The following is a 57,671-nucleotide window of genomic DNA, read 5'->3' on the forward strand; positions in this document are numbered from 1 at the left end:
TCGGGAACCTTGATCACGAGGCCGGTGCTGACCTTCATGTCGGGTGCGATGGCGCGGAGGATGCCGATGCGGTCGTCGTGGGCGTGGTCGATCACACGGCGGCCGAGAAGGGGGTGTTTCCAGTGCCCCAGTCCGAGGGGCTGCATGGGTGTGCGCGTGGTCATGGGGAGGTCCTCACGCTGTCGGATGGACTGTCGCTCGTCCGCGCGCCGGGAAAGGGCGCAGGGGCGGGGCCGAACGCGGTACTGCGTGGTGGAGGGGCCTTGTAGAGGCGTCAGCCGTGGTGGCTGCCGGAGATGCCGACGGCGAGCACGAAGGCCAGGGCCGCCAGGCACGTCAGGTACGTGACGACGCGGCGCTGCTCGGGCGTCACGGGTGATCTTCCGGCGGCTCGCCAACTTCGGTCTTCTGGAAGGCGGTGAGGCTCAATGCCTCACCGAGGGTCGCCGGGCGACACCAGTTCACGAGGGCATCCCAGGGGTCGCCCACGGGACGACTCAGTACGAGGCATTCGCCGTTGACCGCAAGGATCTTCGCGACCTTGGAGCGGGTGGTGTCGACAACGGCCGCACCGACACGGAACGGCTCGCGTCGTGCCGGCGGCACCTGGGCGAGTGGCTCGTCATCGAGGTAGACGGCGAAGGCGTGCGCTTCGTCCAGCTGGTGCCGGAGCTCTTCGCGGTCCTGGTCCGTGTCGGCGATCTGCGCCGCGCTGCGGGCCATGAGGACGTCGGCGCCACCGTTCGCCGTATCGATGGCCAGCAGCCTCGCGGCTTCACGCCAGCCGGGGCGTTGGCGGAGCGGGAGGGGCGTGGGGCCGACGTCGATACAGGTGGCAGCGATGGCCCAGTCCCGTGCGGCGGCGTGGATGGCCAGCTGGCTCGTGATCTGATCCTGGTCACCGTCGGAGACGTTGGCGTAGAGGACGACTTGCCCACGGCGTGACGTCTCCACAGGCTTCACCGCGGGCCCGTTGGCGACGGGTGCGGGTAGGTCCGCAATGGCAGTCATGAGCACACCGCCGCAGTTGACGTGCATGGGGTGCCCCGTCATCGAGCGTTCCCTTGGTTCAGACTGGTGGAGGGCATTGGCGCATCTCCTGTCTCTACGGAATGGGCCTTGCGTTCGTGGAACGCAACAATCGCCACGCTGAGGGCCGCGTTCAACCGACGCGTTTGCCAGAACCACCTTTTCTGGCACGCCAGTTGCTGGACGTGCGCAAGAAACCGACGGATAACGTCGGTTGACGCGACCGTCTGCTGTACCTCCCGTTGCTGTGAGGCCATCATCGGCTTCAGGAGGTGGTCGTCGTGACCGGAGAGTCAGGTGTACACAAGCCCTCTTGCGCTCGACGCATCCGCGAACGAGGCGTGGAACAAGGGCGGTCCGTACCGCTGATCGCTGCGGACATTCACTCGTGCTGCGCCGTCAGCCGGTTGCGTGCCCAGCGGCTCGCACGCGGCCTGACGCTGACGGAGGCTGGTGAGGAGCTACGGAAACTTGGGGAACGTCACGCTCCGGGCCGCCTCCGTGCCGAAGCGAACCAGCTCAGGTTGTGGGAGAAGGGCACCCGGGTGCCACGTACTGCGATGGTCATCCTGTTGTGCGCGTACTACGACTGCGACCCAAACGACCTGGGGTTGGCAGAGGCGGGTGTCCCACGCAGGACAGCTTCGGTGACTCGGGCGGAGCACGTCATGCCAGCGCTGGACCTCAACCCGGCAGTCGATTACCTCGCCGACCGAGTCGACTCCGTGCGCCGCTGCGTGGACCGGACCCTGGCAGCCGGAAGTGTCAGTCTCGGACAGCTTGACCTCATGGAGGAGCGCCTCCTGCTGGCTCGGCAGGAATACGTCCATTCGGCGCCTACATCCATGCTCAAGCAGTTGCTGTTGGACATCCAGGAAGTGGAGGAGTTGGCTCAGGAACGTCAGCCAGCTTCGGTACAGGTGCGTCTGGCAGAAATGACCGCCGTACTGGCCACGCTCATTGCCGATTCTCTGATGAAGCTCGGAGATCTGAGGCGTTCGCGGTCGTGGTACAGCACTGCGAAACATGCGTCGGATGAGAGCGGGAACCTTGAACTGCGAGCGCGCGTACGTGCGCAGGCCGCGATGCTGCCGTACTACTACGGCCCTTTGGAATCGGCCATCGCCCTCGCTCGGGAAGCCCGCATAATGACTCGAAGTAAGCCCTCGCCCACCGCGGCTTTCGCTGCTGTGGCGGAAGCGCGCGCACTTGCTCAGCAAGGGAATTCAGCTATCGCTGACGCACGCGTCCGAGATGCCTGTGCAATCTTCGAAAAGCTTCCCGCTGATCCGGCGGACGACGCTTTTGCCTTCCCACAGCGGCGCTTCCTGCTCTATCTCAGCGGCGCGTTCACAGCCATGGGCCGAAGCTCCCAGGCGCGTAGAGTCCAGGATCAAGCGCTCGCGCTCTATCCCAAGCACACGGGCATCGATCCGGCTCTGCTCCAGTTGGAAGCTGCACTATGCCTTGCGCACGACCGCAGTGCGACCGAAGCATGCCAGCTCGCTGCCGCAACCTACCTTTGCGTGCCCGAGGCGCACCGCACACCCATCCTGGGAGCCCGAGCACGACGCGTTATCGAGGAACTCCCCGGCACGAACAAGGAGACACCGGCCGCGAAAGAACTTCGTGAACTCCTGGAGTTGCCCCCGGGCTCACCGTGACACGTAGCCGCACGTCCGTAGCCTTGACAACATGACTGCCCCCACACCTACGCACGGTGGGTTCGAAATCGCCGAGCTGCAACACGTCCTTGACCGCGCATGTTCCGCCGTTGGGCTGGACGCAGCCGGCGCACAACTTCTGCGCGGCCACACCAATGCTGTCGTACGCCTTGCCAACGCCCCTGTAGTGATCAAGGTTGCCCGCCGGGGCTCGAAGTTCGAGAACGTGCAGCGCACGGTCGCTTTCGTTCGGTGGATCATGGACCGAGGGTTCCCCACCGTCCCCCTCCACCCGGTCGCTGATCAGCCGCTGGCGATCTCCGGACACGCTGTCACGTATTGGACCTACCTACCGCAGCCAGAACGTAACGTTTCCGCCGCGCAGATCGCCAAGCCGCTCTTCGCGCTCCACTCACTCCCCACCCCGCCACTCGACCTCCCGGTCCTGGACAACCTGACCGCCATCCGGGCCTCGCTCCGTCGCATCACAGCCCTGCCGGAGGCGACGAAGCAGTTCCTTTCGGAACGGGCAGACCATCTGGAGCAAGCACTCAGCACTATCGATTTCGTGCTGCCGCGGGCGGTACTCCAGGGTGACCCACAGCATCGCAACGCCCTGTTCGACGGTACAGACACCGTGCTCTGTGACTGGGACGCCGTCGCCGTGGGCCAGCCCGAGTGGGACCTGGTGACGCTCGAAATCCATTGCCGACGCTTCGGATACAGCCGCGACCACTACAAGCAGTTCGCCAACACCTACGGCTTTGACGTCACCAGATGGCCCGGCTTTCCGGTGCTGAGGGATATACGCGAACTGCGCATGATCACGACCAACGCCCGGAAGATCAGCCACGCGCCGTCGAGCGCAGCCGAGATCGATCGGAGAATCGCAGGGCTACGCTGCGAGGACTCATCGCTTGCATGGAACATCCTGTGACTGACCGGTGGGTGCGAAGTCGGGAATCGGCAGTCCATCGCCGCCTCTCCGGGGCACGTCTCCATAGTGTGCTGCCCCGCCGACCAGCAGTGGGATCTTGAGACACGACGAAGCGCCCCGCCACCTGCCGGAGCAGGAGGCGGGGCGCAGTCATTGGGGTAAGCCGTCGAGGCGTCGGCCAGGCGGTAGCGGTGGATCCGCGCTCGGCTCCGCGAGGGCGTCTGCCCACCCGAGGCCGATCAGCGCACCGGTGCGGAGCCCCCAGATGCTGAACGCGCCCTACCTCGACGGCATCGACCCGTTCGCCGCAACCGTCCGTGCCATCGCCGAACCCGATCCGGTCCACGCCGCCCTGCGCGCCGCCGGCCCCCTCGTCCAAGTGGACGCCCCGGCCGGAGGGAGGGCATGGATCGTGACCGACAACGCCCTGGCACGCGAGGTGCTCAACGACCCCCGGATCTCCAAGGACCCTGCGTTCGCACCTCCTGGCTGGGATCGCTGCACCGCCGGACTTGAGCAGACCGCCGCCGAACAGCCATCCCTCACCACCCTCGACGGCCCCGTTCACGCCGACCTGCGACGCGCCCACGCTCTGCTCCTCAACGCCCAGCGGATCCGCGCGCAGTCCGACCGGATCCACGGGATCGCCCGGAAGCTGCTCACCGAGCTCGCCGCCGACCGCACGGAGATCGACCTGATGGCCGACTTCACCACCCGCTATCCGCTCACCGTCCTCCTCGACCTGCTCGGCATCCCCCTCGATTACGTCGACCGAGCCGCCGATGCCTGCAGAAGGATGCTCAGCAGCCAACCCGGAGCGCAGGGCAGTGCGATCGCCGCACTCACCGAACTCGCCGCCTCCGGGCTCGGCGACAACGGCCAGGGGCTCGCCGCCGAGCTGCGTGACCGACTCCCCGCACACACCACCCAAGAGGAACTGCAGTACCACCTGTTCGCGCTGATCTTCGCCGGACAGCTCACCACCGACAGCGCCCTCGGCACCCTGATAGCGCACGCGCTCGCGGACGGGCCGCACCGGAACTCGGCGGGCGAAGGGAGCGTCGGCGAGTTGGTCCGTGAGACGCTCAGGCAGCATCCGCCCGCTCCGTTCACCCTCTGGCGGTTCACCACCACCGAGACCGAACTCGCCGGAACGCGGCTGCCCGCCCGAGCGCCCGTGCTCGTCGACATCCAGGGAATCAACACCGACCCCGCCCGCTCACCCGGACCGGACCTGGCCTTCGGCGCCGGCCCGCACTTCTGCGTCGGTGCCCAACTCGCGCAGCTCGAACTGAGAGCGGCGGCCACAGTGCTGCGAACCGATTTTCCCGACGCCCGCCTCACCATCCCCTTCACCGAGCTCCAGCAGACCACCATCGGCGGTCTGCAAGGAAGCCGACTGACCACCCTCCCCGTCACGTTGCACAGCTGACGGTGACGGTGACGCGCACGCGGCGATGACGCCGGGTCCCAGCCGCACGGGCTGCCGCTCTCTGCCCGCCGGCCTCTTCACTTGGTGAGGCGGCGGCAGTTGATGAGGCTGACGGCGACGCGACGGCGACGCGACGGCGATGAAGCCGGGCGGCGGCGGATCCCGTACCGCGTCGGCCTCAGTTGTTGAGCTGCGTGAGGATGACGTAGTCGGTCTCGTCGCCGGGCAGGTAGCGCACGCGCAGGATGCGGCCCGGCTGTACCTGGGGGACCAGGGCGGAGGCGATCGGCCGGTCCTGTTCGATGGTGAAGGTGGACCGGTCCGCGCGGGTGATCTGTATGGCCAGGTGGAGCACGCTCTTGCCGTGGCGGATCTCGCCGGTGGGGCTCATGGACATGACCACGGCCTCCGCATCCGTGCCGCGGGTGCCGATCTCGTACTGCGCCCGGCTGATTTCGCCGCGGGCGAGCTGGATGCCGTCGAGAGCCGCCTGCGCTTCGGCGGGCGTCGCGTCCCGGGCGATCGTCACGCCCTTCTCCGGCAGGCCGGGAAGGTAACGGACGGGGAGGGTGAGGCCGGGTTTCATGGTGCTGAGCTCGGTGAGGTCCACGACCAGCCGGGTGGTGGCCGGGAAGGAGGCGCCGTCGACGGTGTCGACCGTGAGCGCGAGTTCCAGCTGTGGCTTGTCGTTGATGCTGACGCCCGTGCGGCGCACTCCGGTCACGGTGCCCCGGCCGATCGGGGCGCCCCGGAACGCCCGGGACGGGCCGCCGACCGCACGGCTCACCTGGAAGAGCGCCGGGACCACGAAGAGCAGCAGGATCAGGCCGATGAGCCAGCCGTTGAGCCAGGCGAATATGGGTTCCTCGCCGCTCACGGTGGCGGCGATCCCGCTACTGACATAGACCACGGCGACGACGATGCCGACGGCGAGCGCGATCCAGGCGATGAACTTCATGAGTGACCGACCTCCGCGAAGACGCTAACAGGCGCCCCACGCGTCACAGTGATCCGTATCCCGAGATGTGGATGAACGGGAGATGTGGAGGTGCCTGCCTGACCGGCGTTGCTGATGTCACTGACATCGCATTCCTCTTGGGTCGGTTCCTCCTGGGTCGGTTCCTCTTGGGTCGCGGTGCCGGAGCCGGGTGCGCGAGAGCCTGCCCGTGGGGGCGGTTGCCCGGGGCCTCGCGACGTCCGGCCGTGGCTATCCGGGGAGTGGGCCCTGACGGAACGCCGTGCGGTAGGCGTGGGGTGAGGTGCCGGTGTGGCGGGTGAAGTGGTGGCGCAGGGTGGCCGCCGAGCCGAAGCCGGTGCGGTCGGCGATGTGCTCGATGGGCAGATCGGTGGTCTCCAGGAGCTGCCGGGCGCGGTGGATCCGGGCGCGCAGCAGCCATTGCAGGGGAGTGGTGCCGGTCTGGGCGCGGAAGTGCCGGTTGAGGCCGCGCACGCTGATCGCGGCGTGGTCGGCGATGTCCTTGAGGGTGAGGGGCTGGTCGAGGCAAGACTCCATCCAGTGCAGGACCGGCTGGAGCGCGGTGGCATGGGCGGGGGGCCGGGGGTGTTCGATGAACTGGGCCTGGCCGCCGTCGCGTTGCAGGGGCATCACGATGCGGCGGGCGGTGGCGGCCGCGAGGTCGGCGCCGAGCTGGTCGCGGACCAGATGGAGGCAGAGGTCGAGTCCGGCGGCCACCCCGGCCGAGGTGATCAGGTTCCCGTTGTCGATGAACAGGACGGCGGGGTCGACGTCGACGCGCGGATGGCGGCGGGCGAGTTCATCCGCGTACTGCCAGTGGGTGGTGGCGCGCTGCCCGTCCAGCAGACCGGTGGCAGCCAGGGTGAAGGCGCCGATGCACACCGAGGCAAGGCGCGCGCCCCGCGCCGCCGCCTGCCGGAGCGCCTCGATGACGCGCGGGGGCGGGGTGTCGAGGAAGCCGCCGTGGCCGGGGACGACGATGACATCGGCCCCGTCGAGGCCGTCCAGACCGTACGGCGTGCGCAGCCGGAACGCGCCGTAGTCGGCGGCGGTGGCCACCGCGCGGCCCGGGGCGCAGACGCGGATCCGGTAGTGCGGGGTGCCGGTGGCCTGGTTGGCGGCGCCGAAGACCTGGCCGGGGATGGACAGCTCGAACGGGACGACACCGTCGAGAGCGAGCACGGCCACCACAGTCCTGGTCATGGCCAGAATTTAGCGCATGCTGGCATTACGGCCACTGGCCGGGGCGTGCGCAACCCCGCAGGATCGAGACATTCCCCCCTCTGATCACCCCGATCGCTCCGATTGCCCTGATCGCCTCGACCGCTCCGACGCTCCGACGCCCCGACCATCTCGATCACCTCGATCGCCCGAGGAGTTCTCGCCTTGAGCCCCGCCCCGTCACCTCAGCCACCCCAGCCGCCCCCGTCGGCCGCCTCGCCCCCGCCGGCCCTCCCGCCCCATCAGGACGACTTCGGTCTGCCGCGGTCGGATCTGGCGGTCCGCGCGCTGCGCTTCGCCGAAGCGGCCGAATCCGCGGTCATCTTCCGGCACAGCGTGCGCAGCTACCTCTTCGCCCGGGAACTCGCCACCGGACGCGGTCTGACGGCGGGCGCGGACTTCGACGACGAGCTGGTCTTCCTGGGCTGCGTCCTGCACGACCTCGGCCTGTCCGAGCAGGGCAACGGCGACCAGCGATTCGAGGTGGACGGCGCCGATCTGGCCGCCCGTTTCCTGCACGACCAGGGGGTGGACGAGCAGGTGGTGGCGACGGTGTGGGACACCATCGCCCTGCACACCTCGGACGGCATCACCTCCCGCCAGGGCCCGGAGGTCGCTCTCGCCCAGGCGGGCATCGCCGCCGACATCCTGGGCCGCGACAAGGAACTGCTGCCCGACGCCTTCACCGACCGCGTCCACGCCGCCTTCCCCCGCGAGGACCTCGCCTACGCCCTGACCGACCTGGTCACGCGGCAGGCGCTGGCCAACCCCGCCAAGGCCGGACCCCTCAGCTTCCCCGGCCAGGTCGTACGCGGCAGCCTGCCCCACGGCGCGCTGCCCACCTGGTACGACCTGATCGCCGGGGCCGGCTGGGGCGACCGGCCGCCCGCCGCCCGCACCGACACCGCGGCCGCCTGGGAACCCGGCCAACTCCCCGTCCTGTTCGAGCGGTTCCTCGACGCCGGAGACCTGGACGCCCTGGTCTCCCTCTACGAACCCCATGCCGTTCTCGCCCCGGCACCGGGCAGCACGGTGACCGGCCCGACCGCCATCGCCGCACAGCTCCGCTCCTGGATCGAGTGCGGCGTCCGCGTCACCTTCCGCCGCCGTGCGCTGCACACCGCGGGCGATCTCGCCCTGCTGTCCCACACCGCGACGGTCACCGGTCCGTCCCCGGACGGGACGCCGGTGACCCGCGACACCGCCGAGGTGGCCCGGCGCCAGCCGGACGGCCGCTGGCTGTACGCCGTCGACGACCCGTTCTTCGGGGCGTGAGGGATGGCGAAGCTGTGGCTGAGCCTGCATGTGCTCAGCGCCATCCTCCTCATCGGCCCGATGACCGTCGCCGCGAGCCTGCTGCCCGGCCGCGTCCGCGCGGCGCTGGCCGGGGGCGCGGGCGCCGCCGATCCGCCGGCCCGGTGGCTGCACCGGACCTGCCGCGTCTACGCCGTCCTCGGCCTGGCGGTGCCCGCCTTCGGCCTCGTCACCGCCGCCCGGATGGGCATCCTCACCGACCTCTGGCTGATCGTCTCGCTCGGGCTGACCCTCGCCGCCGGTGTGCTCCTGGCGGCCTGGATCCTGCCCGCCCAGGCCAGGGCCCTCGCCCTGCTCGACACGGGCCCGGGGGCCGACGCCCCCGCTGCCGCCACCTCGCAAACCGCCCACAGCCAGCTGACCCGGCTGAGCATCGTCACCGGAATCTTCGCGCTGCTCTGGGCGGTCGTGGTGGTCCTGATGATCGTGCGGCCCGGATCGACCACAGGAGCCTGACCATGACCTGGCGCCATCGCGCCCTCCGCCTGGCGGCCTACACGGAACTCGTCACCCTGGCCGCCCTGCTCCTCAACCGTCTCACCGTTCACCACCCGGCCGTCTCCGCCGTCGCCGGCCCCGTGCACGGCATCGCCTACCTGACCGTCCTGGCCACCGCCCTCCTGACACCGGCCGTCGCCCGCTCCGTACGCTGGCGCGCCGCCCTCCCCGGCATCGGCGGCCTGCTCACCGTTCCGCACCTCATCCCGCCCACCGCAGGTTCTGACGGGGCCCGTCTAGGATCGTGATCTTCGGGCGGCGGCCGCCTCCGAAACCTCTGGAGAACAGGTCACGGCCCCATGGACCGTAAGAAATTACGGACGGTCGCGTGGCAGCACGTACAAGCCCTGGATGATCAGGCGCAGGCCGAATTCGAAGTGTGCGGTGAAGTCGGTGCTGGCGAGGGTGGGCAGGGTCGCGGCCAGGTGCGGGAAGCGTTCTGGTGACACGGCCCGGCGCAGGCGTTCGGGGTTCGCGGGTCCCGGCTGGAGCACGGCCTGTTCCTCAAGGGTGAGGCCGACGGTGAAGCTGATCACGGCCATGAGGGCGCGGGCCGCGTCCTCGTCGCTGAAGCCCGCCGCACGCAGCACACCCGTCAGGGCGTCGGCGAAGCCCAGGGTGTGCGCCCCGTCCGAGTGGGTTCCGGCGAAGACGCGGGCGCCGTCCCGCCGGGCGAGCAGGGCCGTACGCATGGCCCTGGCCAGGCCGGTCAGCCGCTCGCTCCAGTCGCCGGCCGCCCCCGGTCCGTTCGCCGCGGACGCGGGGATGTCGGCGAGCATCCGTTCCGCCATCGCGGTCAGCAGGTCCTGTTTGGTGGCGAAGTAGCGGTACAGCGCGCCCGCCTGCACACCCATGGCATCGGCCAGGCGCCGCATGGTCAGTGATTCGAGGCCGGACTCGTCCAGCAGCCGCAGAGCCGTTTCGGCGGTGCGCGACTGGTCGATCCGCGCGAGACGGCCTTTGGGGCGGGGTAACGGGGAGGTCATGGGCCTCACTGTAGTGAACGACGTTCACGTGAGTGCCGTTCACCGCATAAGAGGGGGATCTCGGCTGGATCCCGATGCGATGGTCGTGGGCGCGGGGACGGCAGGGCCGATGCTCGCCGGTGAGTTGGAGCCGGCGGCGTCCTTCGCTCCCGGCGCGACATCGGGAGCGGATACGCCGATGCGGAGAACGGCGCGTACCGCCCCGCCCCATCGGCCAACCGGAGGTGGCGGACGCTCCGTTCGGTCCGTAGGGCCCGTTCGCCGCGGATGAGGTGTGGACGGGGCGCTGACGAGGCCCGGGACGAGGTGCGGACGAGTCCCCGGACGAGGCGCGGACGAGGGGTTCCGCCGGTGCGCGGATGGAGCAAGAGCGCGACCCCCGATCGCGTGAAGTAGCCATCGGGTGCGTGCCCTCGGCCGAGGCGGGTCCTTACGCTTCCGGCAAAAGGGGAGAAATCCCCCCTTCGGGAAAGGGGTTGCACATGCGTTCCGCCCTGAAGAAGTGGGGCCGCGCTCTGGCGGTCGTCACGGTGACGATGTCGGCCACCGCGGTGGTGCCGGGCGGCAGTGCCGCCGCGTCCAACGGGGTGCAGATCCGCACCTTCGCCGACAAGTGTTTCGACGTACAGGGCCAGACCACGGCGGATGACGCGCACATCGTCCAGTACCGCTGCGACAGCCTGGCCAATCAGCGGTTCAGAATCGTCTCCCTCGACCACGGGGAGTTCGAGATCCGCACCTTCGCCAACAAATGCCTGGACGTGCAGGGCCAGAGCACGGCGGACGACACGCGGATCGTCCAGTACACCTGCAGCGGCCTGTTCAACCAGCGCTTCAGGATCGTGGACATCGGCCGCGACGCCGTCGAGATCCGCACCTTCGCCGACAAGTGCTTCGACGTGAAGGGGCAGAGCGCGGCGGACGAGGTGCGGATCGTCCAGTACCGCTGCGACGGCCTGTTCAACCAGCGGTTCACCATCCTCTGACCTGCGCGGTTCCGCCGTTCGGCCCGGTGTACGCACCGGGACGGCTCAGCCCGCCCGCCGGGGCCTCGCGGCTGTCGGGCAACTCCCCGGCGATGCCCCGGCGGTAGGCGCTCGGGCTCACTCCCCGGACGCGTTTGAAGGCCGCGCTGAAACCGAAGGCGTCGGCGTATCCGACCCGGTGCGCCACCGCCGCCACCGTCAGCTCCGGTCTGCCCAGCAGATCGGCGGCGAGCGTCATGCGCCATCCGGTGAGGTAGGAAACCGGTCCCTCGCCGAGCAGTTCGGTGAACCGCTTGGCGAGGGTGGTCCGCGACACCCCGGCGCGCGCGGCCAGCGCCGAGGTCGTCCAGGGGTGCGCCGGGTCCTCGTGCAGGGCGCGCAGCGCCGGGCCCGCCACCTCGTCGCCGAGCGCGCGGTACCACTTGGGCGGGTCGGCCTCGGGCCGGTCGAACCAGTCGCGGAGCGTACAGACCAGCAGCCAGTCCAGCAGGCGGTCCAGCACGATCTGGCTCCCGGGCCGCACTCCGGCGATCTGCGACTCCAGGTAGTCGCGCAGGGCGGTGCAGTCGTGCTCGTCCGGTACGACGAGCACCGGGGGCAGCACCCGCAGCAGCCGCTGCGGCACCTCCGCCCGTACGTCGTAGGCGCCGGCCATCAGTACCGTCGGCCCGGCGAGTTCCCCGGCGGGCGCGGCGTCGGGGAACTCGCCGGAGTCGCCGTCGGGGGCGCAGTGCACCTCCCGCACCGGGGAGTTCGCGGACGTCGCCGGGTCGTCGGTGAAGACGAAGGGCGCCGGGCCACGGACGATCGCGGCCTCTCCGGCCCGCAGCCGGTGCGCCGTACCGCCCTCCGGGACGAGCCATCCCGCACCGCGCAGGGGCACGCACAGCGTGAGATACGCGGCGTCGGTGAACCGCAGCGACCACGGCGCCCACAGCACCGAACGGCCGAACACGGCCCCCTTCCCACGGACCCCGCGCAGCAGGTCATCGAACACGTCCATGCGGCAACGATAGGCGGGCCCGGTTCACGGCCGGCGGGCGCGCCCGGGGCCCTCACCTGCGGGCACACCGGAGCCCTCACCTGCGGGCGGGCCGGGGCGGCACCCGAGGGGGCACGCGCCCCGCGCCCGACCCACCGCATTCGAGTGGCCGTCCCGATACGCCCGCGCGACAGTTGAAGGGTGGCTCGGCGAGCGACCGCCGGCCCGCCCATCGGGAGGTGGGGCGGCGGCGACCGCCGGGGCGGCTCCGGCGCCGGCGTACCGGCACCGGCGATACGCGGTGTGCCCGCATCCTGAGGAGTGGCATTGTCCGGACAACAGGGCGAACAGGACATCGGGCGGCCGGCCCTCCCGGACCCGCTCACTTCCGCACCGCGCAGCCCGGTCCCGGCACCGGCCCCGGCACCGCGGCCCGACGAGAAATGGGATCTGCCCGACGGCTTCGCCTGGGTCTACTACGCCGAGAACGGCTCCGACATCACCAAGCCGGTGATCATGGCCGACGCCTTCGGCCTGGGCAGGAGTGACCTGGGCCGGCTCCACCGGGGCCTGGAGACCGGCTTCCCGTTCCTGTCCGGCCTGCGCCACCGGGGCAGAACGGTCATCCTGCTCGGCTTCGACGAGCGCTCCGCGTCCCTCGTGGACAACGCGAACGCCGCGATCACCGCCGTACAGCGCACCATTGCCGAACAGCGCGACCACACGCGGCTGACCGTCGGCGGCTTCGGCACGGGCGGTCTGGTCACCCGCTACGCCCTGGCCAAACTGGAGCACACGGGTGCCGACCACTGCACCGGGCTGTACTTCTCCTACGACAGCCCGCACCGCGGCGGCGTCGTCCCCCTCGCGCTCCAGGCGTTCGCCCACTTCATCCCGGGGCCGGAGAACGACCTCGCCCGGCAGCTGAACAGCCCCGCTGCGCGCCAGACGCTGTGGCGGCACTACGACGCCGGGACCGGCGCGGTTCGCCCGGACCCCGAGCGGGAGAAGTTCCTCGACGCCCTGGGGCGGTTCGGCCGCTGGCCGCAGCTGCCCCGGACGATCGCCGTCGCCAACGGCGCAGGCGACGGCCGGGGCCTCCCTCTCCCGCCCGGCGACCTCGCACTGAAGATCAACGGCCCCGTCTTCCCCGGTACCGCCCTCTACATCCAGGGCGCGGGCGACGGCGTCCGGGTCGCCGACCTGAAGCGACTGCTGCCGCCCGCCGCCCAGCGGATCACCACCGACGGGTTCCCCGAACTGGACGGTGCCCCCGGCGGCACCCTCGATACCTACCGGCTCCTCGCCGAGAGACTCGGCGCCCACGGCGCGGAGACCGACCTGTGCCACCCCACGGTCTGCGCCGTCCCCTCGGTCAGCGCCGTCGCCATCCGCGACCTCGACCGGCACGGAGACCTGTACGCGGACATCGGCGGCCTCCCGCCCGAGCAGAGCGAACTCGACGAGTTCCACTGCTCCGCCACCAACACCGGCCACACCGCCATCACCCGGGAACTGTGCACCTGGATCATGGACCGGCTCCCGGCCTGACACGGCGAGCCGTCACGCCGCCAGCCGCTTCTCGAAGAGCGTGACGGCGTACCGGGCGCCGCCCGCCCCCTCCTTGGCCGGCTGCTTCCCGACGACGGTGTAGCCCGCGCCCTCGTAGTACGTGTGCAGCCGGGGGTTCGCCGCCCGGCAGTCCAGCCGGCTCAACTCCCGCCCGGCCGCGGCGATCCGCTGCTCCGAGTGCCGCAGCATCGCCCGTCCGGTCCCGGCCGGCGCGGCCGCGCGGTCCACCATCAGCCGGTGCAGATAGCCCGCCACCGGCGGCTGCGGCCCCCACGCGGGCTCGTCCCGCCACCACAGCTCGAAACCGCCGACGGTCCGCCCGGCCGCCTCCGCGAACCAGACCTCACCGTCCCGCACCCGCAGCCGGAAATGCTCCACATCCTTCTCGCCCGGCCGCCACTGGTCGATCCCGCAGGTCCGCATCCAGCGGGCCGCACCGTCGTACAGCCCGACCAGGGCCGCCAGATCGTCGCCACCGTCGCGGGCGAGCCGAAAAGTGATCATGTCCATGGAGGGATTGTGCCGCAGGGGCCGCAACCCCCCTGGGGGACGCCGTCCGGACGAGCGGCCGGAGGCCGTCGAGGGAGCGGAACCACCGGCCTCACCAGGATTTCCGGTTCACACCGGCCGCCTCCCCGGCGTCCCCAGCCGGACGACGAGTTCGCCGGACATACCGTCCGCCGGTTCGTCCTCCGCCAGGCCGGGGTCGTACGCGGCGCTCACCACCGCCGGCGCCGCGAGGTCGTGGACCAGCCGGCGCGCTCCGGTCCGCGGCGGGGGATACTGCGCCCGTCCGGCCACAGCAGCGCGGCGGTCTCGGCGAGCGAGATCCGGGAGCGCACCACCAGGGCCGGTCGCGGGGTGGGGGAGCCGATGCCGAGACGGCCGAGGATCTGCTCGCAGGCGGCCTGCCGTGATCACAGATCCAGCACCAGACCTCCGCCGCGGGCCCGGGAGACGCAGATCAGCAGCGAGTCCGCGCGTTCTGCGTCCGTCAGCAGCTGGTCGCGGTGGTCCACCTCCCCGGCCAGTACGCGCTGTTGGCAGGTGCCGCAGAACCCCCGCTCGCAGGAGTACGGCAGGTCCGGCAGCGCCTGCGCGCGGAGCGCCCGCAGCACGCTGGTGTCCGCGGGGACGGTGACCGTACGGCCGGAGCGCCGCAGCTCCACCTCGAAGGCGGTGTCACCGGCCGTGTCCGCACCGGCCGTCGCGGGTGCGGCCGGGGTGAACCGCTCGGTGTGCAGCGTCAGTCCCTCGGGGCCCGCGGGCAGCAGCTCGGCCACCGCGTCCATCAGCGGCTGGGGGCCGCAGCAGTAGACGGCCGCGTGTGGCGGGGCACCGGCGAGCGCCGCCGCGAGGTCCGGCCGGCCCGCCTCGTCCTCGGGCACCACCGTCAGCCGTCCGCCGCCGGACCCCGTGAACTCCCCGCTGCCTCCGAGTTTTTCGCTTCCCTCGGACTCCCCGTTCCCCGCCAGCTTCTCGATCTCCGTCAGGAACGGCATCGACGCCCGCGACCGCCCCGCGTACACCAGCCGCCACGGCACCCCCGCCGCCTCGGCCTGCCGCAGCATCGGCAGGATCGGGGTGATGCCGATACCGCCCGCGATGAAGAGATAGGCGTGGCACCCGGTGAGCCGGAAGCGGTTGCGCGGGCCGCGTACCTCGACGGTGGTGCCCTCGTGCAGCGCCTCGTGCACCTCCCGCGAACCGCCCCCGCCGTCCTCGATCAGCCGGGTGGCGATGGTGTACGAACCGCCGTCCGGCCCCGCCGCGTCGGCCGGTTCGCCGCAGAGCGAGTACGGGCGCACGGTGCCCGACGGCAGCACCAGATCGATGTGCGCGCCCGGCTCCCAGGCCGGCAGCCGCGCACCCGCCAGCCGCAGCGACACCACGCCGTCGGCCGCCATGGACCGCTCGGCGACCCGCAGCCGCAGCGGCGCCGGGCGGCCCGGGGCGCCGTCCCGGCCCCGGCCCCTGCCGGACACCGGCTCCTCCAGTGCGGGCAGCGGCCAGAGCGGGGACTCCTTGATCCGGCGCCGCAGCGCCCGGCGGGCGACCAGCGCGGCACCGGCGACGACGAGCGCGGTACGGACCCGGGGCGGAACGGGGAGAGCGGGCAGCACGGGCATCTCAGGCGCCTCCGGGGGACGTCGCCTCGGCCGCGACGGCGGCCGGTGAACGGTGGAGATAGGCGACGGCCTGCTCGGTGCTGCCGTGCTGTGAGGGGTGGTACGTCCGGCTCAGGTACTGCGGAACGGAACGGACCATCGCCCCGGCCGTCGGCAGTACGCCCTGCCGGCCGCCGCGCAGGAAGTCCCGGAACCCGGCCCTGCCGTCGAGCAGCGAGGGATCGTTCGCCATGAAGAACCGGATGCCGCGCTGCCACAGGAAGACCAGCGCGGTGAAGGCGGTCGCCCAGGTGCGGACCCGGCGCCGGTAGCTGCCGTCGAGATGCACGAAGAGGTCGAAGGCCACCGAGCGGTGCTCCACCTCCTCCGCACCGTGCCAGCGCAGCAGATCGAGCATCGTCGGATCGGCGCCCCGGGCGTCCAGCGCCTCGGCGTTGAGCACCCAGTCGCCCAGGAACGCGGTGTAGTGCTCGATCGCGGCGATCGTGGCGACCCGCTCCAGCAGCCACCACCGGCGGGCCCGCCCCGGCGGCAGGGTGCGGTCGCCGAGCAGCTTCTCGAAGAACCAGTCCACCTGCGCGGTGTACGGCTCCGGGTCCAGGCCCAGGGCCCGCAGATGCGGCAGGACGTCGTCGTGCGCCTGGGAGTGCATCGCCTCCTGGCCGATGAACCCGATGACGTCCGCGCGCAGCCGGGGATCGTGGATGTGGGGCAGCACCTGCTTGTAGACGTGCACGAACCAGCGTTCACCGGCGGGCAGCAGCAGATGCAGCACATCGATCGTGTGGGTGCTGGCCGGGTCACCGGGTATCCAGTGCAGCGGGGTGTCCGCCCAGTCGAAGGCGACGTTACGGGCCTTCAGCGGGATGTGCTCGGACGCGACCGGCTGGGGCCGCAACGAGGCCGTGTTAGACATGGTGTCAATGTACTGGCGAGTAAGCATCGGCAACAGCCCTCGGATACCGGAAAGAAGGGACCCGCCCCGGCGCTCACCACCACCGCCGGCGCCGCTCTTCCCGGCCGTGCCCCGACCGGTCCCCGTCGGCCCGGTCCCGCTCAGCGCAGTGTCGTCAGCCGCTCGCCGTCCGCCAGCCGGGCCGTCAGCTCCGCCCGGTCGCCCGCCTTCGCCGGAACCGCCAGGAACCGCCCGGCCGTCTGTCCGCGCACCCCGCCGGTCGCGGTGATCGAGGTGACCTGTTCGCTGCCCGCCGCCAGCAGCCACCACCGCCCGTCCGGATGTCCGCCGGTGGCCTTCCACAGCACCCCGGCCAGCACCCGCGGGGCCCGTGGCCCGCAGGCGGTGCCGCCGTCGGCACGGGCCACCGCCGCCCCCGGCGCCGCACCGGACCGGCCGCCCGCCGCGGGCGTCTGGATCTGCGCGAACGTGAGGCTGCCCGCGCCGCGCCAGGTCTCCGCGCGGGTGCACACCCACGTCGCGCTGCCCGCACCCCCGGGCAGCGGCTGGCGCGCGAACTCCCAGGAGTTCACCGCGCTCACGCCCTGCCCGCGCAGCGCCGCCAGCTGGCAGGCCGTCCGCGCCCACACCGTCCGCGCCCGCGCTCCGCTCACCGCCCCGGGCTCGCGCGGCGCGCCGTACGTCAGCCGCGCCGGGACCGGTTCGGCGAGGTCGGTCAGCAGCTCGCCGCCCGTCCGCAGCGCGGGCCACGCCGTGCACGTCGCCCCCGGGGCGGACGTCGGGACGGGGCCCGTCAGACCGTTCGCGTCGCGGTGCACCACCCGGCCCGCGGCGTCCGGCTTCAGCAGATCCACCAGTCGCGCCGAGGTCACCCAAGGGGCCGTCAGATAGCGGACGTTGCCGTGTGTGCGGCCCGCCACCACCGCGTCCGCCGATGTCCCCGCCGCGCCGTCCGTCCGCGCGAAGTCCAGCGTCGTACCGGAGCCGTCCGCGCCGTCCGCCGCCTCGGCGTACCGCACCACCCGCAGACCGTCGTGGAAGAGCACCACCACGGCGTGGTCCACCACGCCCGCGAACAGCAGTTGCGGAGGTCCCGCCGCGGGTCCGGCGGCGGTGCCGGGCGTCGCCGCGACCCGCACCCCGGACCCCGGCCGGGCCCACACCGCGAGCGCCCGCCGCAGCAGCTCCCGGTCGCGGACCCGGTCGCCGCGGGCCGGCCAGGCCGCGAAGTCCTGGCGCGCCGCGCTCCGCCAGGCGGTCGCGGCGGCCGCCGTCACCTTCGCCGGATCCAGGGCCGCCTGCGCCGCGGCGTTCCGGGCGTACGGCGGCGCGGCCGCACCACCCGGTCCGTCCGCACCCGCCGGGCCCCAGCCGCCACCGGGCAGCCCCAGCAGCCCGCCGCACACCAGCACCGCCGCGCCACCGGCCAGCACCGCCCGGACGTGCTGCCGCCGCCGGATCAGGTCCGTCGGCCGGGCCTGCAAGGCGCAGGGGTCGAACTCCGCCGACTCCACCGGCGACCGGTCCCGGCTGCCGGCCGGTGTCGCGACCCGCGCCGCCTCGGCCAGCGCCTCCCGGGTATCGGCCACCCCGGCGGCCGCCAGCACCCGGAGCGCGTCCGCCTCCGTCAGCCGTTCCGGACCGCACAGCGCGAACGCGGCCCGCCCCGGTGCGGAGAGCGCCGACAGCGCCTGCTCCAGGGCCAGTTCATCGGCGCCGCCGGACCGCGGGGAGAGCCGCAGTCCCCACACCCGGGGGAGTGGCGGCGGCGGTACGGGCAGCCACCGCCACCACCGCCGCCCGGTGCCGAGCGCGGTCCGCAGCACCCGCAGCCGTACGCAGGCGTAGCCGGGCGCGGCCGCCGGGTCCGGGTCGCCGCACGGGGCGGGCAGTGCGGGGCTGTGGGCGGGGGTGGGGGTGGGCCGGCGCGGCAGGGAACGCTGCACTACCGCATGGGCGGCGAGCACCCGACGGCTGCGGCTCGCGCCCGGCGGGAGGATGAGATAGGCCAGCCGCACCAGCCGTGGGTAGTGCTCGACCAGCGCGGCCTCGGCCTGTTCGACGTCGACGAGACCGTCGAAGCGGTCGGCGGAGGTGGGGTCCGGACGCGGGGTTGCCGCCTGCTGCTGCTCCACGTTCCGTAAAACGAGTGAATCCTGTGATGGTCACCGAGGGGCGCTTTCGCCCCGACGGGTGATCATCACAGGATTCCGGTCCCGCGCGGGTACCTCAGGCGCCGGGCGGCGGCCCCACTGCCAGGTCGAACTCGCCGTCCCGCGCGCCGAGGACGAAGGCGCGCCACTCCGCCTCGGTATAGCGCAACACCACCTCCGGCTCCGTGGAGTTGCGCATCGCCACCGCCCCGCGCTCCAGGAAGGCGATCTCCACCGCCTCCTCGGCCTCGCCGGGGGCGCGCTGCCAGGTGGCGTCGGAGATGTCGAGGGCGTAGAGCCACTCCTTCTCAGCTGCGGCACTCATACCGTGATCCCCTCGCTCGTGATCCGTCCCGGTCAGCGTACGCGGTGGCCGAGCGACGTTCCAGCGGCGCAATCCGGTCGTCCCGCGGCCCCCGGAGGGGGAGTTGGCGGCGGACGGACGCCGTTCCGGTGTCCCGTCCGAGGGGCGGGGCCGGCACTTCCCACCGCCGTCAGCGCCATGGACGCCGGGGCCGGCACCGGCGATCCCCCGAGCGTGCCGGGGCGAGCTGCCGGCCCTCGCACCCCGGCTACCAGTGTTCCGCGGAGCCTCATCCGTACGCTCCCTGCGCTTCACGCGCCCGGACGTCGGGCACGGGAACAGTCTTCCGGGTGGAGAACGCCAGGTCATGAGGTTACGCACCCGGGCCAGGGGGTACGTGGCACCACCTGTGCGCCCGGTACGGAACCCGGCCCGGCGTCCCCCACGACTCGGTACCACCCGTGGGCCCCGCACCCGTCCCGTCGGCTCACGCCCGTGACCCCACCGCCTCCCCACTCCCCAAGGAGGGCTCCCATGAGCAGGGCAACGACCGCGTCCACCGCCATATCCGCACCCGCCCCGGCCGCTTCCGGGACATCCACCCCGGAGGCACCCGCCACGCCACCGGCCCCCGCCGGCCCGGCCGCCGCCCCCGCCTACACCGCCGGGATCGCCGGCACCCCCGAGCGGATCCGGGCCGCGCAACGGCTGCGCCACCAGGTCTTCGGCGAGGAACTGGGCGCGACCCTGCACTCCCCGCTGGCCGGCCACGACATCGACGCCCTCGACGCGCTCGCCGACCACCTCGTCGTCACCCACACCGCCACCGGCGAGGCCGTCGGCACCTACCGGCTGCTGCCGCCCGGCCGCACCCCGCGGCTGTACTCCGACGGCGAGTTCGACCTCGGCGCCCTGGACGCGCTGCGCCCCTCGCTCATCGAGGCCGGGCGCTCCTGTGTGCACCCCGACCACCGCGGCGGCGCCGTCATCCAGCTGATGTGGGCCGCCCTCGCCCGCTACACCCTGCTCTCCGGCCACCGCTATCTGGCGGGCTGCGCCTCCGTCCCGCTCACCGACGGCGGCACCGCCGCCGCGCACGCCTGGGAGCTGGGCCGCACCCGCCACGCCGCACCGCCCGCGCTCCACGTCACCCCGCACCACCCCTGGGAGCCCGCCGCACCCCTCGCCGAGCTCGTGCCCGGCGGCCCCCGCGCCGCGCAACTGCCCCCGCTGCTGCGCGGCTATCTGCGGATCGGCGCCTGGATCTGCGGCGCGCCCGCGTACGACCCGGAGTTCGACTGCGCCGACTTCTTCGTCGTCCTGGACATGGCGCGGCTCGACGACCGCTACCGCCGCTACTTCCTGGAGCAGCGGTGAACGGCGCCTGGGACATCTGGTCCGCCTGCACCCCGCGGTGCGCCCGGCACGCCGTACCGCCGGTGCCGGCGGCCGAAGCCGCCCGGCGCGGCGCCGCGTTCGCCCGCGCGGTGCGGCGGGCGCTGGCGGTGCGCGGCACCCCGGCGGACGGCGGACGGCCGCCCGACCCGGCGCTGCTGCGCGCCCACGCCCGCGCGCTGCTCACCGCGCTCGGCATCCGCCTGGAGACCGCGGACGGCGGACTGCGGGTGCCGGCGGGCGGCGCCCCGGGGGCGGTACGGGGCGACGTACCGCGCCGAGCCGCCCCCGGGGCCGAGCGCCCCGGCGGCCCCGGCACCCTCGTCGTCGCCAACCACATCTCCTGGCTCGACATCCTCGCGCTGCTCGCCGTCGAACCGGTGACCCTGCTCGCCAAGCGCGAGGTCGGTGGCTGGCCGGTCGTCGGCGGCCTCGCACGCAGTGCCGGTACGCACTTCATCGACCGCACCAGCCCGCGCCAACTCCCGTACACCGTGGGCGAATTGACCGAACTGTTGGGCGCCGGGCACTCGGTGGCGGTCTTTCCGCAGGCCACCACCTGGTGCACCGCCGCCCAGGGCACCTTCCGCCGCGCCACCTTCCAGGCCGCGATCGACGCGGGCGCCCCCGTCCGGCCGGTCACCCTCACCTACACCCAGCACACCCGCCCCAGCACGGTGGCCGCGTTCTGCGGTACGGACACCTTCGTCGCCTCGCTGCGCCGGGTGCTCACCGCGCGCGGACTGACGGTACGGGTCGCGGCGCATCCGGGCCTGCCGGCCGGGCCCGACCGCCGCACCCTGGCGGCGCTGGCCCGGACGGCCGTCATGGGCGAGGCGCCGCGCCCCGTGTGGGACGTACCGGCCGTCCCGTGCCCGCCGGTTGACGGCGCACGGGTACCGGAGCCGGCCCCGGCACCGGCGTCTCAGATCCCCGGAACGTACTTGTAGCCGACCCGCCGCACCGTCACGATCGACGACCGGTGCTCGACGCCCAACTTGCGGCGCAGCCGGGCGATGTGGACATCGACGGTGCGGCCGTCGCCCACGTGGCCGTATCCCCACACCGTGGTCACCAGTTGGTCGCGGGTGTGCACCCGGTGCGGATGCGCGACCAGATGGGCCAGCAGCTCGAATTCGAGGTAGGTCAGGTCCAGTGCCCGGCCCTGGACCCGCACGGTCCGCTGTTCGGGGTCGATCCGCACGGTCTCGTCGCCGGTGGTCACCGGCCGTTCGGCGGTCCGCTGCGGGCCGGTGGCGGCCTGGTCGGCGGGTACGAGCACCAGATAGCCGACCATCGGCGGCTGGCCCGGCAGTACGGGGAGGGTGTGCGGTGGCGCCGGCAGCCAGGTCGCGCCGGAGTTCAGGAGTTCGGCGACGGGCGGCACCTCGTCGGGCGCCACGGCGCGCAACCGCTGGCGGTGCTGGGCGGGGATGGTGGAGAGGGGAGCGGCGGCGGAAGGGGCGGGCAGTGTACGGACGTTCGTCATCAGGGGTCAGCTCTTTCGCGCAGTGGGCCGTCAGGGACGTCATGCGCGCGGGCAGGGCTGGGGACGCCGGTCAGCGGCGTCGGGAAAGGGGGTGCGGGCCCGCGCTCAGTGCGCGCGGCAACACAGACGGTCGTACGCGTGCGCCTGCCGGGAGGGCCAGAAAGGCTCAAGGTCGCTGCGACCTGTCGCGGTATCGGTGAGGCTGGCCATGCGCCCTATTGAACCAGACAGTCGGTGATCTGTCCCTCGTACTGGCGTCGGTTTCCGCTCACACCGGTGCCACGGCCGCCGCGGATGCCGTCGGGCGGCGTCCGCGGCGGGACGGCGGTCGCGCCCTCACCGCTCTTCGGCGTCCGCCACGTCCCCGCTCGGCCCCGCCGTGTGGATGCGTCCCGCGTCGAGGCGGTGGACGGTGTCGGTGTAGGCGGCGACGAGGTCCAGCTCATGGCTGACGAGCACGAGTGTCAGCCGGCGTTCGGTGCGCAGCCGGGTCAGCAGCTCCATGACCGCGACGGCGGTCGCCGGGTCGAGTGCGGAGGTGACCTCGTCGCAGAGCAGGAGGTCGGGTTCGGCGGCGAGGGCGCGGGCGATGGAGGCGCGCTGGCGCTGCCCGCCGGACAGCTCGTGGGGATAGCGGTGGGCGAAGTCGCGGGGGAGACCGACGTCGTCGAGGAGCCGGCCGACCCGGTCGGGGCGCTCCGCCCGGCCGGCGGTCCGGTGGAGCTGCAGCGGGCGGGTGAGGGACGCGCCGATGGTGCGGGCGGGGTTGAGGGCACCGAGGGGGTTCTGCGGGACCAGCTGGATGCGCCGCTGCTGGTCGCGGCTCCGCTTGCGGACGGGTACCGGCAGGGGCTCGCCGTGCCAGGTGAGCGTGCCGGAGACCGGCGTCTGGAGCCCCGCCAGCGTCCGCAGGAGGGTGGATTTGCCGGATCCGGAGGGGCCGATGATGCCGGTGGCGGTGCCGGCCGGGGCGTGGAAGTCCGCGTCCCGCAGCGCGTGGTGGGTGTGGCCCTGGTGGGTGAAGGCGACGGACAGGTCCGTGGCGCGCAGGCCGTCGGCGGCGGGGGCGGCGGCCGGTGCGGGAAGGACGGTCCGCTCCGGCGTTCCGGCGGGGTTCCCGGGCGTTCCGGCGGGGGCGCCGAGAACGGTGACGGCGTCGGCGCACGCCTCGACGAGCCGGGGGTCGTGGCAGGCCAGGACGATGGCGACACCGCGGTCGGTGGCGAGGCGCCGCAGGAGGCCGGCGATCTCGTCGCGCAGGGCGTTGTCGAGTCCGGCGGTGGGTTCGTCCAGCAGGAGGACGTCGGGCTGCCGGGCCAGGGCGCGGGCGAGGGCGAGCCGGCGCTGCTGTCCGCCGGACAGCGCCCCCGGGCGGTGATGGACGAGCGTCTCGGGCAGCCGGCATTCGGCCAGCAGCGCCGCGACGGCCGCGGGCGAGCGGTCGACGGCGACCTCGGCGATCAGACGGCCCGCGCGCATCCGGGGGTTGAGGGCGGAGCCGGGGTCCTGGCCGACGTAGGCGACGCGGTGGCGGCGGAGCGCGCGCAGCGCGTCGGGCGCGAGCGCGAAGACGTCCTGGCCGAGGACCGACACGGTGCCGGAGGTGACGCGCGCACCGTGCGGGAGGTCGCCGATGAGGGCGCGCAGCAGGGTGGTCTTGCCGGAGCCGGAGGGGCCGGTGAGGGCCGTGACCGTGCCGGCCCGCACGGTGAGGCTGCCGGCGCGCAGCAGGACCGGGCCGTCGGGCAGGGCCACTTCGAGACCGGTCACGGTGACCGGCGGCGGGGCGTCGGGCAGGTCCGTCCGGCCGTCCCGGGGTATGCGGTCGGTGGGGGTGGCGGGGTGCCGGGTGGTGGTCATCGAAGGGCAGCCTTGCGTGCGGCGGCGGGGGCCAGTGCATCAGTGGCGAGGTTGACGCCGATGGCGAGCAGGCCGATGGCGAGGGCGGGGGCGACGACGGCCCAGGGGTTGAGGAGGATGCCGGGCGCGTTCTCCCGGATCATCAACGCCCAGTCCGCCTCGGGGGGCTGGGGCCCGAGTTGCAGGAAACCGGCCATGGAGATGACGTACACGGCGTCGACGAAGCGCAGGCCGAACAGGGCGAGCACGGTGGCGCGCAGATTGGGCAGGATCTCCCGGAGCGCCAGATGCCCCACGCGTTCCCCGCTCGCGACGGCCGCCTCGACGAACCCGGTGGCGGCGAGCGGGGCGGCGGCGCCGGCGACGATCCGTACCGCGTACGGGGTGCCCAGCACGATGGCGGCCACGGTGATCGCCAGGCGCCCGCCGCCGGGCCAGGCCAGGGCGAGCAGCATGATGCCGAGCACCGGCGGCAGCAGGATGGCGGTGTCCGCGGCGCGTTCGACGAGCCGTCCGGTGCGCGGGCTGACGGCGGCGAAGCAGCCGAGCAGGGTGGCCAGCAGCGTGACCACGGCCGCGACCGTCAGGGCGCCGGCGATGAGGGCGCCGCCCCCGTGGAGGAGGCGGCTCAGTACGTCCCGGCCGAGCTGGTCGCCGCCCAGCAGCGCGTCCGCGCCGGCCTCGCCGTAGGGGGCGGTGACGGGCTTGTCGACGGGCTCCGCGGCGAGCAGCGGACCGGCCAGGGCGGCCAGGACGAGCAGCGCGGCGGGGGCGGTGCGGAGCAGGGCCCCCGGCCGGGCGCGGCGCCGGCGCCGGCCGTCGGACACGGTCGCGGCGCTCATGAGCGGGCTCCCAGGGTGCGGGCGCGGACGAGGTCGGCGAGGAGCAGGACGACCGTGATGACGGCGGCGGCGCAGGCGACGACGCCCGCGATGACCGGGGTGTCGCGGTCCGCGACGGCGCCGGCCAGCACGGTGCCGATACCGGGGTAGTTGAAGAGGGTTTCGACGACGACGGCGCCGCCGAGCAGCATGCCGGTGGAGGTGGCGACGCCGGTGGCGATGGCGGGCCAGGCGCCGGGCAGGGCGTGCCGCAGCAGGACGCGCGAGGTGGACAGGCCGTCGAGGCGGGCCGCTTCGACGTGCGGGGCGGCGGCCTGGTCGGCGAGGGCGGCGCGGACGATGCGGGTGTTCCAGCCGGTCTGCGGGACGGCCAGGGCCAGCACGGGCATGACGAGCATGGTCCAGGTGGCGGGCGCGCCGTCGGCGCCGGTGACGGTGGCGGCGGGCAGCCAGCCGGTCCACAGGGACAGCACCAGCAGCAGGCCGATGGAGACCACGAACTCGGGCAGTGCGAAGGCCGCGGTGGAGGTGAGATCCACGATGCGGTCCACCGCGCCCCGGGGGCGTGCGGCGGCCCAGATGCCCAGGGCGAGGGCGCCGAGCACGGTCAGGACGAAGGCGGTGCCGCCCAGGAGCAGGGTGTTGGGCAGGGGAGCGGCGAGCAGGTCGGTGACGTGCTGGCCCCGGGCGGAGGTGCCCAGGTCGCCGGTGGGCAGGGCGGTGATCCAGTCCCGGAAACGTTCCCACACGGGCCGGTCCAGGCCCAGCAGATGGCGGCGGGCGGCGAGGCCGGCGGTGCCCTCACCGCGTTCGGAGGTGGCCGAGGCCGCGTCGCCGGGCAGCAGCTCGATCGCGGCGAACACCACGGCGAGCAGGACCAGCAGCATCACGAGGCGCTTGGCGAGTACGGCGGCGACGCGGGCCGCCAGGGTGCCCGCCCGGCGCGCGGCCGAGGCCGTCACGGGCCGGGCGGCGGCCTCGGCCGGAGGCGCGGTGGTGTCGGTCACCGGGACAGCCAGACGTTTTCGAGCTGGACGCGTCCGTAGCCGGGGAGTTGGGGCAGGCGGTGCACCTTGGGCGCGGCCAGGTCGATTCCGTCGGCCATGCCCCACAGGAGGTAGCCGGACCGGTCGTGCTCGATCTGCTGGAGGTCGCGCAGGGCGGCGGTGCGGGCCTCGGGGGCGCCGGTGGCGATGGCCTTGTGGTAGGCGGCGTCGAAGTCCTTGTCCGACCAGCCGGCTTCGTTCTGCCCGGATCCGGTGGTCATGGTCTTGGACGCGAAGAAGACCACGGAGTCGTTGGTGCCCCAGTAGTTGGTGTAGAAGTCGCCCTTGAGCCAGGTCTTGTCGTAGAAGGTGCCGGACTCCTGCTTGACGACCTCGACCTTGACGCCGGCCTCGCGGGCCTGGGCGGCGAACAGGGTGGCGGACTCCGCGAGCCCGGCGATGTCCTCGGTGGTGACCAGCTGGTAGGTCTTGCCGAAGTCGAACCCGGCGTCCGTGAGCAGCTGTTTGGCCTTGGCGAGGTCGCGGGTGCGCTGCGGGATGTTCTTGGCGTAGCCGGGGTCGCCGGTGCCCAGGATGTCGTTGGCGACGGTGCCGTATCCGGACAGGACCTGCTTGACCATGGCCTCGCGGTCCACGATCAGCTTCATCGCCTCGCGGACCCTGGCATCGGCGAACGGGCCGCCGGAGGTGCGCATCACGAGGGGCATCGCCATATCGTTCGGGCGCCGGATGACCTGGATGTCCTTGCGCGCGTCGGCGGTGCGGGCCGCGACGGCGCCGGCGTTGGAGGCCAGGTCGATCTGACCGGACAGCATCGCGTTCGCCATGGCCTGGGGGCTTTCGAACATGGTCACCTCGATGGCGTCGAGCGGGACCGGGCCGCCGTGCCAGTGCTCGTTGCGCAGCAGCCGGGCGTTGCCGCCGCGGTACCAGTCGAGCTTGAACGGGCCGGTGCCCGGAGCCTTGGCGATGTCCTTGTCGGGGGTGTCCTTCTTGAGGATGAACGTCGACAGGCGGGTGATCATGGGGAGTTCGGCGTTGGCGAAGTCGGAGACGAGGACGACGGTGTCCTTGCCGTCGGCGGTGATGTGGTCCGCCGTGATGCCGGGCAGGCGGGCGGCTCCGGCGGGGGTGTTGCGCAGGCGGCGCAGCGACCAGACCACGTCCTCGGCGGTGACCGGGCTCCCGTCGTGGAACGTCGCCCCCTTGGCGATGGTGAAGCGCCAGGTCTTGAGGTCCGCCGAGGGCTTCCAGGCGGAGGCGAGGCGGCCGACGGTGTTCTGCTTGAGACCGGGTGCGGTGAGGGTGTCGTAGACCAGGGCGATGACGAGGTAGTCGCTCTCGTTGCCCTGATTGCCGTGCGGGTCGCGGGTGATGGCGGAGGCGCGGCCCAGGGCGCCGACGCGCAGGGTGCCGCCCTTCTGCGGAGTGCCGCCGGAACCGGAGGACGCCGCGTCCTTGCCGCCCCCGCAGGCGGCGAGCAGCGCGGCCGCGCCCATGCCGCCGCCGGCCCACAGCACCTGGCGCCTGTTCCAGTCCACGTCGCCCTCGCTCCACTCGTCCGCAAATTCTTAGGGTTGCCTATCCTAATGACGGCTATTTTCACAAGAGTGCGGGGTCGGCCGGTAGTGCCCGGCCGTCATCGGCCGGCGCTCGGGGGTGGTGATCGGCCCCTCGTGGGGCGGGAGTTCCGGGTGGTGGAACGGGAAGTTCCGCGGGTGCGCACAGAAGTGACGAAATGGTTAGGCTTGCCTTACCTAAGTCGAGTGGGTAGCTTCCTCACGTCCGCCGGACGCCGGGCACGGGGACCGCGCGCTGAACCGTCCCCGCACACCGGCCGCAGCGCGCGCTCCGCCATGCCCGGGAGCCGCGCGCGGACCCGATCCGCCGCCCTCGTTCGCCGCCCTCAACGGAAACGGACCGCCTCGACATGAGCACGGGAACCGCCCCCGTCCGCCCACTCGACACCGCCGGCGCCGAAGAACTGCGCCGGGCCGCCGAGCAGATCCACACCGAATTCGGCACCTCGGCCACCTCACCCGGACTCCTGGCCCGCGTCGCCGAGTCCGCCGCCGGACTGAGCGAACCCGTCCGCCATCAGCTGCGCCCCGTCGACACCGACGACGGCCTGTTCGTCCTGCGGGGCCTCGACGTCGACGACGACGAGATAGGGCCCACCCCCGCCGGCTGGGCCGCCGCGGGCGACAGCGCCGCCGTCCACGACATCGTCCTGCTGCTGCTCGCCACGGTCATGGGCAACCCCCTCGCCTGGGAAGGGCAGCAGGACGGCCGCTTCGTCCACAACATCGTGCCCGCCCCCGGCCACGAGACCGAACAGACCGGCGCCAGCAGCACCGTGCTGCTCAGCCCGCACACCGAGGACGCCTTCCACCCCGGCCGCGCCCATCTGCTGATGCTCGGCTGCCTGCGCAACCACGACTCCATCGCCACCACCGCCGCCGGTATCCGCAAGGCCGAACTCGACGAGGCCGACATCGCGCTGCTGAGCAGGCCACTGCTGCCGATCCTCCCCGACGACGCGTACACCGGGGCCCGGGACTTCGACGGGGGACACCCGCCCGCCGTCCCCACCCTCTTCCGCGCCGAGGACGGCCTGACGCTGCGTTTCGACCCCGCCTACACCCCGGTGGCCGACGCCCCGCCCGCCCACCGCGCCGCCTACCAGCGGCTCTCCGACGAACTCGCCCGCGTCTCGGTCGCCGTGAGCCTGCGGCCGGGCGAAGTGCTGATCGTCGACAACGACCTCGTCGTCCACGGCCGCGTCCCGTTCCGGGCCCGCTACGACGGCACCGACCGCTGGCTCAAGCGCGCCTCCGTCCGCGTCCCCGGGCGGCGCACCCGCCCGCCGGCCGAGGCCGCCGAACACGGCTACGGTCAGGCCGCCGTCGAAGCCCACGCCGCCTGACCACCCACCACACCGAGGACGGACATGACCGAGACGAAGAACCAGGCCGCCGACGCCGCCCCCGGCATACCCGCCGACGACACCACCCTGCGCATACTGTCCACCAGCGACCTCGCCGGTATCGACATCACCCTGACCGACGTCGTCGACACGGTGGAGGGCGCCTACCGCACCCTGGCCGCGGGCCGGTCGGACAACCCCCGCAAACTCACCGTGCGGCCCGCCGACGGCCACTCCGTCTCCTACGCGATGCTCGGCCGGGACGGTTCCCGCAACGTCGTCGCCTTCAAGACCTCGTACAAAAACGGTCTGGACAAGGGCCGCGCGGAACAGCACTACTACACCGCCCTCACCCTCTACGACGACATCACCGGCCTGCCGGTCGCGATGATGGACTGCGGCCGCATCGGCGCGCTGCGCACCCCCGCCGTCTCCGCGCTGCTGGCCCGCGAATGCGCCCGGCCCGGCGCCCGCAGCGCCCTGGTCATCGGGACCGGCACCCAGGGGCGCCTGGCCCTGCCGTTCCTGCTGACCACCCTGCCGGACCTGACGCGCCTGATGCTCTGCGGCACCCACCCCGAGGGCATCGCCGCCGTACGGGAGCACCTGCGCACCCACTTCCCCGACCGGGACCTGGAGATCGTCACCGACCTGCGGGCCGCGGCGGGCGACGCCGACATCATCCTCGCCACCGCCGGCGGCCACACGACCGCCGCGGTCGAGGCCGACTGGCTCAAGCCCGGCGCGCTCACCGTCCTCGTCGGCCACGGGCTGGCGCCCTCCACCCTCCACCGCGCCGACCGCGTCGTGGCCACCAGCGAGGCGCAGATGAAGGTCACCGGCACCGACATGGCCGACACGACCGGCGGATTCCCGGCCGTCGACACCGAGTTCCCGCCGGTCATCGCGGGCGTCACCGCCGGCCGCCGCTCGGCGGAGGAACGCGTCTTCGCCTACAACAGCGGGCTCGTCGTCACCGACATCGCCCTCGGCCACCGCTTCGCCCAACTCGCCATCGACCAGGGCCTGGGGCAGCAGGTGCCGCTGTGGCGGTGACCGGCCCGCACACCACGGACCTCCCGACCCTGCCGGCCCACCCCGACCCCGAAACCGACCAGGTACTGGACAGCGGCCTGCTGCACGAGCTGTCCTACGCCTTCGGCGGCCCCTTCCACTTCCTGCTGCCGCACCGGTTCGACGCCAACCTCACCGCCTTCCGCACCGCGCTGCGCGACGCCGGTGTGGCGGGGCGGGTGTACTACGCGAAGAAGGCCAACAAGGCCGCCGTCTGGCTGGAACGCTGCGCCGCCAACGACGCGGGCGTGGACGTCGCCAGCGCCCCGGAACTGCGCCAGGCCCTCGGGCACGGCGTACGCGGCGAGCACCTCGTGGTCACCGGCCCCGCCAAGAGCGAGGAACTGCTGCGACTGGCCGTCCGCCACGGCTGCCTGATCGCGGTGGACGCCCTCGACGAACTCGACCTGCTCCGGGCCCTCGCCGGGGAAGGTGCGGGACGCCCCGCCCGGCTGCTGCTCCGCCGGCTCCCGCCCGCCCAGCCGCACAGCCGCTTCGGCATGCCCGACGCCGAGCTGACGGCGGCCCTGGAGCGGTGCGTACGCGCCGGGGACGCGGTACGCATGGAGGGCTTCAGCTTCCACCTCGCCGGCTACGCCACCCGGCCGCGCGCCGACCTCGCCGGCGAACTCCTCGACTGGTGCCTGCGGGCGCGGGCCCTGGGACTTCCGGCGGACCGGATCAGCATCGGCGGCGGCTTCGCCGTCGACTACACCTCCGCCGGCCACTGGCAGACCTTCCTCGCCGGCCAGCGCCCCGAGCACTACCACGCCGGCAAGACGTTCCGGAACGCCGACTTCTACCCCTACCACTCACCGGTCGCCGGAGCCGGCGCGCTGCGCGAGATCCTGGCCACCGTCCCCGCGAACGGGCACACCACCCTGGCCGCCCGCCTCCGCGAGACCGGCACCCGGCTGCTGACGGAACCGGGCCGTGCTCTGCTGGACACGGCGGGTGCGTCCGTCTTCCGCGTCCAGGGCGTCAAGGACCGCGACGGCTACCGGATCGTCACGGTCGACGGCACCAGCCTGAGCCTGTCCGAGCAGTGGTTCAACAGCGAATACCTCCCCGATCCGCAGCTGGTGACCCCCGCCGGCCGGGCCCACGGCGACGGCGTCCACCCCGCCTGTGTGGGCGGCGCCTCCTGCCTGGACTCCGACCTGCTCACCTGGCGCAAGATCCGCTTCCCCGCCCGCCCCCGCGTCGGAGACCTGCTGGTCTACCCGAACACGGCCGGCTACCAGATGGACTCCAACGAGTCCCCCTTCCACGACCTGGCGCTGCCGCCCAAGGTCGTCCTTGACCGCCTCGGCGCCCGCCCGCGCTGGCGCCTGGACCGCCGCCCCGCCCTCTGACCTCCCGCCACCTGCCCCAGGAGCGCCCCCATGAACGAGGCCCTCGCGCGCCCCGCCGTGGTCTCCCGCATATCCGAACTCATCGGATACACCCCGCTGTTCGAGCTCTGCCGCACCGAGACCGGCAGCCGCCTCCTGCTCAAACTGGAGATGTACAACCCCACCGGCACCGCCAAGATCCGGATGGCCCGCCAGATGGTCCTCGACGCCGAGGCGCGCGGCGAACTGTGGCCCGGCGGCCGCATCATCGAGTCCACCTCCGGCAACACCGGCCTGGGACTGGCGGTCATCGCCGCCGAACGCGGCTACACCTTCACCGCCGTCGTCGACCACCACGCCTGCGCCGACAAACTGCGCGCCATGCGGGCACTGGGCACCGAACTCGTCTACGTCGCCGAGGACGGCACCGACGAACTGGCCACCGCCGCCCGTGAGGAACTGGCCGAGGACATGGCCCGCGGCCAGGACAACACGGTCTTCACCGAGCAGCACAACAACCTCAGCAACGGCATCGGTTACTTCCCGGTCGCCCACGAACTGCATCAGGCCCTCGACGGGCAACTCGACGTCCTCATCGGCGCGGTGGGCACCGGCGGCGCGCTCTGCGGCACCGCCCGCGAACTGCGCACCCTGATGTCCGGCGTCACCGTGATCGGCGTCGAGCCCAAGGGCTCCATCGCGTTCGGCGGCCCCGCCCACGACTACTACCAGTCCGGCACCGGCACCCCCGAAGGCGCCGAGATCGGCGCGCTCGTCGACTACGACCTGATCGACGAAGGCGTCAAGGTCGGCGACATCGAGGCATTCGCCACCGCCCGCGCCGTCGCCCGTACCGGCCTCCTCATCGGCGGCTCAGCCGGCGGCGTCGTCCACGAAGCCCTCACCCGGCTGCCCGCCCTGCCCCCGGGCACCACTATGGTCGCCCTGGTCAACGACGGCGGCGAAAAGTACCTGGACACCGTCTTCGACGACGACTGGATGAACGCCCGCAACCTCCTCGCCCCCGCCGTGGAACGCGAGATCGACGAAACGCTCACCAAACTCCGCAGGAACTGATGCCGCCATGCAGCTGACCATCCTCCTCCGCGACAGCCGTGCCCTGGCCACCCTCGCCGTCCCCCTCATCCTCACCCAGCTCGCGCAGGTGGCCCTGACCACCACCGACACCGTCATGATGGGGCTGCTCGGCACGGTCGACCTCGCGGCAGGAGGGCTGGCCATCGTCATCTTCAACCAGCTGCGCACCATGGGCGTGGGGCTGGTCACCTCCGTCGGCAACCAGATCGCCGCGGCCTCCGCACGGGCGGAAGCGGCACAGGGCTCCGGGGCGCCGGACGCCGGCGGGGCGGAGCGCGACGGAGCCGACGACCCGGCGGAGGGCAGCGGCGCCGGTGACCCGGGGGAGAGCAACGGCGCCGGTGGCCCGGCGGAGAGCGGTGGCGCCGGTGACCCGGTGGGGAGCGGCGGCGCCGGTGGCCCGGCGGAGAGCAGTGAGGAGGTCCGCCGGATCGTGCGCGCCAGCCTGGCGGTGGCCACCCTCGCCGGGGTGGCCGGAGCCGTCCTGATGCTCCTCATCGGCCAGGCCCTCACCCCGCTCGGCCAGGAAGCCGACGTCGTCGACCGCGCACAGACGATGCTGCTCGCGCTCGCGCCCGGCCTGGTGCCCTGCCTGTGGTTCCAGGCCATCCGCCAGTTCACCGTCGGCATGCGCCGCCCGCAGGCCCTGCTCCAGATCACCCTCGCCTCCGTCGCCGTCAACGCCGCCGTCAACTGGGCGCTCATCCACGGCACCTGGGGCCTGCCCAAGGTGGGCCTGCCCGGTGTCGGCGTGGCCACCTCGCTGGTCTACCTGCTCTCCTTCCTCGCCCTGTACGCCTCCGCGAAGCGGGACGAGGTCCTCGGCCCCCTGCTCAGCCTCAACATCGCGGCGGCCGACCGCGCCACGGTCCGCCGCCTCGTCAGGCTCGGCATACCCATCGCCGCGACCTACGGCTCCGAGGCCGGGTTCTTCTCCGTCACCGCCCTGACGGCCGGGTCCTTCGGCAGCGCCGCCCTGGCCGCGCACACCGCCGTCAACCAGCTCGTCTACATCGTCTTCCAGGTCGCGGTCGGCCTCTCCCACGCCGCGTCCATCAACGTCAGCCGCGAACTCGCCCTCGGCCGCACCGACACCGCGCTGCGCATCAAGAACACCGCGCTGGCCTGCGCCGCCGCCGTCATGGCCGTCGTCGCGGTCCTCTACATCACCCTGCCCCACCTGGTTCTGAGGCCCTTCTTCGACACCGGCGGTGGCAAGGACGCCGAAGCCGTCGCCATCGCCACCCATCTGCTCCTCGTCATCGCCGTCCTCCAGTTCTTCGACTGCGCCCAGAACATCGGCGTCGGACTGCTGCGCGGCCTCGACGACACCAAGAGCGGATTCCGCATCACCCTCATCGGCTACTGGGTCGTCGGCCTGCCCACCGCCTGGCTCCTCGGCTACGCCGCCGGCCTCCACACCCTCGGCATCTGGCTCGGCCTGCTCACCGGCCTCGCCGTCACCGCCGCCCTCCTCCTGCGCCGCTACGGCACCAGCCTTCGGGCGAGGGGCGCCGGGCAGGGGGTGGCAGCTGCGATGTAGGGGGGTCTGCTGGTGTGGGGGGTGTGGCGTGGTGTGTGGGGTGAGGTGGCGAATGGTGTGACGTGGTGTGGTGCGGCCTGGCGGGTGGCGTGTGGCTGAGGGCTGGTGGCTGGGGCGGGTTGTGAGGGTGGGGCGGGGGCGGCCGAGGGGGTGACGGATTACGGGGCGCCGTCGCTTCCACTGCGGAGGCCAACGCGGCCACTGATGCCGCTACCGATGCCTATGCGGATGCCGATGCCGCTACCGAGGTCATCACTGAGCTGATGCCGACGCCGACACGACGGGCCTCCGTTGTTGTCCGGTCTGGCTGGAGTTTGTTGTTGTGGGTGCTGGTCGTGGGGGCAACGGATGCGGTGTGCTGCCGTTGCCGCCGCCGAGGTCAAGACCGGCACCGGGTCGTCACCGATACCGCTACGGAGGTCAACACCGCCACCTGGGTCATCACGGACGCCAACGCCGACACCACGGGCCTCCGTTGTCGTCCGGTCTGGCAGGTCCCCGTTGCTGCGGTGCTGGCCCTGGAGTGCAATGGATGCGGTGCGTTGCCGTTGCGGTCGCCGAGGTCAAGACCGGCACCGGGTCGTCACCGATGCCGCTACCGAGGCCAACCCCGGCACCGATACCGACACCAAGGTCATCACGTCCACTGACACTGACACTGAAACTGACGCCGACACCGATGCCTACACCACGGGCCTCGTTGTCGTCCGGTCTGGCCGGAGCCCGTTGCTGCGGGTGTTGGCCGTGGCGGGCTACGGATGCGGTGTGCTGCTGTTGCCGCCACCGAGGTCAAGACCTTCACCGATACCGCCGCCGAGGTCATCGCGGACGCTGATGCCGACGCCGATATGGCGGGCCCCGTTGTCGTCCGGTTTGGCTGGGGTCTGTTGCTGGGGGTGCTGGTCGTGGTGGGTAGCGGATGTGGTGTGCCGTTGTTGCTGCCGCCGAGGTCAAGTCCGGCGCCGGGTCGTCACCGACACCGCTACCGAGGCCAACACGCCACCAAGGCCATCACAGCCACTGACACCGACGCCGAGACCACGGGCCCCGGTTACCGTCCGGTCTGGCCGGGCCCCCATGCTCACCGCTGCTCTGATGACCGTCCCCGGAGTGCGCTTCTCCCCGCCCCGATGCCGACCCCGAGCGCGATCGCTATCAGATGACCGGTGTCGGTGAACGTCCGCTCCGGACGCAGTACCGGTCGGATGCCCAGCGCCAGCAGCCCGGCTGTCGCGGCGGTCCGCGCGCCGCGGTGCGGGACGGTCATGGCGAGCGCGCCGAGCGTGGCGTTCAGCCCGTAGCTCACCCCGACATCGATCGCCCGCGCCGTCGCGTCGGGCGGATCGGCGCGGACCCGGCCGCGCAGGCCCGCGTAGACCAGCAGGCTGGCCCCGATATGGCCCACCGCGAACACGCCGGCCGCCCGCCGCGGGCCCCATCGCGCCTCGGCCGTGCCCAGGGCGACGAGCAGCGCCGCGCTGTACGGCAACGGCAACGGCTCCTCGATGAACGCCGCGCTGGTGACCAGCGTCCGCCACCGGCCGGCCCGCAGATTTTCGACGTTGGTGGAGTGCGCGCGCAGCAACTCCGCCCGCCGCGCACCGGGCAGCCGCGCGGCGGCGTACGCGCCCACCCCTATGGCGACGACATACAGCGGCGCGACCCAGGGCAACCGGCGCCACACGGACGAGCCCGAGGACACGAGCGGGGGCAGGGACTTTGGTGCAGGCGTGGACTCGGGCGTGGCCGGGGGGTTGGACGGGGGCTCGGACGTGGGCGGGGGCGCGGCGGCGGACGAGGGGCTGGACGCGGTCGGGGGCTTCGACGCGTACGGGGGCTTGGGCCTGGTCGAGGACTTCGACGTGGCCGGGAACCCCGACGCGACCACGGACTCCGATGTGACGGGGGACTTCGGCACGGCCGGGGACTCGGGCCTGGACAAGGACTTCGGCGTGGATGAGGACTTTGGCGCGGACGGGGGCTTTGGTGCGGACGAGAACAGAGACGGGACCCAGGGGGAACTCGACGCCCATCGGGAGCCGGAGACCCATCGGGGACTGGAGACCCATCGGAAACCTGAGGCCCCTCGGGAGCCCGGGGCGGTGGGGGAGCCCGAGGCCGGGTGAGAGCCCGACGCCGGGCGGGAGCCCGATGCCCACCAGGAGCCGGAGCCCCATCGGGAACCTGAGGCCCCTCGGGAGCCCGAGGCGGTGGGGGAACCCGGAGCCGCGTGGGAACCCGACGCCCACCGGGAGCCTGCCGTGACCGAGCGGGAGCCAGGGGCCGGCGGGGGTACCGAGGAGACCCACCGCGAGGCCGCCGAGACCGACCGGGAGCCGACGGAGACCGACCGGGAGATCACGGAGACCGGCCACGAGACCGCAGCGAGGACGGAGAGCCGTCCCCAGAGGGAGTTGTTCGCCGACATCTCAGACCCTCTCCAGCAGCCGCTTGCGCCGGTCCGGCTCGGCGGCTTCGACGGCCCGCTCCGGATCGCCGACCCACCGCACCGGCGGGCCCGCCGCTATCCACCGTGCCCCGTCCGGCGAGACCAGATGGTCCCCGGCGGCGCAGACGGCAGGCACGCCCACCACGAACGGGCCTTCGCCGTCACGTCGGATCCGCGTGAGTGCCTGGCTCTCCCCGAGGCCCCGCTCGGGGGCCGCGAGCTGGTCGTCGTAGCCGCCGAACCGCCCCAGCAGGCTGGACGGTTCGCCGTCGGCCGGGCGCGGGTGGACCGGCCCGGTATCGGTCTGCACGATGATCGCAAGCATGGGTACAGCGTGCCAGCCGCCACTGACAACGGCCCGACAGGAGTGCCGCACGACCCCGAACCACAGCGCCGCGGACCCAACTCCCGTCCATCCACCGCCCTTCACCCGACCTCAGCTCACCTTCACCTTTCTTCCCAACCCCAACTCCTGCCCCATACACCGCCGTCACGAGACCTCAACGCTCCGACCACCGGCCACCACAGCCCGCCTGGCACGGCCATGCCCCTGCCACAGCCCTGTGCTGCCCCCAGCTTGAACTCATCGGACGTGAACTCATCGGACGCGAGCTCCTCAAGAACTCATCGGACGAGCGTTCCTCAAGATGCGCGCTCCTCAGGCGCGCGCTCCGCGGTCCGGCACGCCGAGACCCGCCTCCGCCTCCCGCCTCCCGGACCTGCACAGCCGCCCAGACCACACGCCGGGCCTCGTACCTGCGCCACTCGACGCCGCGCCCCGCACCCGCGCCACTCGACGCCGCGCCGCCCGGCACTGCACCGCCCGTACCCGCGGCGCCCGGCACCGCGGGTAGTCGATCACCGGCCCGCCGATACGCCGGCACCCGGATACGCCGCCACGCCTATACACCGACCCCCAGCAACCGGAATACCCGACTCCCCCTCTCCTCTCCCCGCCGCACCACGCGGAACACTGTCCCCATGACCTCTACGCCTCCCATGGCCTCTACGTCCCTGGTGACCTCTACGTCCCCCGTGGCAACCCCGCGCATCGGACTCCTCGGCACCGGCCCCTGGGCGCAAAGCGTCCACGCCCCCGCGCTTGCCGCCCACCCCGGTGTCGACCTCGCCGGTATCTGGGGGCGCAGCCAGGCCGCCGCCGCGGAACTGGCGCACACCCACGGCACCCGCCCGTACGCCACCCCTGACGAGCTGTTCGCCGCCTGCGATGCCATCGCCATCGCCCTGCCGCCCTCCGTCCAGGCCCCCTTGGCGGTACGCGCCGCCGAGGCCGGCTGTCACCTCCTTCTGGACAAGCCGGTCGCCACCACCGTGGCCGAGGCCCGCGCCGTGGCCGACGCCGCCGACCGCGCGGGCACCGCCACGGTCGTCTTCTTCACCCTCCGCTTCGGGCAGCGGGAGGGAGAGTGGATCGCCGAGCAGGCCGCGGCCGGCGGCTGGTTCACGGCGCACGCCGACTGGCTCAGCTCGGTCTTCGCCGCCGACAGCGAAAGCCCGTACCTCGATTCCCCCTGGCGCCGCGAGAAGGGCGCCCTGTGGGACATCGGCCCGCACGTCCTGTCCGTGCTCCTGCCGCTCCTCGGCGACGCGGAATCGGTCACCGCGACCAGGGGCCCGGCCGACACGGTGCTGCTCACGCTGCGCCACCGCGGCGGGGCGGCGAGTTCCGCGGCGGTCAGCCTGACCGCCCCCGCGCCCGCCGCCAGCTACGACGTCACCGTGCACGGCGCCGCGGGTACCACGTCCCTGCCGAACGGCCAGGAAGGACCCCGGCCGGCCTACCACCGCGCCGTCGACGCCCTGCTCACCGCCGCCCGCACCGGCCGCCCCCACCCCTGTGACGCCCGCTTCGGCGCACGCGTCACCGAAATCCTGGCGGCCGCGGAGAAATCCCTGAAATGACGCCACGAGGCACCCCCCGATCCTCGTACCGCCCTCCTCCACCATCCACAGACCTATGCCTTCCGGACCATGGCAAATTGGCTCTTTCGGTCATGGAAGACAGCAACGATTCGTCTTAACGTCGGGGTCGTCGTTCCCACCACTCCCGGAACATCCAGCACAACCAGCGCAGCCGGCGCAACTGGCGCGACCAGCGCAGCCGGAACATCCAGCACAGCCTGAACAGCCGGAACAAGGAGTCACATCTCCACCATGACGACCCCCGCGAACACACCAGGCCCCGACCGCGCCCCCGCCCACACCGACCCGGCCGCGGACACCCCCGACCCGGCCCTGGCCCCCTTCACCAGCTACGTCGAATTGATCCTCGCCGCCCTGGCACGTGTCCCGGACCGCCCCGTGATGACCACCGCGGACGGCGACGAGATCACCGCGGGCACCTTCCACGCCACCGTGCACCGCATGGCGGCCGAGCTCGCCGACCGGGGGATCGCCCGCGGCCGGACCGTCTCCCTCCTCAGCGGCAACCGCCCCGAAGTCCTCGCCGCCCGTTACGCCGCCAACCTCCTCGGCGCGCGTGTGGTCTTCCTCTACGACGGTATGGCGCCCGAGACCCTGGCGCGGATCGCGGAGAGTGTGGAAACCGCCCTGCTCCTGGTCGACCCCGACCTGCACGACACCGCGCACGTCCTGCTCACCCACCTCCGCGGCGACCGCCCCGCAGTCCTGACCCTCGGCCCGGTAGCCGACGCGACCACAGGCGTGGCTACGGGCGCGGCCATGGGCAATACACAGACCACGGACACCCGAAGTCACCGCCCTCACTCCCACCCCACCGAGCCCCTCGGCCCCGACCTCCTGGCCGTCTGCGCCGCCCGTCCCACCACTCCCACCGTCCCGAGCGCCGCCCGCCCCGAGGACGACTGGTGCATCCGCCACACCGGCGGAACGACCGGCGTCCCCAAGGGAGTCCGGATGGCGTACGCCCCGTACGCCCGTATGTTCACCGCCCGCAGCCCGGAAGCCGTCGGCGCACCGCCCCGCTTCCTCGCCTGCACCTCACTCGCCCACCTCGCCGGGATAATGGCCGACCGCGCCCTCGCGGCCGGCGGAACCGTCGTCCTCCATCGCACCTTCGACCCCGCCGCCGTACTCGCCACGATCGCCCGCGAGCGCATCACCGATCTCTGGCTGCTGCCCCCGCTCCTCTACCGCCTCCTCGATCACCCCGACCTCCCCACCACCGACCTCACCTCACTCACCCGCATCAGCTACGGCGGCTGCCCCGCCTCACCCTCCCGACTGCGCGCCGCCGCCGAGGCGTTCGGGCCGGTCCTGTACGGGTGTTACGGCCAGTCCGAGGCGATGACGATCAGCGAAGCGAGCCCGGACGAGCACGCGGTGACCGGTCCCGGGGGCCGGATCACCGTCGGCCGCGCCCGGCCCGGCGTGGAGATCGCGATCCGGGACGCCGACGGCCGGACCCTGCCACCGGGGGAGCAGGGCGAGATCCAGGTACGCTCCGCCGGCGTGATGACCGGCTACTGGAAGCGGCCCGATCTCACCGCCGAGGTCCTGCACGACGGCTGGCTGCGTACCGGCGACACCGGCTGCCTCGACGCCGACGGCTACCTCTTCATCGTCGACCGCCTCAAGGACCTGATCATCGTCGTCGGCGGCCATGTCCACCCGGCGGAGCTCGAAGACCTTCTGCACACCCACCCGGCGGTCGCCCACTGCGCCGTCTACGGGGTACGCACCGCCGACGAGACCGAGGAGGTGCACGTTGCGATCGTCCCCGCCCTGGGCCGGACCGTCGACGCCGACGAGATCCGCGCCTTCGTGACCGACCACAAGGGAGCGATATACGCCCCGGCCGCCGTCCACCTCGTCGACGAGATCCCCCTCACCCCGGTCGGCAAACCTGACAAGGCCCGCCTCCGCGCCACCTCCTGAAGGGGTCGTCCCGACGGCCCCAAATCCCTTCTGGCCAGGGACGATTGTCAGTGGCCGCCGGTAGAATGGGAACCAGTCAGTGAGGGTTCACCACAGCATCAGGAGGTCTCCGTTGGCCACTGCCACACTCATGACGAAACCTCTCCCGGCCCACCCACTGCCCAGGAAACCCCTGCCCGCCGGCTGGCCGCGCGAGCGCTACGAATCCCACAACCGCCGCCTGAAGGCCATGCGCCTGGCCATAGCCCTGCTCGACACCGGCGTCTACCGCCCCGCCCAGGCCCACAACCACAAAATCCGCACCACCGCGGCCCAAATAGGAGTGCACCCGCCCTCCGACACCACCTGCCGCCTGGTCCGCGCCCTCCTCTACGACAACTGCTGACGGCCGCAGGGCCGCGCCAACTCACCATCCGGCCGCGGGAGTTCCCTTACGCTCCCGCTGCGCTCAACACTGGCCGCACGTCAGCCCGACACTGAGCTGACGCCAGTCCAACGCTGGGCCGGCGCCGGGCCGGTACCGATCGAGCACCGGCCCAGGCCCCGGCCCGGCACCATCCCCGCACTGCTCACCCCTGAACCTCGTCACGGCCCACAGCCCACAGCCCACAGCCCACCACGCACCGCTCATCGCCCCTTGCGATCGTCCACCGGACGGCGACGAACCCCAACCGACAGCCCCGCGAACCGTGCCGCCTCGGAGCGTGCGCTCCCCGGGACCGAGGCTGGGACCGCGCCCGCACCCGCCACCGCAACCGAGGTCGAGACCGAAGCAGCAGCAACACCGCGAAACCCCTACCCCTCAGCGGCCCCCACCCTGACCCAGCGACGTGGAGGCCCGCCGACCGGGCTGCCGTCGGTGAGGCGCATAGCGGCCGTCCAACAGGCGTAGGCGATCTCCCTTGAGGCGGAAAGGGAGCACACAGCCACCCGGATTCCCTGTCACCCCGCGTAATTCTGCACCTCGTCGCAGTCGGTCGGGTCAAAACCGCCCGGCCCCGTTCCGTGCGGTCCGGGCGGACGGCCGAGGCCGTGGGCTCTACTGGGATTCGGATTGCTCGCAGGGTGCGGTCTCCGGGCAACGCTCCGGACGCACAGTGGCTCACTGCACGAGCGAGGGTCGTCACCTCCCCTCTGGAAGTGACGACCCTCGCTGTGACGCCTGACAGACACTCATGTCTCTGCGCCCGGTGTGCACCGGGCGCAGAGACCCCTGGAGAACAGCTGAGAACGATGGGGACCGCCGTGCGGCGTTCCTCAGCTCACAGCGTCTTTCCGGACTTGGGCCCAAGCGACCCGCCCGCGCCCCCTAAACGTCGAACGAGGGGTGCGACACATTCCTCATGCGCCGTCGTCCTGTCCGGCACCCATCCCCGCGTCCAGGTCGACTGCGTATACCGGCCGCTCCTCGATGCCCAGTGTCCGCATCAGAGGAGTGGTCGGTACCCGGAAGAGGCCCCCCACCCGCAGAACCGGACAGGGGAAGACGCCCCGATGGATCAGCCGATAGGCGGTCTGCGTGCAGATCCCCAGTGCCCGGGCCGCCGTGCGGAGGTCGACCGTCACCGGCAGATCGAATACCTCGGTGAACGTGAGAGGGCCGAGCCTCGGAGGAGGGCTGGTCATGAACGGCTCCTGCGTGGGCGCAGCGACAGGGTTCCGACCCTGCGCCTGCCTCCCGTGTGGCTGGTCTGGCGCACCACGTCATGGAGGTTCATACGCCTGGCCAGCACCCCGAGTCGCTCCCCTTCGAGCTGCTCCGACCGGGTCGTGAACCGGAGTCCGGCGCGCAACCCGATCGGTCCGGACGGAGGCGAGATCTCCAAGTCGAAGTCGCCGAAATCGTGCTCGTCGACCTCCTCGCATACGCCGGCTCCCGGGTGGCCGTGTCGTGTCACGATTGCCTCGATGTCGGCGGATGGGAAGGTCCGCTTTCCGGCTCGCGCATATCGCCAGGCGCTGCTGCGTGCCGCCCGGGTCAACTGCCCGATCGAATCCGGAACATCAGGGTCGACCGTAGGCAGCCGCTCCAGGAGCGCGAGGACCATCTCGCTTTCGAGATCGGACCGGCTTGTGCGCAGTCGCACCGTGATCCGGTGCACCGTGCCCGTCAGGCGGGGCAGGATGAGCCAGATCAACAGGAGCTGCCAGGGGCCGTCGGGGGCTTCGTCGTTCTGTGCGGCTCGGATTGCCTCCCGCCAGATCGAGGCGGTGAGTGACGGATCCGCCTGGTCGTCGCGCAGAGCCTTCTGTGCCTCGGCAGGGGAGAACAACGTCGGTTCGTCCGCCGACTGCTGGGTGACGCGCAGAACCATCTGCTCTGCGGCCTGGGGCTCGGCGAAGTGTGCCATGACGGCGGCGAATGCTCCGCCGGAATCTACCAATGTCAAGAGATTTCCTCTCTCGAAGGTGCGGGCGTGCCAAGGTCGACGTTGGTGGTTGGGGGAGAGATGCGGGGTGCGATGCCTGCCTCAGATCGTGATGAACTGGGGGAAATCGGTCGCATGTCCCATGCGTCTCAGTTTTGGACGGCTGAGCGCGCGAGCTGCGCCGTTGCGACGGGTGTTGCTGCGGCGGCCGTATGTGTGCCCCCGTGGACGCTGGCGCCGAGAGCGGGTGCCCGCCGGACGGCGGGCACCCGGAAATCACCCGCGGCGCGGAAGTGTCTTCGGCCTAGGCCGAATCGGTCGCAGTATCGGCGGGCGTGGCGGCCGGTGGCGCCTCAGGGGCTGCCTCCGGTCGCGTCTGGGGCTTTGACGTCTTGCCCCCGCGGATCGAAGAGGACCGCTTGCGGCCCCCTCGACCCTTGCTGCGTCGCTGGTTCATTCGGTCTTCTCCTTCGTCCTGCTGCTTAGGCCGCGCGATGTCGTCGCGGGCTCGAACGGCTTTTGGTGTGGCTCCCTTCGGCGGTAGTGGCCGAGTGCTCGACCGCCTTCGGTGCGTGGCTCCGGTGCCCGGCTGAAGGCAATGCTGCCCGTGCCGCGACCTCAGTGCTCGGCGCGATCTGAGGGGAATCTGAGGCCGATGTGAGATGCACGGAAGTAGTCAGGTGTGAAAGCGTCCGTGCCGGCATATGGATGCAGGAGTTTCGGGCGGAGCGGTGGTCGACGACCGCCGCGGGAGGTGGGGAAGAAGTCGTGAAGGGGTACGTACTCGGTCCGGTGAAGGCCGTCGTCCCTGGTCGGCAAGGCGTGGAGGGCGCATCGAAGCTGGCCGGTCTGTTCGCTCTATTCGTGCTCTCGTCCGATCACCGAGTGGAGCGTGACGACATTGCGCACCACCTCTGGCCGAACGGAGGCGCGACTGAAAACCGCATCAGCCGTCAGTTGTCATATCTGCGGGACGGCCTCGGCGGGCGAGTGAGTCGCATGAAGTCGGGCGCATGTTCGATGGACTTGTCGGATAGTTCCATCGACTATCTCCTCTTTCGTGAGGACGTGCGAAGGTCTCGCGGAATGAATGCTTTTGAGCGCTTCTCCGTGCTGCGCGGAGCCCTTGAGCGGTGGTCTGGTGAAGGGCCGCTGCTGGGCCTTCCCGGGGCCGGTTTCGAACTTCAACGGACCGAGCTGCGCCGGGAGTGGGGTGGCGCGCTGGTCAACTGCATGGCCGCGGCCTGGGAGATCCGCGATGACGAATGGCTACTCAAGGAAGCCGAGGGTCTCTTGGGGCGGTTCTCCGTCAATAGGACGTACGGTGAGCGGATATTTCTCTATCGACTAATGGCGACAGCAGCTAGGTCGTTGCAGGCGGCCAAGCAAATGATCAAGGAATACAAGGAGCGGTACGGCCGTCCCAGAGATCTGGAGCTTGACCAGGCGATCCGCGATATCGCCCGGGGCGCATTCAGGCATCGCCCAGCCCCTGCACGATTTGAGCACCCGATCCCCCGCCAACTGCCCTTCGCGGATCGAGAGCTGGTCGGCCAGGCCCGAAGAACCGCCTCGCTGCGTCAGTACCTTGCGCAGCGGCGGGCCGAAAGCAGGGGAGCGGTGATCTTGCTGACGGGCATGGCGGGGGCAGGGAAGAGCGCCCTGGCGAACCATCTGTGCCGGGGACTGGAACCTGACTTCCCCGACGGCACGCTGTACGCGAGTCTGAACGGGTTTACCGGCGAGGGAACGAGTCCGGCCGAACCTCGACAGATTCTCAGCCGGTTCCTGTCCGATCTCGGGGTACAGACCCAGGCGACCGACCTCGATGCCCTGAGCGGCGCGTTGAGGTCGAGGCTGGCCACACGTTCCGTCGTCATGCTGCTGGACGACGCAGCCCATGCCGGCCAAGTGCTGCCACTGCTGCCCGGCACCGGGACCTCCGTCGTCGTCATCACCAGTAGAAACCAGCTGCCGGACCTCAGCGCGCGCAAGGACGTGCACATCTGCCGGATCGGACCGCTGGACCGTGAGTCCGCAGCCGAAATCGTGTTCGGGGAAATGGCTCCGGGGGCGAGAAGGAAATGCGGACCCTCCGTAGACAGGCTGGTGGACCTGTGCGGTCGGCTGCCGCTGGCGCTCTCCGTGATCGCCAGGCGAGTCCGGGGACGTCCGCCCCAAGGTGTTGCCGAGCTGGTCACGCGGCTGAGTCAGGAACACCAGAGACTGGAGGAACTGCACCAGCCCGGTCACGACCTCTCTGTGCGCCTGGCTCTGGACTGTTCGGTCGGCGCGCTGTCGACGGAGGCCAGAAGCCTGCTGTGGCAGCTGGCTCTCCATCCAGGCCCCAGCATCGACTGGGCCGCCACGATGGACCTGGGCAGCGTGGCGGCCGGCGGCGACACCGACCGGGCGCTCGACGAACTCATCGACGCGAACCTCGTCGAATGCACCGTAGACCGCTACCGCCTGCACGATCTGGTCCGCGCCTACGCTCGCTATCACGTGTTTTCCGATGCCGACAGATCGATCGAGCGGTTGAGGGAGGAGACGGTTCGCCAGGTGCTGGAGCACCAGCTGCAGAATGTGGCGGCCTGCGACCGAGTGATTGACCCGCAGCGGAGCCTGCCCATCGAGGAGCCGCGGGGCCTGCGGGTCGTCGACCCGGCTTCGGAAGAGGAGGCCATGGCCTACGTCGACGCCGAATACGAGGTTCTCTTGCAGGGCATCGACCTGGCCCTTCGCAGTAGCCTCCGTCGCTATGTCTGGTTGCTCTCCATGGCTTTGGTCTCATACCAGTGGAGGCGGAGCCGACATGCCGATGCCGAGCGCCGGTTGACGGAGGCCGAGGAGGCGTCGCGCGGCCTCGCCTCATCCATTCACCGGGCCATGGTGTACAGGATGCTGGCCGGCACCCAGATGAGAGCGGGACACGTTGACCTCGGCCTGCGCAACGCCGAGGCGGCCGTCCGGCTCGGTGAGGAGCAGGGGGACGTCGCCAGCCGGTTGGGTTTGGCGCGTTCCCTCCACTTGCGTGCCGTTGCGTATCAGCGTGGGGGTGATCTCAATGGCGCGGAAGAGGGCCATCGGCTTGCACTGGAGCTGTTCGAGGAACTAGGGGACGCAGCGGGGGCGGCCGGCGCGCTCAACGGGATTGGCACGGTGCAGTACGAGCGCGGCGCGTACGACAAAGCGCTGCGGATGTGCGACGAGGCACTGCGGATCTTCGAGCTGACGGACGACGCCAATGGCAGAGCGAACGTGCTGACGACCCTAGCGAAGATCCACACGTTCCGGTCTGAACGGGACGAGGCACTGCGTCTGTATGAGCGGGCCATCGCCATCTATCGGAAGTTGAGTTACTGGCCGAACGAGGCCAAGACCCTCTCACGATACGCATATGTACTGGTGTCCTCAGGGCGTACCCAGGAAGCCGTGACGGCGCTGGAGCGAGTCGTCATGCTGTGCGAGTTCATGGGCGACGAGGGAGGCGTACAGCAGGCGCTTGACCGGCTGGAAAGCCTCAGGTGAGGCGGCCTCGCCGACCGCTCACAGGGTGGGTCGACGAGTCCGGTAGTACTCGGTGGGATCGGGGCGCAGGGGCTTGGCCGGGGGCTTCGACCCGAAGGTCGGCAGGAGAGGACGCAGTTGGTCGAAGACCTCACGCACGCCTTGTGGGCGGTTTCCAGGGACGCGGTCCACCATGCTCAGTGCAAGGGAGCGGAACTGGAGGGGCACCCGCCGCATGCGGTCGGGCGGCAGCACCGGGCAGTCCGGTGCGGGGCGTTCGGCCATGCCTGCGTAGGGCAACTGCATGACGGTCATCTCCAAAAGCATGCACCCGAGCGCGAAGATGTCCGACAGAAGGGTCACGCCGTCGGGACAACCGTCGTACTCGTCAGGAGGCACGTAGCCCGGCGTGCCGTCGCCTCGGTCTGTCTTCTCGCCCTGGTGCAGCGCGAGGCCCATGTCGATCAACCAGACGCATCCGCTGGGATCAAGGATGACATTCTCCGGTTTGATGTCGCGGTGCACCAATTGCCGATCGTGTACTCGGTGCAGGATTTCGCACAACTGGCCGATGATAGAAGCCACCGTCGGGGTCCTGAGGGGGCGACCCCTGAGCATAGCGTCGTAGAGAACGGGCCCTTCGACGAACTCCAGGACGATGCAGCGGCGTTCGTAGGTGAATCCGACTGGGCCACTGGCGATGACCCTCGGAACACCCCGGATGCCGGTGAGTTGTTGGGTCATGGCGGCTTCCTCTTCGAAAGTGTCGCCCATCCCCTGGTAACTGTCCTCCGGTTCGAAAAGGCGTGCTTTCTGGAGTTTGACTGCCACCTGCCGACCCGTCTCCGTGTCCCGCCCCCGGTACAGCTCTCCTTGGCCACCGCTGCCGATCTGGTCGAGCAGCTCATAGCGCTCCAATACGAGCTTTCCGTGTCGATTCATCGTCCTGCCTTCCCGGCGCGCTGTACGCCTGAGCGTTGTCACCACTGAAATGAGAGGAATGAACGTGGCAGATTCTTGGTCACCACCCGATGGGGTGTTCAAGAAATCCGATGCCGTCACGGTGTCCTTGGGGATGTTCAAGGACACCGGCTACCGCTGCCCTGCCGCCGATGCTATGAAAGCCCGTGGCTATCGGCCGCAGTCGCGGCAGGAGAGGAATCGCGAAGTCCTGGAGCACTTCGCCTTCGGCCCTTTCATGAAGACTCCTGGGGCACCGCTTCATGACGGACTGCGGCAGTGGACCGCACACGCCAACTCCGCCTACAAGGATGCCTTCCCGGTAGATCCGTCTCGGCCCATGACCGAGGTACCCGCTTGGACTTATCGGCACCAACTGTCCACTCCTGACCATCGTGGAGTGCGTGAGTACCGCATCACCGTGTGGGGCCGGTGCCTGCGGTCGCCAGACGGTACCGTGCGCGAACTCCGTCTGCCGGTGAATCGGATCAGCGAGGTGGATCCGTATCAAGGTCATGTCGCGGCAGCGGCTTTGGCTACTGCGGAAGGCGTTCCCGGCCCTCTTCCGGAGCATGTCCGCATCGTTGAGTTCGCACTGTTGGACGGCCGTACCCGCACCTTGTTCGAGGGCACGCGGGAGCAAGCCGTGGAACGCTATCGGAGGTACGGCGGGCCCGAGGCACTGTCCGCCGTGCTGGATGGCCGGGAATACCGTCCCGGCCCCTCGTGCGTGGGATGCGCATACCTCTCAGTGTGCCCGACCCTGCGCAGGGCGCCAGGGCTGCTGGGTTTGGAGGCTTCGGGACGGCCCCGGCGCACCTGGTCCGTCACCAATGGCCGGAGCTACCGTGCTTGCCCGGCACGCGACCACATGCGCCGCTTGCACCTTCCGGCTTCCCAGACCATTGAGCGCAGTTCCTCAGCCGAACGTGGCCGTGCCGTACACGCCTACCTAGCCGCACGCCACGGCTCCGGCCGCCCCTGCACGATGGACATTCCCGCCCGGTGGATACCGGACGGGTTCGAACTTCCCGAGCAGGAGAGCCGGCTCGGTGCACTTCTGCTGCGCCACCATGCGGCGGTATGCCCCTTGCGGTTCGTACACGACAGGAATGATGTGCGTGCGGAACCCCGGGTGGTCCGCCATGACTCCCTTGGCGATGTTCTCGTGATCGCGGAACCGGACCTCCTCTACCGCGACGGCGATTCCTGGGTGTGGCGTGAGACGAAGACGTCCGCCGGCGGCTGGAGCAGGCGCCAGGGCTTGCTGGATCGCTATCCGCAGCTGGCGCTGGCGGTGCTACTCGTCTCGCGAGGTGACCTGGGTGGCTCGCTATCCCGGGCTCGTATCGAACTGGAAGTCCTTCGACCGGCCGGCGCCGACCTGGAGATCATCGATCCTTGTGTTCCCTCGGTCCGGGCCGCCGCCGAGGAGACGGTCCGCGGCCTGGTGGCCGACTGGCACAGCGATGACCATTACGCACCCGCGCCCGGCGACGCCTGCACTCGCTGTGAAGTCGCGCGCTGGTGCTCGGCGCGCAGTGACGGGAAGGAGGCTGCATGACGTCTCGTGCGCCGACCAACGCAGAGGCGCAGCGCGGGATGGATCACGGGAACGATCCCTTCCTCGCACTGGCACGTGCCCTGACCATCTTGTCGGAGCAGGATGGGCTGCGGTCATTCTCCCTGCCGTACCCGCGCGAAGCGCAGCTTGCTCTTGACCGGGTGATTCTGCACTGCCTCAACCACGGTTGGAAGCCGCCGAAAAGCCTGCCCGAGTTGCTGTCCTGGTGCACCCGGCGCAGCGTGGGTGATTCGGAATTCGGCGTGTCTCCGGCTCTGGTGTCCCAAGGCGCACGCTGGATCCACCCGATAGGGATGATGCCGACGCGAACCTGCCTGGAGCTGGCTCCGTTGGGTCAGCCGGGGCGCGTCGAGCAGGACGCGCTCAACTCTCTGGCGGCGCTGGAGCACAGGTGCGGTTCGGCGGGTCGGTTCAGCCGGTGTCGGCAGTTTCTGGCGCGCCACCCCCTGGTGACCCACCAGGACCGGTTCGGCCGCCGTTGGGAGGCGATGACCTGGAACAAGGTCAGGGAACTGTACGAACCTGTCCCCGAGGCCCTACTCGACCGCCGGATGCTTACCGTGTGCGGCACCTGCGGACTACCGGCCCGCGCCCCGAGCGGCGAAAGGGAAAGCGGGCCCGACACCTGGTGTGAGGGGGAGGACTGTCCGCCCGGCGTGCGCTTCCGCCTGCTCCGCGAGCCCGGACAGTGCCTGATCCTGCGACGTAGCCTCCGTGCCTTCCTCGTGGCCCCGGCCCGTACGGAACAGGCGGCCATGGATGAACTCGCACGTATCGGCGGCGGCCACCAGCTTCTCGCGGATAGTGGACTTGGCGCCTACCGCATCACCGGCAGCGGGCTGCGGACCTGCCTCATGCAGGTCTACGACCGGCGGCAGCCCTCGTTCTTGGGCGGCCGGGTCAGCGAGGCTTTCTCCAGCGCCACCGATCCCGCCCTGGTGGTGGTTCCCCGTCGAGCGGTGGATCAGGACGGCTACCGCGACGCTTTCGAAACCGCGCTCAGCAATGAGTGTCGCGGACGAGTGACCCTCACGACCCCCGATGACCTGGAGCGCCATCTGCGCGTACAGGACCCACCACCGACCCAGAAAGTGGAGGGCGCCGATGCGTAGCCTTGCCCGCGGCCTGCATGACGTCATTGCGCAGCTCCGGCAGTTCGAGCCGGGCGTGGGCGAGGCTGCCTACGAATCCCTGTGCCAGGTAGAAGTCGGGCTGCGTCTCCAGGAGCGGCTGATGCGGGAGAGCCCGGCGGCGCATGCCTGGGTCCTCTTCAGCGGCTATCCATTCGCCCAGGCTTCGGGAGTCTCCCTGCCCCCGGACAGCGAGGCAGTTCTGCGCGCCGGGCGCTACTCGATGTGGACGTTACGCAGGCGCCGGGCGTGGCGGGAAGCGCTGGATCGGTACCAGGGATTCAACCGCGCTCTGCGCGGCTTCGACGTGCCCGACCCGGATCGGCCCGCCCTGCGCCGCGAACTGTCCGTGGCGGATGACAGGTGGGACACCTACGACGAATTGCTGCGTGTTGCACCGCCGCTGGCTGTTGCTCGCCTCAAAGTGGCCGGCCCGGGACCGCATGCCTTCCCGGTCAGTCGGACCATGGCCGAGGTTGACCTGCCGTCCGTTCCGCACGCGCCCCTCATCCGGCACGACATGGACGCACTGCCGCTGGGCCAGGGCGAGCGGCTGACCTTCAGCCTTGAGGAGCTGAAGGAAACGGCGGTACGAATGGACGCCGTACATTACCGCGACTGGGCTGGCAGACTCGGCAAGCTTGTCCTCTCGGTCAAGGCAGATCACGGATTCCGGGATGCACAGACGTTCACCGTGGACCGCATCCAGCACCTGCTCGGCATCGTCGGAGCAGGCAAGAGCACTTTGCGGGACATCATCGCCGTACATCTGGCCACCGGCCGCCAGAAAAAGCGGGTCACCGTGGTCGTCGGCGATGTCACCGAGGTGCTCAAACTGGTCAAGCTCTATAACGTCTATACCGATGGTGCTGCTGCGCCCATCGTGGGAGCCAACAGCAGGGAGCGCCACGCACAGCGGCTGCATCGGCGGCTGGCCGGACAGGGCGAACATCGGCTGCTCGCCCATCAGGACCAGGCTTTTGATCACCTGGGTACTTCTTGCGTGCTGAATGCGTTGCGCGGTGGCGCGGCCAGGGGAGAAACATTGGCCTTTGGCGAAGCGCCCTGCACCCGGCTGCGCTCCGGAGCGTCCCGGCCGCGTGAGGCCGCGGGACGTCATCCGGTGTCACGCTGGCAAAAGCAGCGGGTGAGCTGCCCGTACTGGTCCGTGTGCCCGCGCCATCACACCTCACGGGCGCTCGTGGGGGCAGACATCTGGGTGGCCACGCCCGCCGCGCTCGTAGACGCCTCCCCGCCCCAGGCACAGAACGGCGAACGCATTCGCTACCTCGAATTGGCCTGCCGCCGTAGCGATCTCGTCATCGTGGACGAGGCGGATCGGGTGCAGATGCAGTGGGACGAGAATTTCGCCCCGGCCGTTCCCCTGGCCGGCGGTGACGAAGACGGCTTCATCGACAAGCTGAGCGGCCACAAGATTCGTGAACTCGCTGTCGGAGGCCGAGTACAGCTGTCCGATCGGGACGTGGAGAACTTCACCGCGGCGCTGAACACGGCCCAAGCAGCCACCGACCGCCTATACGCGATGCTGGTAGCCGACCACAAGTTGCGGATCTGGGTCCGCACCGGCTACTTCAGCGCGTGGACGCTGCAACTGGGTCTCCTCGACGAGCGTTACGAGCTCCCCGAGGATGACGAACCGGCCGACCGGTGCCGGGACGGCGCGGACGAAACCTGCCGTGTGGAACGGGCGACCCTGTGGAACAAACTGGACGCCTTTCGGGACAACCCCTTTGGGGATCGCTTCCGGTTCACCAAGGAGGACTTCGGTGATCTCACGAGACTGCTCAACGAGATCTTGCATACCAGCAACCCCGACAACACCAGGCGCCGAGTGGCGCATGTGATGGATGAGGTGTTCCGGCTGGAGCCCTTCATGGAACGCAAGCAACAGGAGTACGAGCAGGAGTATGCCGCTTGGCAGGAGAAGCGGGAGCAGTGGGAGCGCAGCAAGGGCGCGGGCAGGCGCGGGAAGGAGCCCCAGCCCCCGCAGACCCCGGAGCGGTGGCGCACGGAGTTCGCCCAGCGTTTCGAATTCACCCTCCTGCTGTGCGCCCTGGAGCCGAAGCTGGCTCTGATCAACGCGATGTGGCCGAGGGTTGAGGCGGCCCTCAACCTCGGCTTCAACACGATGTACAGCCGGCCGGTCGACTACGGGCCGATGGTGCCTGAGGCCCCCATGGGCAACGTCATCGGCTTTCAGTTCCACGTCAAGGGCCAGGACGAGGGCGGGGTCCGCAGCGGTGAGCTGACCTTCTTCCGGTGCAGCGGTGTTGGCCGAGAACTGCTGCGTCAACTGCCCGACCTCGCCAGGGCCGATGACCGCCCTGGAGCACACGTCCTGCTCATGTCCGGCAGTAGTTGGGCGGGCCTGTCCAGCCGCTACCACATCGCCGTAGAAGTAGGCGTGATCATTGAGCCGTTACCGGAGGTCACCCGGCGCATCGCCGAGGAGAGCCTGATGCGCTTCGAGTTCATCGAGGACGGCGGTGCCCCGATGCAAGTGTCCGGGACCGACCCTGACGATCGGCCGGACAAGCTCCGGCGCATCGCAACGGTGCTGGGAGCGAGCGTGGAGGAGGAGGACGAGGGCGGTCCTCTGGAACGCGAACTCATGGACCTCCAAGACGGCCGCGATCAGATCCTGCTCCTGGTGGGCAGCTACGAAGAGGCACGGATCGTTGCCGACACGCTGCACAACCTCAACATGCGCTGGAAAGGCCGGGTACTGCGGCTGGTCTCGGACGATGAGGACATTGAGGACGACGACTACGGCGACGACGGCCACCACGCCCGGGTGCTGCGCCGAGGGGACGTGGAACATCTCAAGGATTGTGGAGCCGACATCCTGGTGGCGCCGCTACTCGCGATCGAACGCGGCTACAACATCCTCAACGACAACGACGAGGCGGCCATTGGCACCGTGTACTTCCTGGCCCGGCCGAACCCGCACCCCGATGACCTCTCGCTCGCAGTGCACGCGATCAATGACTGGATCGTGCGTGCCCAGGAGAGCGGGGAGTTCGCGCAGTGGGTGCGTAGCGGAGCCACCGTGGCAGACGGTGCCGAAGCGGTCCGGCACAAGGCACGGTCACGGTGGTACCAGGTGCTACGGCGGAGCATGGCCTGGAGCCGACTCGGGGACGATCGAGAGCAGGTTACCTGGGACATGCTTGTGCTGATGTGGCAGGTCATCGGGCGCCTGGTGCGTGGCGGCGTACCTGCCCGGGTGGTCTTCGTGGACTCCGCCTTCACACCTCGGCAGGCTGCCACTCCGGCGCAGCCCGACACCTTCGAGACCAGCCTTCTGCACAGCGTGCGTCACGTCCTGCGGCCCTACTTCGCCGACGCGGTCAGCGTCCCGTCACACGACCAGTTCATTGTCCGGGCGCTCTACAAGCCGCTCTGGCAGATGCTAGATCGCTGCCTGGACGAACAGAGCGGCGCTGCCCAGGCCGACACGACCATGCGAGACGTCACCGCATCGGCCTGAACTGACAAGGAGCAGCACCATGTATGGCACGATCCGTACCGCCGCCTACGAACCCGACCCCGCGCACGGGGCCCTGCTGGAGCCCCTGCACGTCATGCGGCTCGGCGAAGAGCTGCGCACGGCACTCACCGACCTGTACGACCGGACTCGCAGGCAGAGTGACCAACCGTCGCGGCTGCCGGTACGCCAGCTCAATTCCCTCCTGCGGGCCATGGCTCCTGGGGTCGTGGCCACCGCACGCAACGCTGGCGCTTCGGCTGACAGCGCCTGGCTGTACGGCCGCGAACCGGTGCCTGTGGAGGTCGTCGGCCCGCTGGTCGGCACCTGGGCGGCCGGCCTGCTGCGCGGACGCGAGGATGACGAGACCGAGGACGACGACACCAGGGACCCGGAGTTGGAGGACCGGCTACTCGAACGCCTGGACGCCATCGTGGCGAACCTCCCGTCCTGGGAGAGCGAACCGGTCGACCTCACCGAAACCTCCGTATCGTCCGGCGGTACTGCCGAACCCGCCCGACGGCTGTTCAGCCTGCTGCCGGAGTGGGTCGCCCACCGTCTTGCCGCCCGGCCATTCCGAGCCCTGGGGCCGGATATCCACTTCCGTGTGGTCAGCCGCGAGAGCGGCGCCGAACTGGTCTCCTGGCCGCCGCAGGCATATGAGCACAAGAAGCGCACCTGGTACTACTCGGCCTTGATCGCCATCACTGTGCACACCGTGCCGTTCGCCCAACGCTTCCGCGTCCATGTCTCTACGAGCATCCGCCGGTGGGCCACCCGCTTGGACATTCAGCCCAGGGAACTGCGCGGCACGACCGTGCTGCTGGACGTGCCGCTGCCATGGCCCGACGGTCCGGATCGCGCACCCCGGCTGGTGGAGAACACCCTCGCCTTCGACCGCAGCCGAGGACGAGTGGCATGGCGTCGCCACAGCCCGGCCATCCTCCTGCCTGACCTGGATATCGTGCGCCGATACCCCGAGCCCGCGGATCTGTTCTCCACGCCGGAGAAGTGGCTCAAGGGACGCAAGGGCATCGCCGCGGGCATCGTCTACAGCCCGGTCCTCGGCCCGCATAGCGTGGCCTCCGGTGTGATGCCCAAGGAGCGGTCACTGCTCGATGCCTGGGTCGAGGAGGGACTGCGGCCGATGCTGCGCCGCGTACCCGACTTGAGCCGGGTAACGAGGAGGAACACTCCCTCACTGCAGCCCCGTTCGGCTCCGGCCGGCCAGGCAGACACCCGGGAAGCGGTTCTGGCCCTCAGCCGCCGTTCCGCGCTGGCCCGCGTGCTGAACGGCGCCCCGCTTGATGTCGACCTCCGCTGGCAGAGCCCCGAGACCAGGGAGGGACTGCTGGCGGAGCTGCCCGCACTAATCGGGCTGCCGCCGGGACGGCCGGTCGACGGCGCCGAGGATACCTGGCGTTGGCAGGCGGACGGCGTCGACATCCGTGTCCGAGTCCGCCCCGCCGGATCGCTGGCCGCCGCCCTTGAAATTTCGGGTGACCGCAGGCGCCCCTTTGCCCTCCGGCTGGCCGACACCGTCAGCCACAGGTGCGCACTCGTCGCCGAGCGCATCGCACAGCCCGAGGAGGCGCTGGGGCTCGCGATTATCGAAATCGGTGGAAAGGAGCGTTTCAACGTCGTCCCAGGCTCTGATCCCAAGCACGCTCTGCGCATCGCCTGCGCCCGGCAGGGGAGGTTGAGCCAATTCGTGAGCCTGCCACAGGAGGCAGAAGACACACTCGCCCACCGCGCGCGCTGGACATGGCTGGATGCCTTCCGGCAACTCGGTGCCATCTCCCCACCCGCCCACCGTGTGGGTGAGGGAATCCCGGGTGACTTGCAGTACGTGGCCCTCTGGCTGGTGCGCCACACCAGGAAGGGGCCCACCCGCTGCCCCGTGCGGCGTCTGGTCGCAGTACGCGTCCGTCCAGACGAGGGCTCCGTCGACGGCTGGGACCCCGGCCGCGCCGAATGGGTGCCCTACCCTCGTCTGCTGCGCTCGCTGGCCGCGGGCGGCGCAACAGGGGACGGAGTCGCCGGGGCACTGGGAGCCCCGAGCAGGAAAGGCCATAGCTTTGGGGCGGCGCCAGAGCAACATTGGCAGAAAGAGGCCGAACGGCAGATCAGGACGCTGCTTTACCAGTTGCGTGACCGGCCGACGCTGCTGCTGGCAGATACAGGCAACATGCGTCAGTGCTGGCCTCGGCTACGCAACGGATCTCTGGTGAAGGACATGTTGGGCTTCGGCGATGGTCCGGATCAGCGGCTCTCCGTCTACGGGCCCGATCTGCGGGTGATCCTTGTCCGGGACGGCAATGGGCGCAACGAGGTACCCGAGTGGTACGCGCACGACGGCAACGGCAAGGTCGGCTTTACCAAGGGTGTCTGGGGACCATCCGATCCGGACAACCGCGTTTTCGGCAGCACAGCAGATGTCCCGCACACAGCCACCCTGCCGAAGGGGCTCATGAAGCTGGTTCCCACCGAGTTGGGCAGGGCGGCTCCTCGAAAGACCGCCTGGAACCCGGTGTGCCTGGAGCTGACCGCGCTTGGCTGCCTCTCGGAGAAGACACTGGCGGACGCCGGGCGGGAAGGCGATCGAGCCGATCTGCCGGCCGAATGGGCCACCCTTGCGCACCAACTCCGCTTCCACGACGACTATCCGCCGCTGGCTCGTCCGCTTCCCCTGCACCTTGCCCGGCTGGCTGGTGAATACGTACTGCCACTTGCCGCTCCTTGACACTCCTGGTCGCGTGGCGAATCGGTACTGCCTCGGGATGGCCTTGAGAGGGTTCCTTGAGGGCATCGGCACGCGACGTTGCGCCGGCGCAGGGTGGCGTTTGCTCGTCGCCCGTATGACGGTCTCGCGTAGCTTGAGCGAGAGGAGCGGTTCGACGATGCGGCTCCTGGCGGGGCGCCTGACGCAATATCGCCCCTGTTGAACGCTGCAGCCCGAACGTGAGGTGACGAAACGCGAGGGCCGCTACCTCGACTATGAGGTAGTGGCCCTCGCAACATTCTTGACATCAAGTCAGGGAAGTGGCCGGACGGCGTACACCAGGTGCACAAGGGGGCGGAAGCAAGCGGTGGCAGTGGGAATTACCGAGAAGAGTCTCCGCAGCTCACAGGCCGTTTGCAGGGATTTCGTCCAGGTCACCCGACCTCACCCCTTAAATGTCGAAGAAGAGACCATCCAGCCCCATAACCAGCCACGCTGGACGCCCGCGCGCCGCTGACCTGGCGCAGATGACCTTTCGGCTGTTTCACGTTCGTGCCCGTTGAGGTAGCCGGAAGTTCCAGAAAAGTCCCGGGGGACTCCCACTGCCGGCGGCCAATGAGCTTTTCCATCCTGTTGGAGGTCCCGGGGCTGGTGTGGGGCGAGGGCGGGGTGTTCGGGCTGGTCGAGGATGTGATCGTTAGCAGGAGATCGTTTGCCGCGCGAAGCAGCCCGGCCCGCGCAGCACTCCGTCGCGGGAGGAATACGGGTGTGTCTTCAGCGATCCGGTGGGCTACACCGTGTCGTGGTGTCCGAGCAGCAGCACACGCGGTGCCTCGCCGAACCGCCACCTCAGGTGCGTGCACCCCTAGATCACCACGCGATCCGGTTCCGTGTCCAGCAGCCTGTGTCCCAGTGCCGCCACGACGTCTGCGCTGCGGGCGGCGGCTTCGTGATCGGACGACGGCGGCTCGCACCGCACCAGGGTTTCGATGTCCGCGATGAGGGCCTCCACCGCCACCTCGGCGCGCGTCGCCGTCATCGTGGCTCACCTCGCAGCGGCTGTCCGGGTAGCGCGTCGACCTGCAACTCCCCTGCACTGACCACCGGGACACCACCGACAAACAGGTGCCGCACGCCCACAGACGGCCGCGTGGGGCCGAAGTAGGTCGCGCAATCGGTGATCGCCACGGGGTCGAGTACGACGATGTCGGCGTCCGCGCCGACCCCGAGGTGTCCTTTCGCCCGAGCGCCCGGCGCCACCTCGTCGAGGACCCGCGCCGGCAGGTGGGCACACCGCCGGAACGCCTCCGGCCAGTCCCAGGCACCGCTCTCCCGCACCATCACGCGCAGCGTCTTGGTGAAGGTTCCCGCGGTGCGCGGGTGCGTCGTTCCCCCGGGCGGCAGTGGCCACTCGGTGCTGTCGTTGCTGCCGTCGGGCCAGATGACGGGCATCGCGTCACTGGCGACAATCGCGTCCGGGAAGGCCAGCGCCTGGTGCAGCATCGCGAGCTCGCGCGGGTTGCCCTCGTCGAGGAACTCCAGGATGCAGGGCGCCCCGGGGTCGCTGTTCCGCAACTGCCGCAGGCGCCCCTCGTCGGCGATGCGCTCCCCCGATTCGAGCATCACGACACTCGACGGGGACAGGCCCTTCATCCGCAGGTGTTCGGCGTCGAGGAAGGCCGCTCCGATCGCCGTGCTGCCGGCCCCGTACGGGTATGCCTCGACCGTCACCCGGGATCCCGACCGCCGTGAACCGTCCAACGCGCCGAGTACCCGGTCGATGTGGTGGCCCGAAGTGCTGTTGACGTGGCAGTGGTGCATCGCTGCGCCGGTCTCGGCCGCGGCGATGACAATCTCCTCGGAGCCGTCTGCGGGAGTTCCGGGATCCACCT

The 57,671-nt window shown here is 70.9% G+C and carries 48 protein-coding genes (1 of these 48 running past the window's edge); 24 read left to right on the top strand and 24 right to left on the bottom strand.

Translation table 11 applies throughout. The features are described from left to right. Positions 1-369 precede the first annotated feature (369 nt). Positions 370-1,053, bottom strand: coding sequence for a hypothetical protein (locus tag IH09_RS25595; RefSeq protein ID WP_052859842.1), 684 nt, complete (start codon positions 1,051-1,053; stop codon positions 370-372). Positions 1,054-1,697: 644 nt separating this feature from the next. On the opposite strand from IH09_RS25595, the gene IH09_RS25600 reads away from it, so the two are divergent. The 3 genes from IH09_RS25600 to IH09_RS25610 all read left to right on the top strand — a co-directional run bounded on the left by IH09_RS25600 (position 1,698) and on the right by IH09_RS25610 (position 5,062). Then, positions 1,698-2,693 (top strand): XRE family transcriptional regulator, encoded by a 996-nt coding sequence (locus IH09_RS25600; RefSeq protein WP_240150385.1) that lies wholly within the window; start codon positions 1,698-1,700, stop codon positions 2,691-2,693. A gap of 31 nt (positions 2,694-2,724) precedes the next feature. Continuing rightward, positions 2,725-3,630, top strand: a complete 906-nt coding sequence (locus IH09_RS25605) for a phosphotransferase (protein WP_052859843.1) — start codon at positions 2,725-2,727, stop codon at positions 3,628-3,630. A gap of 265 nt (positions 3,631-3,895) precedes the next feature. Then, a complete protein-coding gene (locus tag IH09_RS25610) occupies positions 3,896-5,062 on the top strand; it encodes a cytochrome P450 family protein (protein ID WP_052859844.1) in 1,167 nt (388 codons plus the stop codon). 178 nt (positions 5,063-5,240) lie between these two features. Here the strand turns inward: IH09_RS25610 and IH09_RS25615 are convergent, their stop codons facing one another. Beyond that, positions 5,241-6,020 (bottom strand): hypothetical protein, encoded by a 780-nt coding sequence (locus IH09_RS25615; RefSeq protein ID WP_052859845.1) that lies wholly within the window; start codon positions 6,018-6,020, stop codon positions 5,241-5,243. Between the two features lie 249 nt (positions 6,021-6,269). Beyond that, complete coding sequence (locus tag IH09_RS25620; RefSeq protein WP_052859846.1) at positions 6,270-7,241, bottom strand: GlxA family transcriptional regulator; 972 nt, start codon at positions 7,239-7,241, stop codon at positions 6,270-6,272. 183 nt (positions 7,242-7,424) lie between these two features. On the opposite strand from IH09_RS25620, the gene IH09_RS37890 reads away from it, so the two are divergent. The 3 genes from IH09_RS37890 to IH09_RS25635 are packed head-to-tail and all read left to right on the top strand — an operon-like array spanning position 7,425 to position 9,319. Then, a complete protein-coding gene (locus IH09_RS37890) occupies positions 7,425-8,534 on the top strand; it encodes a nuclear transport factor 2 family protein (protein ID WP_172451240.1) in 1,110 nt (369 codons plus the stop codon). 3 nt (positions 8,535-8,537) lie between these two features. Then, a complete protein-coding gene (locus IH09_RS25630) occupies positions 8,538-9,029 on the top strand; it encodes a hypothetical protein (protein ID WP_052859847.1) in 492 nt (163 codons plus the stop codon). 2 nt (positions 9,030-9,031) lie between these two features. Further along, entirely contained in the window at positions 9,032-9,319 is a 288-nt protein-coding gene (locus IH09_RS25635; RefSeq protein ID WP_052859848.1) for a DUF3817 domain-containing protein, read from the top strand. A 66-nt stretch (positions 9,320-9,385) separates the two neighbouring features. Here IH09_RS25635 and IH09_RS25640 read toward each other — a convergent pair whose 3' ends face one another. Beyond that, the gene (locus IH09_RS25640) at positions 9,386-10,057 is read right to left on the bottom strand and encodes a TetR/AcrR family transcriptional regulator (protein ID WP_052859849.1); all 672 of its coding nucleotides are present in this window, start codon (positions 10,055-10,057) and stop codon (positions 9,386-9,388) included. A gap of 482 nt (positions 10,058-10,539) precedes the next feature. Between IH09_RS25640 and IH09_RS25645 the strand changes: the two genes are divergently transcribed. Then, positions 10,540-11,043, top strand: coding sequence for an RICIN domain-containing protein (locus IH09_RS25645; protein ID WP_052859850.1), 504 nt, complete (start codon positions 10,540-10,542; stop codon positions 11,041-11,043). Here IH09_RS25645 and IH09_RS25650 read toward each other — a convergent pair. Then, complete coding sequence (locus IH09_RS25650) at positions 11,030-12,046, bottom strand: AraC family transcriptional regulator (protein WP_094795306.1); 1,017 nt, start codon at positions 12,044-12,046, stop codon at positions 11,030-11,032. The genes IH09_RS25645 and IH09_RS25650 overlap by 14 nt on opposite strands. A 300-nt stretch (positions 12,047-12,346) precedes the next feature. On the opposite strand from IH09_RS25650, the gene IH09_RS25655 reads away from it, so the two are divergent. Next, complete coding sequence (locus tag IH09_RS25655) at positions 12,347-13,576, top strand: hypothetical protein (protein WP_404827286.1); 1,230 nt, start codon at positions 12,347-12,349, stop codon at positions 13,574-13,576. A gap of 12 nt (positions 13,577-13,588) precedes the next feature. Here the strand turns inward: IH09_RS25655 and IH09_RS25660 are convergent, their stop codons facing one another. From IH09_RS25660 to IH09_RS25685, 7 genes are all read right to left on the bottom strand, one after another. Further along, positions 13,589-14,107: a GNAT family N-acetyltransferase gene (locus IH09_RS25660; RefSeq protein WP_052859852.1), complete on the bottom strand. Its 519-nt coding sequence runs from the start codon at positions 14,105-14,107 to the stop codon at positions 13,589-13,591. 108 nt (positions 14,108-14,215) lie between these two features. Then, positions 14,216-14,398, bottom strand: coding sequence for a hypothetical protein (locus tag IH09_RS25665; protein ID WP_052859853.1), 183 nt, complete (start codon positions 14,396-14,398; stop codon positions 14,216-14,218). Beyond that, the gene (locus IH09_RS40710; protein ID WP_404827287.1) at positions 14,317-14,490 is read right to left on the bottom strand and encodes a hypothetical protein; all 174 of its coding nucleotides are present in this window, start codon (positions 14,488-14,490) and stop codon (positions 14,317-14,319) included. Before IH09_RS40710 ends, IH09_RS25665 begins: the two co-directional genes overlap by 82 nt. A 24-nt stretch (positions 14,491-14,514) precedes the next feature. Then, complete coding sequence (locus tag IH09_RS25670) at positions 14,515-15,726, bottom strand: PDR/VanB family oxidoreductase (protein ID WP_052859854.1); 1,212 nt, start codon at positions 15,724-15,726, stop codon at positions 14,515-14,517. A gap of 1 nt (position 15,727) precedes the next feature. Beyond that, complete coding sequence (locus tag IH09_RS25675) at positions 15,728-16,642, bottom strand: metal-dependent hydrolase (protein ID WP_052859855.1); 915 nt, start codon at positions 16,640-16,642, stop codon at positions 15,728-15,730. A 140-nt stretch (positions 16,643-16,782) separates the two neighbouring features. Further along, complete coding sequence (locus IH09_RS25680; RefSeq protein WP_052859856.1) at positions 16,783-18,777, bottom strand: hypothetical protein; 1,995 nt, start codon at positions 18,775-18,777, stop codon at positions 16,783-16,785. Between the two features lie 94 nt (positions 18,778-18,871). Next, entirely contained in the window at positions 18,872-19,120 is a 249-nt protein-coding gene (locus tag IH09_RS25685) for a DUF397 domain-containing protein (protein ID WP_052859857.1), read from the bottom strand. 513 nt (positions 19,121-19,633) lie between these two features. On the opposite strand from IH09_RS25685, the gene IH09_RS25690 reads away from it, so the two are divergent. Together IH09_RS25690 and IH09_RS25695 are read left to right on the top strand one after the other, a co-directional pair. Further along, the gene (locus tag IH09_RS25690; RefSeq protein ID WP_052859858.1) at positions 19,634-20,476 is read left to right on the top strand and encodes a GNAT family N-acetyltransferase; all 843 of its coding nucleotides are present in this window, start codon (positions 19,634-19,636) and stop codon (positions 20,474-20,476) included. After that, positions 20,473-21,444: a 1-acyl-sn-glycerol-3-phosphate acyltransferase gene (locus IH09_RS25695; RefSeq protein ID WP_190233407.1), complete on the top strand. Its 972-nt coding sequence runs from the start codon at positions 20,473-20,475 to the stop codon at positions 21,442-21,444. The genes IH09_RS25690 and IH09_RS25695 overlap by 4 nt, the downstream gene beginning before the upstream one ends. On the opposite strand, the gene IH09_RS25700 is transcribed toward IH09_RS25695, so the two are convergent. The 5 genes from IH09_RS25700 to IH09_RS25720 all read right to left on the bottom strand — a co-directional run bounded on the left by IH09_RS25700 (position 21,420) and on the right by IH09_RS25720 (position 27,233). Beyond that, entirely contained in the window at positions 21,420-21,983 is a 564-nt protein-coding gene (locus IH09_RS25700) for a winged helix-turn-helix domain-containing protein (protein ID WP_052859859.1), read from the bottom strand. The genes IH09_RS25695 and IH09_RS25700 overlap by 25 nt on opposite strands. 336 nt (positions 21,984-22,319) lie before the next feature. Next, positions 22,320-23,843 carry an ABC transporter ATP-binding protein gene (locus IH09_RS25705; protein WP_052859860.1) on the bottom strand — a complete coding sequence of 508 codons (1,524 nt, stop codon included), beginning with the start codon at positions 23,841-23,843 and terminating at the stop codon, positions 22,320-22,322. After that, on the bottom strand, positions 23,840-24,685 hold the full coding sequence (locus IH09_RS25710) for an ABC transporter permease (RefSeq protein WP_052859861.1): 846 nt from the start codon (positions 24,683-24,685) through the stop codon (positions 23,840-23,842). Before IH09_RS25710 ends, IH09_RS25705 begins: the two co-directional genes overlap by 4 nt. Then, positions 24,682-25,692, bottom strand: a complete 1,011-nt coding sequence (locus IH09_RS25715) for an ABC transporter permease (RefSeq protein WP_052859862.1) — start codon at positions 25,690-25,692, stop codon at positions 24,682-24,684. The genes IH09_RS25710 and IH09_RS25715 overlap by 4 nt, the downstream gene beginning before the upstream one ends. After that, on the bottom strand, positions 25,689-27,233 hold the full coding sequence (locus IH09_RS25720) for an ABC transporter substrate-binding protein (protein WP_052859863.1): 1,545 nt from the start codon (positions 27,231-27,233) through the stop codon (positions 25,689-25,691). Before IH09_RS25720 ends, IH09_RS25715 begins: the two co-directional genes overlap by 4 nt. Before the next feature lie 389 nt (positions 27,234-27,622). On the opposite strand from IH09_RS25720, the gene IH09_RS25725 reads away from it, so the two are divergent. The 5 genes from IH09_RS25725 to IH09_RS25745 are packed head-to-tail and all read left to right on the top strand — an operon-like array spanning position 27,623 to position 33,667. Further along, positions 27,623-28,618 carry a TauD/TfdA family dioxygenase gene (locus tag IH09_RS25725; protein WP_052859864.1) on the top strand — a complete coding sequence of 332 codons (996 nt, stop codon included), beginning with the start codon at positions 27,623-27,625 and terminating at the stop codon, positions 28,616-28,618. 24 nt (positions 28,619-28,642) lie between these two features. Next, a complete protein-coding gene (locus IH09_RS25730; RefSeq protein WP_052859865.1) occupies positions 28,643-29,674 on the top strand; it encodes an ornithine cyclodeaminase family protein in 1,032 nt (343 codons plus the stop codon). Then, on the top strand, positions 29,665-31,047 hold the full coding sequence (locus IH09_RS25735; RefSeq protein WP_052859866.1) for an alanine racemase: 1,383 nt from the start codon (positions 29,665-29,667) through the stop codon (positions 31,045-31,047). Before IH09_RS25730 ends, IH09_RS25735 begins: the two co-directional genes overlap by 10 nt. 30 nt (positions 31,048-31,077) lie before the next feature. Next, positions 31,078-32,103, top strand: a complete 1,026-nt coding sequence (locus IH09_RS25740; RefSeq protein WP_052859867.1) for a cysteine synthase family protein — start codon at positions 31,078-31,080, stop codon at positions 32,101-32,103. Positions 32,104-32,110: 7 nt separating this feature from the next. Further along, positions 32,111-33,667, top strand: coding sequence for an MATE family efflux transporter (locus IH09_RS25745; protein ID WP_052859868.1), 1,557 nt, complete (start codon positions 32,111-32,113; stop codon positions 33,665-33,667). Between the two features lie 1,081 nt (positions 33,668-34,748). On the opposite strand, the gene IH09_RS25750 is transcribed toward IH09_RS25745, so the two are convergent. Next, positions 34,749-35,339: a rhomboid-like protein gene (locus IH09_RS25750; RefSeq protein ID WP_052859869.1), complete on the bottom strand. Its 591-nt coding sequence runs from the start codon at positions 35,337-35,339 to the stop codon at positions 34,749-34,751. A 70-nt stretch (positions 35,340-35,409) separates the two neighbouring features. Here IH09_RS25750 and IH09_RS25755 point away from each other — a divergent pair, with 70 nt between their 5' ends. Next, positions 35,410-35,793 carry a hypothetical protein gene (locus IH09_RS25755; RefSeq protein WP_190233408.1) on the top strand — a complete coding sequence of 128 codons (384 nt, stop codon included), beginning with the start codon at positions 35,410-35,412 and terminating at the stop codon, positions 35,791-35,793. Between the two features lie 303 nt (positions 35,794-36,096). Here the strand turns inward: IH09_RS25755 and IH09_RS25760 are convergent, their stop codons facing one another. Further along, the gene (locus IH09_RS25760; RefSeq protein WP_052859871.1) at positions 36,097-36,441 is read right to left on the bottom strand and encodes a hypothetical protein; all 345 of its coding nucleotides are present in this window, start codon (positions 36,439-36,441) and stop codon (positions 36,097-36,099) included. A gap of 710 nt (positions 36,442-37,151) precedes the next feature. On the opposite strand from IH09_RS25760, the gene IH09_RS25765 reads away from it, so the two are divergent. The 3 genes from IH09_RS25765 (at position 37,152) to IH09_RS25775 (ending at position 40,380) form a co-directional block, all read left to right on the top strand. Beyond that, positions 37,152-38,039, top strand: a complete 888-nt coding sequence (locus IH09_RS25765; protein ID WP_446750507.1) for a Gfo/Idh/MocA family protein — start codon at positions 37,152-37,154, stop codon at positions 38,037-38,039. A gap of 252 nt (positions 38,040-38,291) precedes the next feature. Beyond that, the gene (locus tag IH09_RS25770; protein ID WP_110952577.1) at positions 38,292-39,995 is read left to right on the top strand and encodes an AMP-binding protein; all 1,704 of its coding nucleotides are present in this window, start codon (positions 38,292-38,294) and stop codon (positions 39,993-39,995) included. A gap of 130 nt (positions 39,996-40,125) precedes the next feature. Beyond that, the gene (locus tag IH09_RS25775) at positions 40,126-40,380 is read left to right on the top strand and encodes a hypothetical protein (protein WP_240150386.1); all 255 of its coding nucleotides are present in this window, start codon (positions 40,126-40,128) and stop codon (positions 40,378-40,380) included. A 956-nt stretch (positions 40,381-41,336) separates the two neighbouring features. On the opposite strand, the gene IH09_RS25780 is transcribed toward IH09_RS25775, so the two are convergent. Together IH09_RS25780 and IH09_RS25785 are read right to left on the bottom strand one after the other, a co-directional pair. Next, positions 41,337-41,621, bottom strand: coding sequence for a helix-turn-helix transcriptional regulator (locus tag IH09_RS25780; protein WP_052859874.1), 285 nt, complete (start codon positions 41,619-41,621; stop codon positions 41,337-41,339). Beyond that, positions 41,618-42,385 carry a hypothetical protein gene (locus IH09_RS25785; RefSeq protein WP_190233409.1) on the bottom strand — a complete coding sequence of 256 codons (768 nt, stop codon included), beginning with the start codon at positions 42,383-42,385 and terminating at the stop codon, positions 41,618-41,620. Before IH09_RS25785 ends, IH09_RS25780 begins: the two co-directional genes overlap by 4 nt. Positions 42,386-43,132: 747 nt before the next feature. Between IH09_RS25785 and IH09_RS25790 the strand changes: the two genes are divergently transcribed. Continuing rightward, positions 43,133-45,895, top strand: coding sequence for a tetratricopeptide repeat protein (locus IH09_RS25790; protein ID WP_190233410.1), 2,763 nt, complete (start codon positions 43,133-43,135; stop codon positions 45,893-45,895). 18 nt (positions 45,896-45,913) lie between these two features. On the opposite strand, the gene IH09_RS25795 is transcribed toward IH09_RS25790, so the two are convergent. Next, positions 45,914-46,957, bottom strand: coding sequence for a serine/threonine protein kinase (locus IH09_RS25795; protein ID WP_205379064.1), 1,044 nt, complete (start codon positions 46,955-46,957; stop codon positions 45,914-45,916). Between IH09_RS25795 and IH09_RS25800 the strand changes: the two genes are divergently transcribed. The 4 genes from IH09_RS25800 to IH09_RS25815 are packed head-to-tail and all read left to right on the top strand — an operon-like array spanning position 46,911 to position 55,800. Beyond that, a complete protein-coding gene (locus IH09_RS25800) occupies positions 46,911-48,398 on the top strand; it encodes a PD-(D/E)XK nuclease family protein (protein WP_318279542.1) in 1,488 nt (495 codons plus the stop codon). The genes IH09_RS25795 and IH09_RS25800 overlap by 47 nt on opposite strands. After that, complete coding sequence (locus IH09_RS25805; protein WP_052859878.1) at positions 48,395-49,531, top strand: pPIWI_RE_Y domain-containing protein; 1,137 nt, start codon at positions 48,395-48,397, stop codon at positions 49,529-49,531. The genes IH09_RS25800 and IH09_RS25805 overlap by 4 nt, the downstream gene beginning before the upstream one ends. Beyond that, entirely contained in the window at positions 49,524-53,060 is a 3,537-nt protein-coding gene (locus IH09_RS25810; RefSeq protein WP_190233411.1) for a pPIWI_RE_Z domain-containing protein, read from the top strand. Before IH09_RS25805 ends, IH09_RS25810 begins: the two co-directional genes overlap by 8 nt. A 19-nt stretch (positions 53,061-53,079) precedes the next feature. Then, the gene (locus tag IH09_RS25815; RefSeq protein ID WP_110952580.1) at positions 53,080-55,800 is read left to right on the top strand and encodes a pPIWI_RE module domain-containing protein; all 2,721 of its coding nucleotides are present in this window, start codon (positions 53,080-53,082) and stop codon (positions 55,798-55,800) included. 844 nt (positions 55,801-56,644) lie between these two features. Here the strand turns inward: IH09_RS25815 and IH09_RS40185 are convergent. Then, positions 56,645-56,818, bottom strand: a complete 174-nt coding sequence (locus IH09_RS40185; RefSeq protein ID WP_205379065.1) for a hypothetical protein — start codon at positions 56,816-56,818, stop codon at positions 56,645-56,647. Beyond that, positions 56,815-57,671, bottom strand: the 3' portion of a protein-coding gene (locus IH09_RS25820; protein ID WP_052859879.1) for an amidohydrolase family protein. The gene runs 619 nt beyond the window's last position; only the last 857 of its 1,476 coding nucleotides appear in the window; the start codon falls outside the window, past its right edge; its stop codon occupies positions 56,815-56,817. Before IH09_RS25820 ends, IH09_RS40185 begins: the two co-directional genes overlap by 4 nt.

This window comes from Streptomyces celluloflavus (assembly GCA_000720995.1).
Classification (GTDB): domain Bacteria; phylum Actinomycetota; class Actinomycetes; order Streptomycetales; family Streptomycetaceae; genus Streptomyces; species Streptomyces celluloflavus.

Bases quoted from the DNA above. Each gene is read 5' to 3' on its own strand.
- IH09_RS25595 (WP_052859842.1), bottom strand. From the start codon at position 1,053: ATGACGGGGCACCCCATGCACGTCAACTGCGGCGGTGTGCTCATGACT.
- IH09_RS25600 (WP_240150385.1), top strand. From the start codon at position 1,698: ATGCCAGCGCTGGACCTCAACCCGGCAGTCGATTACCTCGCCGACCGA.
- IH09_RS25605 (WP_052859843.1), top strand. From the start codon at position 2,725: ATGACTGCCCCCACACCTACGCACGGTGGGTTCGAAATCGCCGAGCTG.
- IH09_RS25610 (WP_052859844.1), top strand. From the start codon at position 3,896: ATGCTGAACGCGCCCTACCTCGACGGCATCGACCCGTTCGCCGCAACC.
- IH09_RS25615 (WP_052859845.1), bottom strand. From the start codon at position 6,020: ATGAAGTTCATCGCCTGGATCGCGCTCGCCGTCGGCATCGTCGTCGCC.
- IH09_RS25620 (WP_052859846.1), bottom strand. From the start codon at position 7,241: ATGACCAGGACTGTGGTGGCCGTGCTCGCTCTCGACGGTGTCGTCCCG.
- IH09_RS25630 (WP_052859847.1), top strand. From the start codon at position 8,538: ATGGCGAAGCTGTGGCTGAGCCTGCATGTGCTCAGCGCCATCCTCCTC.
- IH09_RS25635 (WP_052859848.1), top strand. From the start codon at position 9,032: ATGACCTGGCGCCATCGCGCCCTCCGCCTGGCGGCCTACACGGAACTC.
- IH09_RS25640 (WP_052859849.1), bottom strand. From the start codon at position 10,057: ATGACCTCCCCGTTACCCCGCCCCAAAGGCCGTCTCGCGCGGATCGAC.
- IH09_RS25645 (WP_052859850.1), top strand. From the start codon at position 10,540: ATGCGTTCCGCCCTGAAGAAGTGGGGCCGCGCTCTGGCGGTCGTCACG.
- IH09_RS25650 (WP_094795306.1), bottom strand. From the start codon at position 12,046: ATGGACGTGTTCGATGACCTGCTGCGCGGGGTCCGTGGGAAGGGGGCC.
- IH09_RS25660 (WP_052859852.1), bottom strand. From the start codon at position 14,107: ATGGACATGATCACTTTTCGGCTCGCCCGCGACGGTGGCGACGATCTG.
- IH09_RS25670 (WP_052859854.1), bottom strand. From the start codon at position 15,726: ATGCCCGTGCTGCCCGCTCTCCCCGTTCCGCCCCGGGTCCGTACCGCG.
- IH09_RS25675 (WP_052859855.1), bottom strand. From the start codon at position 16,642: ATGTCTAACACGGCCTCGTTGCGGCCCCAGCCGGTCGCGTCCGAGCAC.
- IH09_RS25685 (WP_052859857.1), bottom strand. From the start codon at position 19,120: ATGAGTGCCGCAGCTGAGAAGGAGTGGCTCTACGCCCTCGACATCTCC.
- IH09_RS25690 (WP_052859858.1), top strand. From the start codon at position 19,634: ATGAGCAGGGCAACGACCGCGTCCACCGCCATATCCGCACCCGCCCCG.
- IH09_RS25700 (WP_052859859.1), bottom strand. From the start codon at position 21,983: ATGACGAACGTCCGTACACTGCCCGCCCCTTCCGCCGCCGCTCCCCTC.
- IH09_RS25705 (WP_052859860.1), bottom strand. From the start codon at position 23,843: ATGACCACCACCCGGCACCCCGCCACCCCCACCGACCGCATACCCCGG.
- IH09_RS25710 (WP_052859861.1), bottom strand. From the start codon at position 24,685: ATGAGCGCCGCGACCGTGTCCGACGGCCGGCGCCGGCGCCGCGCCCGG.
- IH09_RS25725 (WP_052859864.1), top strand. From the start codon at position 27,623: ATGAGCACGGGAACCGCCCCCGTCCGCCCACTCGACACCGCCGGCGCC.
- IH09_RS25730 (WP_052859865.1), top strand. From the start codon at position 28,643: ATGACCGAGACGAAGAACCAGGCCGCCGACGCCGCCCCCGGCATACCC.
- IH09_RS25740 (WP_052859867.1), top strand. From the start codon at position 31,078: ATGAACGAGGCCCTCGCGCGCCCCGCCGTGGTCTCCCGCATATCCGAA.
- IH09_RS25745 (WP_052859868.1), top strand. From the start codon at position 32,111: ATGCAGCTGACCATCCTCCTCCGCGACAGCCGTGCCCTGGCCACCCTC.
- IH09_RS25760 (WP_052859871.1), bottom strand. From the start codon at position 36,441: ATGCTTGCGATCATCGTGCAGACCGATACCGGGCCGGTCCACCCGCGC.
- IH09_RS25770 (WP_110952577.1), top strand. From the start codon at position 38,292: ATGACGACCCCCGCGAACACACCAGGCCCCGACCGCGCCCCCGCCCAC.
- IH09_RS25775 (WP_240150386.1), top strand. From the start codon at position 40,126: ATGACGAAACCTCTCCCGGCCCACCCACTGCCCAGGAAACCCCTGCCC.
- IH09_RS25780 (WP_052859874.1), bottom strand. From the start codon at position 41,621: ATGACCAGCCCTCCTCCGAGGCTCGGCCCTCTCACGTTCACCGAGGTA.
- IH09_RS25805 (WP_052859878.1), top strand. From the start codon at position 48,395: ATGACGTCTCGTGCGCCGACCAACGCAGAGGCGCAGCGCGGGATGGAT.
- IH09_RS25810 (WP_190233411.1), top strand. From the start codon at position 49,524: ATGCGTAGCCTTGCCCGCGGCCTGCATGACGTCATTGCGCAGCTCCGG.
- IH09_RS25815 (WP_110952580.1), top strand. From the start codon at position 53,080: ATGTATGGCACGATCCGTACCGCCGCCTACGAACCCGACCCCGCGCAC.
- IH09_RS40185 (WP_205379065.1), bottom strand. From the start codon at position 56,818: ATGACGGCGACGCGCGCCGAGGTGGCGGTGGAGGCCCTCATCGCGGAC.